This is a genomic window from Acinetobacter sp. ANC_7655 (assembly GCF_056784015.1).
Genome location: NZ_JBWYJB010000007.1, coordinates 115,343 through 159,785 on the forward strand (window position 1 = coordinate 115,343; position 44,443 = coordinate 159,785).

35 protein-coding genes and 1 tRNA gene (1 of these 36 only partly in view) are annotated in these 44,443 nt (G+C 37.3%); 19 read left to right on the forward strand and 17 right to left on the reverse strand.

Annotation, left to right across the window (positions count from 1 at the left end):
- From AC1M9N_RS09265 to AC1M9N_RS09285, 5 genes are all read right to left on the reverse strand, one after another.
- Positions 1–680 carry the 5' portion of an OmpP1/FadL family transporter gene (locus AC1M9N_RS09265; protein ID WP_481954632.1) on the reverse strand. It extends 508 nt beyond the left edge of the window, so 680 of the gene's 1,188 nt are visible here — the first part of the coding sequence; it begins with the start codon at positions 678–680; the stop codon falls past the left edge of the window.
- A 294-nt stretch (positions 681–974) separates the two neighbouring features.
- The gene (locus tag AC1M9N_RS09270; protein ID WP_092767002.1) at positions 975–2,339 is read right to left on the reverse strand and encodes an OmpP1/FadL family transporter; all 1,365 of its coding nucleotides are present in this window, start codon (positions 2,337–2,339) and stop codon (positions 975–977) included.
- 335 nt (positions 2,340–2,674) lie between these two features.
- On the reverse strand, positions 2,675–3,925 hold the full coding sequence (locus AC1M9N_RS09275) for an OmpP1/FadL family transporter (RefSeq protein ID WP_481954633.1): 1,251 nt from the start codon (positions 3,923–3,925) through the stop codon (positions 2,675–2,677).
- Positions 3,926–4,144: 219 nt separating this feature from the next.
- Positions 4,145–4,220: transfer RNA gene (locus tag AC1M9N_RS09280), tRNA-Arg, on the reverse strand.
- 70 nt (positions 4,221–4,290) lie between these two features.
- The gene (locus AC1M9N_RS09285; protein ID WP_481954634.1) at positions 4,291–5,640 is read right to left on the reverse strand and encodes an amino acid permease; all 1,350 of its coding nucleotides are present in this window, start codon (positions 5,638–5,640) and stop codon (positions 4,291–4,293) included.
- A gap of 322 nt (positions 5,641–5,962) precedes the next feature.
- Between AC1M9N_RS09285 and prpF the strand changes: the two genes are divergently transcribed.
- The 3 genes from prpF to AC1M9N_RS09300 all read left to right on the forward strand — a co-directional run bounded on the left by prpF (position 5,963) and on the right by AC1M9N_RS09300 (position 9,395).
- Entirely contained in the window at positions 5,963–7,150 is a 1,188-nt protein-coding gene (gene prpF, locus AC1M9N_RS09290; protein ID WP_481954635.1) for a 2-methylaconitate cis-trans isomerase PrpF, read from the forward strand.
- Positions 7,151–7,384: 234 nt separating this feature from the next.
- Positions 7,385–8,347, forward strand: a complete 963-nt coding sequence (locus tag AC1M9N_RS09295; protein ID WP_481593594.1) for a GGDEF domain-containing protein — start codon at positions 7,385–7,387, stop codon at positions 8,345–8,347.
- A 136-nt stretch (positions 8,348–8,483) separates the two neighbouring features.
- Entirely contained in the window at positions 8,484–9,395 is a 912-nt protein-coding gene (locus AC1M9N_RS09300) for a polyprenyl synthetase family protein (RefSeq protein WP_092767007.1), read from the forward strand.
- 34 nt (positions 9,396–9,429) lie between these two features.
- Here AC1M9N_RS09300 and putP read toward each other — a convergent pair whose 3' ends face one another.
- The 5 genes from putP to AC1M9N_RS09325 form a co-directional block, all read right to left on the reverse strand.
- A complete protein-coding gene (putP, locus tag AC1M9N_RS09305; protein WP_481954636.1) occupies positions 9,430–10,920 on the reverse strand; it encodes a sodium/proline symporter PutP in 1,491 nt (496 codons plus the stop codon).
- Positions 10,921–11,088: 168 nt separating this feature from the next.
- Entirely contained in the window at positions 11,089–11,943 is an 855-nt protein-coding gene (locus tag AC1M9N_RS09310) for an SPFH domain-containing protein (protein ID WP_035268029.1), read from the reverse strand.
- Positions 11,944–11,967: 24 nt separating this feature from the next.
- Complete coding sequence (locus tag AC1M9N_RS09315) at positions 11,968–12,441, reverse strand: NfeD family protein (protein WP_092767009.1); 474 nt, start codon at positions 12,439–12,441, stop codon at positions 11,968–11,970.
- Positions 12,442–12,527: 86 nt separating this feature from the next.
- Positions 12,528–13,457, reverse strand: coding sequence for a patatin-like phospholipase family protein (locus AC1M9N_RS09320; RefSeq protein ID WP_051586590.1), 930 nt, complete (start codon positions 13,455–13,457; stop codon positions 12,528–12,530).
- 74 nt (positions 13,458–13,531) lie between these two features.
- On the reverse strand, positions 13,532–14,149 hold the full coding sequence (locus AC1M9N_RS09325; protein WP_481954637.1) for a lysophospholipid acyltransferase family protein: 618 nt from the start codon (positions 14,147–14,149) through the stop codon (positions 13,532–13,534).
- Between the two features lie 137 nt (positions 14,150–14,286).
- On the opposite strand from AC1M9N_RS09325, the gene AC1M9N_RS09330 reads away from it, so the two are divergent.
- The 10 genes from AC1M9N_RS09330 (at position 14,287) to AC1M9N_RS09375 (ending at position 26,125) form a co-directional block, all read left to right on the forward strand.
- Positions 14,287–15,573 (forward strand): MFS transporter, encoded by a 1,287-nt coding sequence (locus AC1M9N_RS09330; RefSeq protein WP_481954638.1) that lies wholly within the window; start codon positions 14,287–14,289, stop codon positions 15,571–15,573.
- Between the two features lie 110 nt (positions 15,574–15,683).
- The gene (locus AC1M9N_RS09335; protein WP_481954648.1) at positions 15,684–16,403 is read left to right on the forward strand and encodes an HAD family hydrolase; all 720 of its coding nucleotides are present in this window, start codon (positions 15,684–15,686) and stop codon (positions 16,401–16,403) included.
- A gap of 140 nt (positions 16,404–16,543) precedes the next feature.
- On the forward strand, positions 16,544–17,452 hold the full coding sequence (locus AC1M9N_RS09340) for an AEC family transporter (protein WP_481954639.1): 909 nt from the start codon (positions 16,544–16,546) through the stop codon (positions 17,450–17,452).
- A gap of 125 nt (positions 17,453–17,577) precedes the next feature.
- The gene (locus AC1M9N_RS09345; RefSeq protein WP_481596293.1) at positions 17,578–18,090 is read left to right on the forward strand and encodes a hypothetical protein; all 513 of its coding nucleotides are present in this window, start codon (positions 17,578–17,580) and stop codon (positions 18,088–18,090) included.
- A 112-nt stretch (positions 18,091–18,202) separates the two neighbouring features.
- Positions 18,203–18,421, forward strand: a complete 219-nt coding sequence (locus tag AC1M9N_RS09350; protein WP_481954640.1) for a hypothetical protein — start codon at positions 18,203–18,205, stop codon at positions 18,419–18,421.
- 297 nt (positions 18,422–18,718) lie between these two features.
- The gene (locus AC1M9N_RS09355) at positions 18,719–19,057 is read left to right on the forward strand and encodes a hypothetical protein (protein ID WP_481591651.1); all 339 of its coding nucleotides are present in this window, start codon (positions 18,719–18,721) and stop codon (positions 19,055–19,057) included.
- Between the two features lie 94 nt (positions 19,058–19,151).
- The gene (locus tag AC1M9N_RS09360; RefSeq protein ID WP_481954641.1) at positions 19,152–20,939 is read left to right on the forward strand and encodes a cholesterol oxidase substrate-binding domain-containing protein; all 1,788 of its coding nucleotides are present in this window, start codon (positions 19,152–19,154) and stop codon (positions 20,937–20,939) included.
- Positions 20,940–21,174: 235 nt separating this feature from the next.
- Positions 21,175–22,443: an HlyD family secretion protein gene (locus AC1M9N_RS09365; RefSeq protein WP_481954642.1), complete on the forward strand. Its 1,269-nt coding sequence runs from the start codon at positions 21,175–21,177 to the stop codon at positions 22,441–22,443.
- 11 nt (positions 22,444–22,454) lie between these two features.
- Entirely contained in the window at positions 22,455–24,587 is a 2,133-nt protein-coding gene (locus tag AC1M9N_RS09370) for a peptidase domain-containing ABC transporter (RefSeq protein ID WP_481954643.1), read from the forward strand.
- The gene (locus AC1M9N_RS09375) at positions 24,584–26,125 is read left to right on the forward strand and encodes a TolC family protein (protein WP_481954644.1); all 1,542 of its coding nucleotides are present in this window, start codon (positions 24,584–24,586) and stop codon (positions 26,123–26,125) included. Before AC1M9N_RS09370 ends, AC1M9N_RS09375 begins: the two co-directional genes overlap by 4 nt.
- A 58-nt stretch (positions 26,126–26,183) precedes the next feature.
- On the opposite strand, the gene AC1M9N_RS09380 is transcribed toward AC1M9N_RS09375, so the two are convergent.
- From AC1M9N_RS09380 to AC1M9N_RS09390, 3 genes are all read right to left on the reverse strand, one after another.
- Positions 26,184–27,521 (reverse strand): CitMHS family transporter, encoded by a 1,338-nt coding sequence (locus AC1M9N_RS09380; protein ID WP_481954645.1) that lies wholly within the window; start codon positions 27,519–27,521, stop codon positions 26,184–26,186.
- A gap of 337 nt (positions 27,522–27,858) precedes the next feature.
- Positions 27,859–29,181, reverse strand: a complete 1,323-nt coding sequence (paeA, locus tag AC1M9N_RS09385) for a polyamine export protein PaeA (RefSeq protein WP_035267989.1) — start codon at positions 29,179–29,181, stop codon at positions 27,859–27,861.
- 141 nt (positions 29,182–29,322) lie between these two features.
- Positions 29,323–30,315, reverse strand: coding sequence for a LysR family transcriptional regulator (locus AC1M9N_RS09390; protein ID WP_035268043.1), 993 nt, complete (start codon positions 30,313–30,315; stop codon positions 29,323–29,325).
- Positions 30,316–30,996: 681 nt separating this feature from the next.
- Here AC1M9N_RS09390 and AC1M9N_RS09395 point away from each other — a divergent pair.
- Together AC1M9N_RS09395 and AC1M9N_RS09400 are read left to right on the forward strand one after the other, a co-directional pair.
- Positions 30,997–32,598 (forward strand): isocitrate lyase, encoded by a 1,602-nt coding sequence (locus AC1M9N_RS09395; RefSeq protein ID WP_035267987.1) that lies wholly within the window; start codon positions 30,997–30,999, stop codon positions 32,596–32,598.
- Positions 32,599–32,792: 194 nt separating this feature from the next.
- Positions 32,793–33,380, forward strand: coding sequence for a 1-acyl-sn-glycerol-3-phosphate acyltransferase (locus AC1M9N_RS09400; RefSeq protein WP_180028109.1), 588 nt, complete (start codon positions 32,793–32,795; stop codon positions 33,378–33,380).
- A gap of 31 nt (positions 33,381–33,411) precedes the next feature.
- On the opposite strand, the gene AC1M9N_RS09405 is transcribed toward AC1M9N_RS09400, so the two are convergent.
- The 4 genes from AC1M9N_RS09405 to trpS all read right to left on the reverse strand — a co-directional run bounded on the left by AC1M9N_RS09405 (position 33,412) and on the right by trpS (position 38,086).
- On the reverse strand, positions 33,412–34,149 hold the full coding sequence (locus AC1M9N_RS09405) for a sulfite exporter TauE/SafE family protein (protein ID WP_481588071.1): 738 nt from the start codon (positions 34,147–34,149) through the stop codon (positions 33,412–33,414).
- Between the two features lie 169 nt (positions 34,150–34,318).
- The gene (locus tag AC1M9N_RS09410) at positions 34,319–36,028 is read right to left on the reverse strand and encodes a flotillin family protein (protein WP_481588072.1); all 1,710 of its coding nucleotides are present in this window, start codon (positions 36,026–36,028) and stop codon (positions 34,319–34,321) included.
- Positions 36,029–36,046: 18 nt separating this feature from the next.
- Positions 36,047–36,685 (reverse strand): YqiJ family protein, encoded by a 639-nt coding sequence (locus tag AC1M9N_RS09415; RefSeq protein ID WP_481588073.1) that lies wholly within the window; start codon positions 36,683–36,685, stop codon positions 36,047–36,049.
- Between the two features lie 387 nt (positions 36,686–37,072).
- Positions 37,073–38,086 (reverse strand): tryptophan--tRNA ligase, encoded by a 1,014-nt coding sequence (gene trpS / locus AC1M9N_RS09420; RefSeq protein ID WP_481588074.1) that lies wholly within the window; start codon positions 38,084–38,086, stop codon positions 37,073–37,075.
- Between the two features lie 202 nt (positions 38,087–38,288).
- Between trpS and AC1M9N_RS09425 the strand changes: the two genes are divergently transcribed.
- From AC1M9N_RS09425 to AC1M9N_RS09440, 4 genes are all read left to right on the forward strand, one after another.
- Complete coding sequence (locus AC1M9N_RS09425; protein ID WP_481954646.1) at positions 38,289–39,212, forward strand: DUF808 domain-containing protein; 924 nt, start codon at positions 38,289–38,291, stop codon at positions 39,210–39,212.
- 55 nt (positions 39,213–39,267) lie between these two features.
- Complete coding sequence (gene ypfJ / locus AC1M9N_RS09430) at positions 39,268–40,167, forward strand: KPN_02809 family neutral zinc metallopeptidase (RefSeq protein ID WP_092767025.1); 900 nt, start codon at positions 39,268–39,270, stop codon at positions 40,165–40,167.
- A 204-nt stretch (positions 40,168–40,371) separates the two neighbouring features.
- The gene (locus AC1M9N_RS09435; RefSeq protein WP_179998547.1) at positions 40,372–41,871 is read left to right on the forward strand and encodes a cation:proton antiporter; all 1,500 of its coding nucleotides are present in this window, start codon (positions 40,372–40,374) and stop codon (positions 41,869–41,871) included.
- 577 nt (positions 41,872–42,448) lie between these two features.
- On the forward strand, positions 42,449–44,443 hold a 1,995-nt coding region (locus AC1M9N_RS09440; protein WP_481954647.1), incomplete at its 3' end, for an Ig-like domain-containing protein.

Here is a 44,443-nt window from a genome sequence, read left to right on the forward strand (position 1 = left end):
GCATCGGCGTAAAGTGGAAGGAGCGAGGTTTCATTTGACTGAGCTTTGTGTTTAATCTCAGACCGATAAGTGATAGATGCTTTTAATGCAATTTTTGGAATTTGGTATGCAGTACCTGCAATCCAGCCGTAGGCTTCTTTTTGGTCTACATGGATGTTATAGCCATTTAAGACTTGGTATGCACTACCTTTTAAATTGATATCAGCTTCAACTGTTTGCCATACTGGACCAGCATAAAAATTCCAATTTTCAGTGGGTTGATAGCCAATGAGTGCTGTTAAATTTTGTGTCTTAACTTCAACTGATGTACCACTTAAACTATTGCCAAATGATTGATTTTTAGCATCGTATAATGCATCTGCACCAAAAGGCTGATCGTAAATTAATCCTAAAGAAACTTGGTCAGTAATCTGTAGTTTAAGAGCAGTGTTTACAAAATAATAATCACTGCCCATATTGGTAATTTTTTCGCCTGTTAAATCCTGACCAGTGATTTTATTAATCACTGTGGAAGAACCTTTAACGGTGGGATCTAAAACAGAAATGCCAGCTTCTGCATAATTACCTGATTGGAGAAATGCTGAAATCGACTGACCTGAACGATCTAATCCTGCGGCGTAAATTGAAGTTAATGGGAGCGTAGACAATAAGATTGAGTATGAAAGTACTTTAAATTTCATGATGTTCATCCATGAATGCCATATGGCGAAAAAATTGCATGAAAAATAACATAAATAAAAAAAGTGTAAATACTCAGAAGTGGTTGAAATATAATCAAATTTATATTACTTCATGATCAAATTATGAGGCTAAATAATTATGTCCATGTTTTTAAAAAGTATTATTGAGCAAAAAAGGAATTGTAGTTTGTGTCGTTTTTTTATTTTAAATGATGATATAACAAACAATTACTTTATACTTGTATAAAAATAAAAAAGACCACAATCATGTGGTCTTTTTTTATTGATGAATGATTAGAATTTATAGCCGATTTTAAGACCATAAGCTAAAGCGTCATTGTCTTCAAACTTTCCTGCTGCGCTATGTGCACCTGTCTGAGCATCAGCATCACCTAACCAGAAGTATTTAACACCACCTGCAATAAACGTAGCTGGAGTAGGGCTATATTGAAGACCTAAACCTACGTTCCAATAACCTTCTGTTGGTCCAAGTGTCGTTACAGGATTGCCTGCACCTGAGTCCCATCCAACTGAAACATTACCAGCCCATTGCTCGTTAAATTTACGACCTACACCTGTTGTTACAGACCATTGATCTTTAGAATAATCAACTAGGTTAAATCCATTAGGTTTGCCCAAAGATGGTAATAGTCCACCAGCAAGCTCTGATAATTGACCAAATTTATGAGGGCGTATAGAGAAACTTGACCAGTCTACCCAACGGATATTAGCGAAAGCAACCGTGTTAGCCATAATGCCAGATTGTAAATCTAAATTTACAGATTGTGGTGTAGTGATTTTAGTTTCACCAGATGAATTAAGACCTGCCAAAGCTGAACCTGGTAATGCTCCAGAAGCCACTAGTAAAGAACCTAGAGGCGCAATGAGAGGAATACTTTCATTAACATTGACTTTATGATCAATTTCGGAACGATAAGTAATCGATGCTTTAAGCGCAATCTCAGGAATTTGATATGCTGCGCCAGCTAACCATCCAAAGGCATTGTCTTCAGGAATATCAGCATCATAACCATTAAATAAGCTATATGCTGAACCACGAAGTTTTACGTTACCTTTAACTGTTTGATAGACTGCACCACCATAAAAGTTAAAATTTTCTGTAGGTTGGTAGCCTAAAATCAGTGATAAGTTTTGAGTATCAACTTCGACAGATGTGTTTCCAGTTATTTGAGTTCCTAAACCGATTGCAACTGGTAATCCAGTAGACGGATCTGTGATTACAGGTATACCGTTAAAGCTTCCTGTTGGATTAGCAGTCACTACTGGTAATCCATTTGTCAAAGCAGTTCCAGGTAATACACCATCGGCTGGGCTAGCGACAAAATTATTTGTTCCTGTGTATTCAGCATCTGCACCAAAAGGTTGATCATATAAAAGACCCACTGAAATATTATCAGTCGCTTGTATTTTTAAAGCTGCGGTAGGGAAGTAGTAATCACCAGCCATATCTCCAGTATGATTACCCGATAAATCTTTACCAGAGACAGATGGATCTAAAATTGAGATACCTGCTTCAAAGTAATTTCCTGGTTGAAGGAATGATGAAATAGATTGTCCAGAACGATCTAATGCAGCAGCAAAAGTGCCTGATGATGCTAAACCGAATAATACAGCAGCTGATAATTTTGTTAATTTCACTTGAATTTTCCCTGATCTTCTTCAATGAATTATTTTGTATTTTCCAATTGAATTGAGGATTAGTTATCTTAAACTGATCCTAAATCTTATGTTCACAAAATAACACATTAAGAATCAGAGTAAATACTCTAAGGAAATAAATTTATAATTGAATTTTAATTCTGATAAAAATAATAGGAATTTTATTTTTATATAAATTATTGAATTTATGAATTATTTAATTTTGAATGACAGTATCTTATCGTTAATTTATAAATGAACTATACAGTCAGTCAACGGCATTCATGATTAAATAAAAAAGAGCACTTAAGTGCTCTTCAAAAAATGAATAGAGTTTAGAAACGATAACCCATTTTTAGGCCATATGCCCAAGCATTGTTATCTTCAAACTTACCCACTTCACGACCAACAGATCGGCCATCAGCATCTCCTAACCAAAAATATTTTACACCGCCACCGATAAAGGTTGCAGGAGTAGGGCTAAACTGAGCACTCAAACCTAGATTCCAGTAGCCTTCTGTTGGTCCAAGTGCGGTTACTGGATTCCCAGCTCCAGAATCCCAACCTGCGGATAATGCACCGCCCCATTTTTCATTAATCTTACGACCAACGCCAACCGTTGCAGACCATTGATCTTTATCATATTCAATAATATTTTGTCCTTGACCAGTAACAGCTTGTGTTAACAATCTAAATTTATCAATATCAATTTTTAGACCTCCCCATTCAACCCATCGAACATTTGCAAAAGCAACGGTGTTTGCCATGATGCCTGTTTGAAAGTCTAAATTAACTGATTGTGGAGTGCTGATTTTAGTATTCTGAGAAGGTGTATTTAATGCCCCACTCGAATCTAAATTTTTAAGATTAGTTAGTACTTGAGCTACTTGAGGTCCAACTATGCTCTCAACAATAAAACTAGGATAACCAAAATAACTTGAATAAGCGTTTATCAAACCATTGGCATCTTCCGTAGTTTCCAAACTATGGTCAATTTCAGATCTATATGTTAAGGATGCTTTTAACGCTATTTCAGGGATTTGATATGCAACACCAGCTAACCAACCATAACCTTCATCTCTTTTAAAATGAGCCTGATAATTCGCTAAACTAGATAAAGTTAAATTACCTCTCACATCCTGATATACACCACCGCCATAAATATTCAAATTTTCATTAGGTTGAAACCCAACAATAGCTGATATGTTATTTGAATTTACTTTAACCTCTGTTGAAGAGAGAGGAAGTGTACTATCTGGCAGTAATCCTGGAAGTAATCCATCTGTGTAATAGGCTGATGCTCCAAAGGGTTGATCATAGAGTAAGCCGAAAGAGAATTTTTCATTTAATTGCAGTTTTAATGCAGCACTTGGGAAGTAATAATCCTCAGCCATATCACTGATATTTCCAAGTTGGTTTTTACCAGATACATCAGGGTCAATAATGGAGATACCAGCTTCAAAATAGTTATTCGGTTGTAAAAATGCTCCTATCGATTGACCTGAGCGATCCATAGCGGCTGCATAAGCCCCAGAAATCGGTAATAAAGCAAATAATACAGATGCACTGATGGTTTTTAATTTCATGTTATCTATCCTTAGATAATGTGAATTTTTAATTTAATAGAATTTTTTTAGTTATTTCCTTAAGAGCTGATAAATAAACGATTTATGCTAAAATGTTTATTTTTTACTCTACAAACAACATATCATAAAGGTAATGAGATGCAACAAAAATTTGACTGAAATGACATTATTTTTTTTATTTTGGGTCAATTTGTTGATAAGTGTATTAATCTTAGAAAATGGTGCGCCCTGCGGGACTCGAACCCACGCCGGTCACTTAGGAGGCAACTGCTCTATCCAGTTAAGCTAAGGACGCATACTAATCTGATCAAATAAATTTCTGAAAAAAAGTTATTGCTTAGCAATAACTTTTTTAATGCGTCTTACTATTTTCGGTAAAGTAATTTAAATAATACCAACATCAGGATAATCCAGATCGGAATCATGATCACAGCACCGCTTAAGCCCTGAGTCCACATGATGTAAAGCACGACAATAATAAACCCAAGAACCAAATAGTTACTGGCTGGTGACCATAGAGCAGGAAATTTTGAAGTGGTATTTGACAGTTTCATCGCTTGTTTAAATTTCAAGTGAGTCAACGCAATCATCGCCCAGTTAAGTACTAGAGCACCAACAACAATATAAATTAAATTACTTAAAGCATCTTCAGGTGCAAAATAGTTTAATAAAACACATCCGAAAATTAACACTGCTGACAACAATACCGCAGGAACAGGTACACCTTGTTTATTGGTTTTTTCAAAAATTTTAGGGGCATTCCCTTGTTTTGCTAAACCAAAAAGCATACGGCTATTCGCGTACATTCCACTGTTATATACCGATAGCGCAGCAGTCAAAATAATAAAGTTGAGCAGGTGAGCAGCCCAATCAATACCCAGTTGACTGAAGATCATTACGAATGGACTTTTATCTAGACCACCAAGTTGTAGTTGATTCCATGGAACTAAAGAAAGAAGAATTGTAAGCGACCCAACATAGAAAATCAGAATACGGAAAACAACTTGATTAATTGCTTTAGGAATCGTTTTCTCTGGATTTTCAGCCTCAGCTGCCGCCATACCAATCAGTTCAATGCCACCAAAGGCGAACATCAGGAATGCCAACATGAAGAATAAACCTTCGAATCCATGAGGGAAGAAACCACCGTGAGTCCAAAGATTACTGAATGATGCAGTAGAGTCAGATCCTGCTGTAAACAACAAGAATAGACCGAAGACAATCATCGACACGACAGCTGCTACTTTAATAATAGACAGCCAAAACTCTGATTCTCCATAAAATTTAACATTACAGAGGTTAACTAAGGTAATGATAATAAAGAAGAAAAGAACTGATGACCAAGCAGGAATGTGAGGCCACCAATAGTTAATATATTTTGCAACAGCTGTTAATTCGGTCATCGCGACCAAAATATAAAGAATCCAATAGTTCCAACCTGCTAGGAATCCAGGAAACTTACCCCAATATTTATTTGCAAAATGACTAAATGATCCAGCAACAGGTTCATGAACAATCATTTCGCCTAATTGGCGCATAATTAAAAAAGCGATTAAACCACCAATTGCATAACCCAAAATAATAGATGGGCCGGCAGATTGGATCACGTGTGCGGAACCTAAAAATAAGCCTGTACCAATTGCACCACCCATAGCGATTAATTGGATATGACGATTCTTTAAGCCACGCTGAAGTTGTGAAGACTTGTTATTCAAAGTATTCAGCCCGACGATTGAAATAAGTTACAAGATTGTAATAGATCAAATTGCATTAGCCTAGTACGTCAGCGTTCATGAATGTGTTTTATGATTTTAATAAAATAAAATTATTATAGAAAATTGATTTAATTATTTTTTAATCAATCATTTAATTTTATTAGAATTTATTTTTGTGAGAGTGAATTAAATTTAATCTATCGTAATTGATGGAAATTCATACCATAGTGTTAAGTGCTCATGTTCACATAAAAAATCATTTATACTGTGTTGAACTAAAAATCACGATTGATAACAAATATTAAAAGAGAAGGAATGAGCTATGAGTTCAACACCACAAATTAAAATTCCAGCCACTTATATGCGTGGAGGAACGAGTAAAGGTGTTTTCTTTAACTTAAATGATTTACCTAAAGAAGCTCAAGTTCCAGGTAAAGCAAGAGATCAGATCTTATTACGTGTGATAGGAAGCCCTGATCCTTATGGCAAACAAATCGATGGAATGGGTGGTGCTTCATCTAGTACCAGTAAGACAGTCATTCTCTCTAAAAGCGCTCAATCTGATCATGATGTAGATTATCTTTTTGGACAGGTTGCGATTGATCGACCATTTGTCGATTGGAGTGGCAACTGTGGCAATCTTACGGCAGCAGTAGGCTCATTTGCGATTTCAAATGGTCTCGTGAGTGCAGAAAAGATTCCAGAGAATGGGATTTGTACGGTAAAGATTTGGCAGGTCAATATCCAGAAATCGATTATCGCGCATGTCCCAATTACAAATGGTCATGTTCAGGAAACAGGTGATTTCGAGCTTGATGGGGTAACATTTCCAGCTGCAGAGGTGCAAATAGAATTTTTAGATCCCGCAGATGATGGAGAGGATGGGGCTGCAATGTTTCCCACAGGAAATGTGGTTGATGAGCTGGAAGTCCCAGATATTGGTCGCTTTCAGGTGACGCTGATTAATGCGGGTATTCCAACTATTTTTATGTGTGCTTCAGACTTAGGGTATGAAGGAACTGAACTTCAGGATCATATCAATAATGATGTCGAGGCCTTGGCCAAGTTTGAAAAAATTCGTGCTTATGGTGCTGTAAAGATGGGTATTATTCAGCATATTGATGAAGCAGTTCAACGTCAGCATACACCTAAAATTGCATTTGTATCTGCGCCTAAAAATTACATCTCATCTAGCGGAAAAGCAGTACAAGCTGATGAGATCGACTTGACGGTTCGTGCTTTATCAATGGGTAAACTACACCATGCCATGATGGGAACCGCAGCTGTAGCGATTGGAACCGCCGCTGCAATTCCTGGAACATTAGTCAATTTAGCCTCAGGTGGTGGTGAAAAAAAATCAGTCAGATTTGGGCATCCTTCTGGAACACTCAGAGTAGGCGCTGAAGCGGAGAAAATTAATGACCAATGGACGGTAAAAAAGGCCATTATGAGTCGCAGTGCTCGAGTACTCATGGAAGGATGGGTGCGAATTCCTGGCGATACGTTTTAAGATGAAAAAACCACTTTCGAGTGGTTTTTTTACGCGCTTAAAATATGTGATAAGTATACTAAATTAGTCTGGAAGCATTACTAACAGTACGATTCACTCATAAATAAATAAGACTATGACAATTTTGACATGTTATATTAAGGAAATAAGTCAACGTGATTATATTCACCGAATTCATAAAATTAAGTTGCTGAATAGCCTTCGCTCCACGAATAATTAAAATGAGAAAGACCAATGAAGAAGGATAATAATTTTGAGCAGGATACGCCCAAGATTGATCAAGAGTTTCTAAACCAAATTCATGCTACAAATAAATTAGATTTGGTATCTGTGATTGCCAAAATCCCTGTGCCTGTGGCGCTAGTTCAGCATGATGGTGTATTTATTAGTGCAAATCAATTATTTGCTGATATCTATGAGAGTGATGCACTCTATTTACTCGGAAAGAAATTAGGTTTCGTATCAACGACGGTTTACCAATTATTTCAAGATGCGCTGCAATTGTTTCGACATGATTCACGCTTATACAAAATTGAAAATGAATTCTATTCAAAAGGGCATTTTTTTCAAATTTATTTTAGTGCTTTAAGAGATAAATCAACCTCTTTGGATTGCGTGTTGATCGTATGTGCAGATATAACAAAATTGAAAAGACGTGAACGTGTCTTGATCCAAAATAATAAAAGGTTGTTTGAAGAGCTATATTTGGATCCTGTGACTGGGATGAACAATAAGCTGGCATTTGAACAGTTTTTAAAAGATCGCTTCCTTATTCAAGATCGGAAAAATTATTCTTTTATCAAGTTTGAAGTCGAAAATTTTAAAAAGTTTAATCAGCTCAATAGTTATACCATTGGCGATGAAATTTTGAGTCGTATTGGATCTCTGATTAAAGAGGAGTTGAATCAAGATTTAGCAGAAGTCTATCGTTTGAATTCTGCAAGTTTTATCTTGGTGATTCAAGAATCGACTCCTTGGAAAATTCTCACCATTGCTGAACGCCTAAAACAAACATTGGTCCGTGAAAAAATTTATTTCGATCCTCAAGAGGATGAGGTACTCACGTGTGCGATTGGGATTTTTCATCCTAATTGCCAGAAAATGTACTCAGAAAAGCAAATATTAGAAACCTTAGATCGGGCTGTTGACATTGCACATGTATTGGGTCGAAACTCGATTCATGTGTTAGATGAATAGTCACTCTTCATTTAAACCTATCACTAAATAAAACAAATCAGCATTGTGTATTGTAGCAATCACAATTGGTTGTAGAATAAAGACAATTTTATATATACCGACATGAAACGGTATAACTTGAGGTTCAAAGACGGCAGTGACAGTACATATCTCTGTGAATAGTGAAGTATTACAACGTGCTCAACAGCAAATCCAACAGGATCTGAAAATTGCCCTAGATGCTTTTTTCATTCCAGAGCCTTTGAAAAGTGCTGTAAATCATGCAGTCATGTTAGGTGGAAAACGGGTTCGTCCAGCTTTAGCGTATGCAACAGCAGAATTAAGTGAAGATCATAAAAATTTTGCTGCTGTGCGACGTGCAGCAGTTGCAGTCGAGTTAATTCATTGCTATTCACTTGCTCATGACGACTTACCATGTATGGATAATGATTTGTTGCGTCGTGGTCAACCAACTTGCCATGTTGCATATGGTGAAGATACAGCACTACTTGCGGGAGATATCTTGCAGTCGATGGCATTTGAGGTTTTAGGAAGTCGCCTTTTTGATACACAAGTCACTGTAGATCCTTCTATTGTGTTGAAGCAAATGCAGATATTGGCGACATCATCTTCTAAGATGGTTTGTGGTCAAGTCCTAGATTTGCAAGCGGAAGGCAAGAAAATTGATCAGGAAGCATTGGAAAATATTCATCGTAATAAAACTGGTGCACTGATTCAGGCGGCAATCATGATGTCAGCAGTGACAGTGATGGACGGTGTAGATGCAGGCATTCCAAAATTGCGTGAATTTGGTCAAGCATTAGGTTTAGCATTTCAAGTTCAAGATGATATTTTAGATATAGTTTCAGATACTGAAACGCTTGGAAAGACCGCTGGAAAAGATGAACTTGTCGAAAAATCGACATATCCAGCTTTATTGGGTTTAGATGCTGCAAAAGAATATGCAAATAAGCTTCATCAGCAAGCGATTAGTGCTTTAGATTATTTTGGTGATTCAGCATCTGAACTTAAACAGATTTCAGCTTTTTTACTTGCTCGAAAGAGTTAAAAAAAAGAGGACTGAATGTCCTCTTTTTTATTTGTTATTTTGTCGCTTTATATAATCGGTCTGCTTCGTCAAATCGGTCAGTAACATCTGAGGTCGGTCGCTTACCTAATAAACTCACAACAATGATTGCGATGAGGGAGCAAATAAAGCCAGGAATGATTTCATAGATTCCAGTATCAGCCCAAATATTTTTCCATACAATAACGGTCACTGCACCAATGATCATCCCCGCCAAAGCGCCATTTAATGTCATGCGTTTCCAGAATAAAGACAGAATAATGAGCGGGCCAAATGCTGCCCCAAAGCCTGCCCAAGCGTAGGCAACTAGACCAAGTACTTTAGATTCAGGGTTTGACGCTAAAACAATCGCAAGTAAAGCTATCAGTAGCACCATCAAGCGACCCACCCAAACCAGTTCTTTTTGAGAAGCAGTTTTACGGATGAAAGATTTATAAAAATCTTCGGTTAAAGTGCTTGAACATACAAGAAGTTGACAACTCAATGTACTCATTACCGCAGCCAAAATTGCAGCTAATACAATGCCTGCGATCCATGGGTTAAATAGAACTTTCGTTAACTCCATAAATACAGTTTCAGGGTTAGCATTCACAATATTAGCGAACTGTGGATTTTGCTGAAAATAAGCAATACCGACATATCCAGCAGCCACTGCACCACCAAGGCACAGAATCATCCAAGTCATACCAATACGACGAGCATTAGGAATCGATTTAACTGAATCAGCAGCCATAAAACGTACGAGAATATGAGGTTGTCCGAAATAGCCTAAACCCCAAGCCAGTAATGAAATAATTGCGACGGTACTTAAGTTACCCATTAAACTGCTTGCTTCTGGTCGCGCTGCTTCAAGTGCTAGATTCACTTGAGATAAATCGGAAAAAGTCAGTAAAGCCACGATGGGGGTAAGCAATAAGGCAAAAATCATTAATCCCGCTTGGATGGTGTCTGTCCAAGAAACAGCTAAGAACCCACCAATAAAAACGTAACTGATCGTTGCAATTGCACTAATCCAAAGGGCAGTGCTGTAAGAAAGATCAAACATACTTTCAAATAATCGAGCGCCTGCCACCATGCCTGAAGCACAATAAATGGCAAAGAAGATTAAAATGACAAATGCAGAAACGATTCGTAGAATTTTTTTCTGATCATTAAAACGATTGGAAAAGTAATCTGGGAGTGTAAGGGCATTGTGTTGAACTTCAGTATGAACTCTGAGACGTCCTGCTACTAACAGCCAGTTGAGCCATGCACCAATAATTAAACCAATTGCAATCCACATTTCTGATAGACCAGAAAGATAAATAGCACCTGGCAAACCCATAAGTAACCAGCCACTCATGTCAGAAGCACCAGCTGAAAGGGCTGTTACAAAACTTCCCAAACGTCGTCCACCCAAAATATAATCTGAAAAGTTCGTGGTCGCTCGATACGCGATTAAACCAATCACGACCATGGCGACAATATAGAACAAGAAAGTGATTAAGGTGGGATCAAAGGTGCTCATACAATTTCCATGATGCAGTTAGACGATAGATTGTTTTCATGCAATCTTTCAGGATGCGAAATTTAACCATAAATTTAAAATAAATGCTGAAGAATTGAATCTTGAGTCATATCAATAACAAAGGCAGCCGAAGCTGCCTTTTTAAATTTTGAAGAGTGTTTGAGCGATTTAAGGATTATTACGACCCATTACCCCACGAATCGTATTCATGATGTCAGCAGGCAATACCACAGTTTTAGCATTATTAGATTTAGCCATATCCTGCATTGCTTTTACATATTGTTCACCAAGTAGATAAGCGACAGGGATCTCTTTGTCGCCTACAGCATTGGTAACCATATTAATGGCTTTTTCTGAAGCTTCAGCGAGTACAACTTGAGCCTCAGCATCACGACGTGATGCTTCAAGACGACCTTCAGCTTCAAGAATCGCAGCTTGTTTTTCACCATCAGCACGTGTCACTGTCGCACGACGCTGACGTTCAGCTGCGGCTTGGGCTTCCATTGCGGATTGCATTGTACCTGATGGTTGAATATCTTGGATTTCAACCGTTTTAAGCGTAATTCCCCAATCTGAAATATCATCAGAAATTGCTGCTTTTAGCTTCGCTTTAATGTGATCACGTGAAGATAAAGCATCATCCAAGTCCATTTCACCTACGATTGAACGTAAAGAAGTTTGGACAAGGTTTTGGATTGCCCAAGTATAGTTTTCGATACCGTAGACTGCTTTTTCTGGTGTAGTAATGTTGATATAGGCAACAGCGTTCATTAAAAGAACTGCGTTATCTCTTGTAATCACTTCCTGAGATGGAATATCGAGAACGATATCTTTTGTCGTGACTTTATATGCGACTTCATCAACATAAGGAATCACAAAGTTTAGACCTGGACTTAAGGTTGTATGGTATTTACCCAGACGTTGTACGATCCATTTATAGCCTTGAGGAACAATACGAACCCCTTTAAAAATAGTGATCCCGACGAATGCCAAAAATGCGATGGCAATAATTGAACCAGACATTTCTACTCCTTTAAGAATTATTGTTTATAACGGTGAGTTGAGGTTATTGTGCGCTTGAACGACCAGCTCATTACCTAAAATATCTGTAACTCTGACACGATCACCGACCTGAACAGGGTTCAGTGTTCTGCAATTCCATTCGTCAGAGCCGAGAACTGGAAGCTGAAACCGAACTTTGACTAATTCAGGTTCATGACCAATTTGAATCACCATCCCAACTTGTCCGATTGTCGCTTCACGTGAGAGCCCCGCTTTAGTCTTATCAACGGAAAGTGGTTTAATAAATTTAAACCAAATCACCGTACATGAAATCGATAGGACAACCCATAAAATAATTTGAGCTGGAAGCCCCATAGAAGGAAATAGCCACACCAGTATGCTAATAATGACTGCAGCTATACCAAACCACAGTGCAGCAAAGGCCGGTAAAATGAGCTCAGACAGGATGAGCAAAATACCTAATACAAACCAATGCCAAGGTTCAATCAATAAGTCCATACATCTACTCTAATCGTTATCTTGTTATAGACGAAAACATCTATATCAAGATAACAGACTAGGGTAGAGAAGCCTATAAAAAATGCTTAAAAGCGAGCTGTTGGTGCAGGTTTGAAAGCAGCAGGAGATTTTTTGAAATTGGCAATTGCGGTATCTATTGATTTAATTTTCAGTTGCGCTGCTTTCTCACCTTCAAGTATTGCCTCATTGCTGGCTTTCAAATCCAAAGTTCCTAAATGGCCAACTTTTGGCTGAATCACGACTGTAGCTGCATTGAGTTCAGTATTGATACTTTGTTGACCCATAATATTAATCGTTTGATCCAACAGTCCCCACATGCTCATCGGCTTATTGCCTGCAGGGCGTGCAGAAATATCAACTGCTATCACAATATCTGCACCCATATTTTTGGCAGTTTGAACTGGAATTGGACTCACGAGTCCACCATCAACATATTTGGTTTTGCCAATCGTTGTTGGAACAAAGACGTTAGGGATACTACATGACGCTCTTACGGCTTGACCTGTATTACCTTTGACGAAATCAGCGCGTTTACCATTATCTAAACGTGTGGCAACTGCAGCAAATCGAATCGGGAATTGTTCAATCGGTTTGTTCCCAACCTGTCGATTGACATAATCTTGGAGCTTTTGACCGAGGACCACACCCTGTCGATTTAAAGTTAAATCACGAATATCGGACTCTTTCAGCTGAAGTGCAATTTGCTGTAGTTGATAGGGAGATTTGCCTGAAGCATAAATACTACCGACAAAACTTCCAGCACTTGTACCCGTAACAATTTTGGGTTTTATACCATGAGATTCTAAAACCTTTAATACACCAATATGCGCAAAACCTTTTGCACCACCACCGCCTAGAGCAATGGCGATCACTGGCTCGCGTGCTTGAATTTGAGTGGATTGTGTAGGATTTTTTACAGTAGAGTTACAGCCTGATAGCGCCAATAAACTCAGGCCAATGAAGCTGATTTTGGGAAGATTGAGGAGCAATGACATAGACATTAATCTGCTAAAAAGTGTCAAAATTTTAGGCATATCTCAACAGATTGCTGTCTATTTTTCTAGCATTTTTACAAAAGTTCTTTAAAGGGTAATGCTAAACGACTTATATTTTTAGGAGAAATTTTTCCACGATAATATTCTAATATTTTGTGCAGATCAGATTCATAGTCTCCCGTCATTTCGAGGCTTCCTAAACATCGAATGACTTTATGATCATAATCAAATGCAAACATTACCACTGGTATATTTGCACCTAAGGCAATGTGATAAAAACCGCTGCGAATGTTTTTAGCACTTTTTCGTGTACCTTCAGGTGCCATTGCCACCCAAATTTTATCTCGTTCATGAATAGCTTGAACAATTTGTTGAGTCAAGCCTTGGGGGCTATCACGTTTTACCGGAATCACCCCGATCCATTTGAGTAAATGTTTGAGTGGAGATTTGAACAGACTATCTTTTCCAAAGATTGTGACTTCAATGCCAATGCCAAGCATCGCGAGAAAGGCATACAGTCCATCATAATTTGATGTATGCGGGGACACAATTGCGACAGCTTTGGGAAAATTTGGAAATTCTCCTTCAAAAGACCAGCCTTGTCGAAGATAAAGCTGTTTGAACGCTGCTCGACTCAACTTTGAACCGCGTTGAGGAACTTGTGATGGTAATTTTGGAAATCTATTGTTCATTGTGCGTTGTATAATTGCTTTTTAAACTTATTATAAAGACCTTGTGTATGAGATACATTGGCAGAATAAGAATCAAGTGACAAGGACATCTCAATACGGATTGATTAAGAAAACATCAGTTGCAGGATACCTCTTTCATGTCACCAAATACCAAAATGTATGTGCTTTTATTTTCACTCTATTGGGCGCAAGGATTGCCAGTAGGATTTATGACACATGCTTTGCCCGTGATTCTGCGTGCTGAAGGTGTTTCCTTAACGCATATTGGTGGATTTGGATTGCTGATGGCTCCGTGGGCACTCAAAGTTTTATGGGCTCCATTGGTTGATCGCCATCATTTGTTCAATCAAGGGCATTACCGCAGTTGGATTATACCCACTCAGTTACTCACAATGATTACGCTGATAATCTTATCGTTTATCCCCATTCAATCACTGAACCAACCTCAATATCTCTTTGGATTTTTCGTGGCATTATTGATGATGAATAGTATCGGAGCGACTCAAGATATAGCAACTGATGGCTTAGCTGTGAATATTCTAAAAGGCGAACAACAGCATCTAGGCAATATGTTCCAAGTGATTGGTTCAAGATTGGGCTTTATTGTGGGAGGCGGTGCGATATTGTGGGTATTAGATGCATTGACTTGGCAAACCACTTTTTTATGCTTGGCTGTTTTGGTGGCATTTAATACGCTACCCGTATTATTGTATCGTGAGCCTCAACATGCTTCACAAAGTATCAATAATTATCAAGATGATGATTCATCATCTAAAACTCAAAGTTTCGTGAAAGCTTTAAGTCATTACTTAAAATATTTTTTTCAAAAGCGAGAACTCAGACTTTGGTTTTTTGTATTGTGTAGTATTAAAGTGACGGATGGATTGTCTGGACCTATTCTTAAACCATTGTTGGTCGATTTAGGACTATCTAAGACGCAAATTGGTGTCAATGTGACCATGCTTGGAGCATTTGCTGCTTTGAACGGAGCAGGTATTGCAGGTTGGCTACTTAGGTTTTATTCGCGTCAAAGTGCTTTAATTACTTTTTCACTGCTTAAATTATTGAGTCTCATTGGATTTGCATGGTTATCGCATTATGAGGCGCGACCTTCTGAATTGAACGTCGTGTGGATCTATATCATCAATGCTTTAGAAGATATGTTCGCTGCGATGTTATTGGTGATTATTCTAACCTTGGTGATGCAATACAGTCGGAAAGAATTTGCAGGAACAGATTTTACTTTCCAAGTCGCATTGATGGCTTCCATTGCGGGAGCACTGTATACCGTGAGTGGCATATTAGGCGATTGGCTCGGTTATACCTCATATCTCATTTTGATCTGTATATTAGGATTATTTTTGTTCATACCGATTTTAGTATGGAGTCGGTATACAGCTCAAAACAAACATCAATGGAATTAGTCTGTAATCTATCTTTTATTCATTTTCATGCTTAGGATGAAATAAAAATGAATAATCGAGATTGCGGAGAGTTGATAGCATGGGCAAATGAATACACTCCTCTAAGCACTATGAAAATTCAAGCTGTTATTTTTGATTTGGACAATACACTGACACACCGAGATTTAAGTGTTCAAACTTTTAGTCGGGCATTATTTAATACTTATAAACAGCAAATCGATCAATCTGCCTCGTCTGCGCAAGCTGAGATTCTCGAAACGATTCGATATATTGATCATGGTGGCTATCCCATCCGAGAAAGAATGACTGAACCTACCATTGGTGGTTCAGTTGCTCATGCATTACTCAAGCAGTTGAAATGGAAAAAAGCACCAGAATTAGATGAATTAAGTGACTATTGGTTTAATCAATTTGGACTAAACGCAGTCATGATGCCAAATGCTATTCAGACGCTTGATCAGCTTAGAAGCGAAGGATTTAAGTTGGCAATCATTTCGAATGGAGGACATTTCACTCGACACAAAATTATCGAAGGTCTAGGAATCGCGCATTATTTTGATGTGATCATGAGTTCTGAGAAGGCAGGTGTGTCAAAGCCTCAAGCAGAAATATTTCATATGACTTGTCAACAATTAGGAATTGCACCTGACCATTGTCTTTATGTTGGTGATCATCCAGTGAATGATTATTGGGGTGCTACTCAGGCTGGATTAGATGGACTATATTTGGCGGGGTTTCACCAATCCTTAGCTGAACATCAACCGCCGTTAAATAAAACAATTCAGAATTTGCCTGAAATTTTAGCGTATATAAAACAAGTCAATGCATGATGTAAATGATGAATTTTTGAGACGATCAGCTTGATGCAGTGTAATATAAAATGATCAGTTCAAAATGCATGCAATAAACCACTGTGGTTGATTGAGCGTATTAGGACTGAGCGATCTGCACTCGATTAGGCTCATCATTTATGTACAGCATTGTTTTATCCTTAGTGCCGCTGATAGGACTCATTTTAATTGGATATTTTCTTAAACAGAAATCATATTTAACTGACGAGTTTTGGGCGGGTGCAGAAAAACTTAACTATTTTGTTTTTTTCCCTGCCATGCTCTTTGGCAATCTGGCTCAAGCTGATATTCATATGGAGATGGTAAGTAAAATTTTAGTCATTTTACTCGTGGTCTTTCCAATTGTTTGTGCAGTTTTATATATTCTAAAAAGAATTTTTCAGACCCCAACACGAAGATTTGGAGTCTATGTTCAAAGCAATGTACGTTTTAATACCTATATTGGTTTAGCAGTAGTTGCTTCGCTTTTTCCAGCAGAAGGCATGACAATTTTTGCATTGCTGTTGGCGATCAGTATTCCTGTTGTGAATATCATCTCGGTATTGGCACTGACCGATCATGAAAATATGAATTTTCGAGCAGTGATTATATCGCTACTCAAAAATCCTTTAATTTTAGGTTGCCTGGTTGGGGTGCTCTACAATGTATCCGGGCTGCCATTATGGAAAGGTGCAGAGTCATTAATTTACCAACTTGCGATATGTAGCTTACCTATGGGACTAATGTGTGTCGGTGCTGCATTGCAATTTGTGGCTCTTAAAAAAGAATCATTACCTCTAATGATCAACACGCTATCGCGTTTATGTTTAATGCCGATTTTGGCTTGGCTGGTCTGTAAAATGCTGGGCTTCAATGCTTTAGAGACGCAAATCTTTATTTTATATTTTGCATTACCAACGGCTTCAGCTGCTTATATTCTGACAAAAGTATTGGGTGGTGACAGTCAATTAATGGCTGGCATAATTAGTCTGCAAATTATCGGTGCTGCAATCACACTACCCATCGTTTTGACTTTAATATTGCATTAAAACTCAGAAGTATAATTCCAAATATTTAGAATCATTTGAAAGTTTATCGATTCAATTTGAATTAGATTATGTATTTGTGTTGAATTATGAGAAAATGCAAGATTAAGTTGAATTGAAGTACTCCCATGACACACCACAATGCTGAATCTTTAAGTGATATCGAAATTTTAGATATTTTGCAGTCAATGAAATCTGACGAACTTAATGTTGAGGCGAATAAACTGATTCGAAGTGGTGGTAAAGAGGGGCGTCAGGAAGCACATAAAAAAGCCTTGGTTGCATTACATCAATCTTTCGAAGAAAAGTTTGTTGAAGCAGTGACACTTGCGCTAGGCTTAAATGAAGCACAAGCAAAAAAAATTAAATATAAAAAAGACAGAATTCGTATTCTTAAAGCGCGTGGTATTGATTATCTTGAGATTGATGGTGCTGAAACAGCACAAGTTTTATCGCAGGTTGCACAGGCGATTACACGTGAAGAAGCAATCGTAACACATGATCTACACAATATTTTTCCATTTTGGAAAGAAGGCTGGCCAATGGTTCAGTTAGATAATGCGTATGCTATTTTAGCTGAAGACATCAACATTCATTATCAAGCAACTTTAGATAAACTTTTAGAAATCTATGGTCGTTAATACCTTATTATTCAAATTAAACAAAAAATTGAAAACTTAGTTCAGTGAATCAACTGACTGAAAACCGATTTAAGTAACAGACTTAAATCGGTTTTTTCTTTTACCATCAACCATGGTGTTGTTCTACTCGGACATTGCACTGGAATGCTTTTTTAATCTGCCCGCTGTATTAGGATTCTTTATCGGAATTGCTGCAGATACTATGACCCCCTATGACAGTTATACAACCATACTTATTGCTTTGTATTCAGTTTTGCTTTGTCTTGGTGCTGACTTTTCAAGTGCTATTGCTCATGTTGATCATGGTGTATTTTGGATTAGTAAATATTAAGACCTTCTAAAATAGACCTTAAAATTTAGTTTTTTATTGCCATGTCTGTAATGCTCCTAAATATTCTATCAATGGTGATGAACGGGCCAATGATGTATCTATCATTTGAAATTGAACAGTTATTTTCGATAAAAATAGTCGACTAGATTATCATAAATAATGTTAAATAAATCACGAAATAATTTAATAACGTTAGTTGTTTGTCATTAATACTACATATTTCATCCTGTATATTAAAAAATGCTTAACAAAAGTTAGGTGTATTTAACATAAATTCTTTATAACGAGGTTTTAATCATGAGCTTAGTTGAATTAAAGCAAGAAGAAATCAATGAAGTATCTGGTGCTGGAACGTTGATTGGTGACTCAATCATCCACGGTGTGAACTTATTCAATCAAACACTTAATTCAAAACTGATTTCATCAGTTGGTGTTGTATTTAGTGCAGTAGGTTTAGGGCTAGTACACCAAGCTGCTGATACTACTGGTTTAGTGGCATCAAAAACATTAATTGGTCTAGGTCGTGCACTTGGTGGCGATGTAGATGAAACTCCAAACCATTACGAAAAAGAAAAGGCAGAAGGTCAATATAAACTTCTTCCGACTTTGAATGGCGTTCGTGCTTGGCTCTCATAAGTTTTAAATAAAGTGTTAAAGGCAGACTGGTCATGAGTACTGGTCTGCTTTCAGTAACATAAATAATAAAGCTAAACTTTTGGTGGCTATAACAATGCAGAATTCTTCAGAACAAATAGATCACGATAAAAGAAACTTTCTAAAAACAATGGGTAGCTTAGCTGCTGTTGGTGCTGTTTCAGCATGGTTCCCAACACAAAAGGCAGAGGCTTGGTTTTTTCCTTTACAAGAAAGATTAGTAAATTTCCCAACTGAAATCTCAATTTTTAAACAGGAATATGAAAATTGGTCTGGGGAATCTCGTTATGAAAATGCATGGACAGCATCACCCAGAAATCAAGAACAAGTTTTAAAAGCGATTAATTGGGCTCACCAAAATGGTTATAAAGTCAGAGCCAAAGGGATGTCTCATAATTGGTCACCTTTATTGTTGGATGATCAAGACACGATTACTAAAATTTTATTGATTGATATGCCAACGCATATCAACAAAGTAAGTATTGATGCAAACGGTATTGTGACTGCCGAAGCAGGCATTCAAATGGAAGCATTGTTAACCGCAATGGAATACCGTAATCGTGGATTTGTGGCAGTACCAGCACCTGGAGATTTAACTTTGGGTGGTGTGTTGGCCATCGATGGTCATGGCACAGGTGTACCTGCCGTAGGGGAAATAAAACAAGAAGGTCAAACTTATGGTTCGATCAGTAATTTAGTGGTATCGATCACTGCTGCTGTTTTCGACCAACGAGAAGGTCGATATGTTGCGAAAACCTTCCTGCGAAATGATCCAGAAATTCGTGCATTTTTAGTTCATATAGGTCGTGCATTTATTTTATCTGCACAATTACAAACGTCAAAAAATCAATATATTCGTTGTGAAAGCTATACCGACATTCATATCAATGAGCTATTTGCTCAAGATAAGCATGCTGGACGTACCTTCTCTCATTTTCTGGATAAGTCTGGTCGTGCAGAAGCAATTTGGTTTCCATTCACCGATTATCCTTGGTTAAAAGTTTGGACTGTTACTCCGTATCGTCCTTTGACTGCTCGACAGACAGTCAAACCATTCAATTATTGGTTCTCAGATAATTTGATCAAACCTATTACTGATTTGATTCATAAAATCATCGTCAATAAAAGTACTTATCTCACGCCAACCTTCGGTTTTACTCAGTATGAAATCTCTAAACTAGGTTTAAATGGTACGCCATTATCTGGAATCACGACGATTTTGACTGGTGGTTTGGCTTCTACTCAAACTTATGATTTATGGGGAACGTCAAAAAACGTTTTACTGTATGTCAAACCAACAACTTTGCGTGTTACTGCAAATGGCTATGCTGTCATTACCAGTCGTGCAAACGTTCAACGGGTTATTGCTGATTTTTGTGATTATTACGGCATTAAGATGAAGCAATATCAAAAATTGGGTCGTTTCCCAATGAATGGACCTGTTGAAATTCGAGTTACGGGCTTGGATCATCCAGAAGATTCAATTGTTCACGGCGCTCAAACAGCAGCATTATCAGCCATTAAACCTTGTCCTGATCATCCTGAATGGGACTGTGCCGTTTGGTTTGATATTTTAACCTTGCCAGGTACGCCATTCTCAGCGCAATTTTACACAGAAGTTGAAGAGTGGATGTCACAACGTTATCAAGGTGATTCATTGATGCGACCAGAATGGTCTAAAGGGTGGGGCTATACCAATCAAAAAGCTTGGGACAGTTCAACTTATATCGATTATGAAATCCCACGCGTCCATGCTCAGGGTCAATCTAATCATTTAACCATTCAGTCGAGTAGTCATATTTTAAAGCAATATGATCCTCATGCTTTGTTCACAGCACCTTTAGTCAATCGAGTTTTGAAATAAAACAAGATGAACGCTTCGTTTTTAATCTATTGAAATCAGTATCCAACTGAGTTTATTCAAAGCAGATTTAGCTGAGCGAAGTGTGGGATAGAACAGGAGACAACACAGATCATGACTATTTTATTGAAAACTTTTGGTTTGTGTTTGTCTCTTTTAAGCACGCTGTTGAAATGCAGTCAACTTGATGAAAATTCAATATAAAAACCCGTACTTGAAAAATTAATTACAAATATATATGACAAATAAGCTGTTTAGAGACAAAGCGATTGATGCACAAAAGTCAAAGTGGATTGGTGAAGTCATTTTGATTCGACCATTTTCATTTACGGTACTCACGATTGTTGTCGCCATTTTTACTGTTTTATTAGTGAGTTTTATTTTTTTTGGAAGCTATACGAAGAGGACGAGTGTTAAAGGATTATTGATTCCTAATACGGGTTTAATCCGAGTTTATAGTGCCGAAGGCGGCACAGTTAGTGAAAAATTCGTCAAAGAAGGTCAGTTAGTGGAGAAAGGGACACCATTAATTGCATTAAAAATGACGCGTTATAATAGTACAGGTAACTATAATGAGTCTGTACAACAACAAATTGAGTTAAAAAAACAAAGTTTAGATACTGAAAAAAATAAACTAAAAGACTTACATTTAAATAGTGTTCAACAATTAAATGCAGAAATTCAATCTATACGTTTAGATTTAATAAAATTAGATGGCTTAATTGCCGAGCAACGCCAACGTCTAGCACTTGCACAAGAAAATGCACATCGTTATCGAGATTTAAAAGATAAAGAATATATTTCGATTGAAGAATATCAACTGAAGCAAGATAACTATATCAGCCTAAAAGTTGCTTTACAGAGCTATGAGCGAGAAAAAAATACTAAACAAGCTGAATTAGAAAATAAATTATTGGCTCAGCAAGGACTAGCATCGAAGTTGGAAAGTGAGCTGACTTTGGTCGATCGTCAATTAGCTTCGAATCAGCAAGAATTTTTAGAAAATAAAGCGCGGGATAGTTTGCTATTACAAGCCAATGCGACAGGAAAAATAGCATCGATTAATGCAGAGGTTGGTCAGTTTATTTCTCCTAATATTCCTGTTATGAATATTGTTCCGACGCCTTCTTATTTAGAAGCACATCTTTTTGTACCCAGTTCAGCAATTGGATTTATAAGGACTGGTCAAACCGTAAAACTTCGTTTTCAAGCCTATCCTTACCAAAAATTTGGTCAAGGTGAAGGTGTGATTCATTCAATCTCAGCGACGACGATGAACCCACAAGAACTGACCAATTTAGGCGAGTTAAGTCAGGGTGTAACATTTAACCAAAGTGAACCTGTGTATTTAGTCAAAGTCAAATTAGAACAACAGTTTGTAAAAGCCTATGGTGAAAGTAAGCCTCTTAAAGTGGGCATGGCCTTTGATGCAGATATCATGCAAGAAAAAAGAAAACTATATGAATGGGTACTCGAACCGTTATATAGCATCACGGGCAAGATATAAGAAGAAATAACATGCAAATATTAGACAAAATTTCTCTTGGATTTGGACGGAAAATTCCAACCATTTTACAGACGGAAGCGACAGAATGTGGATTAGCCTGTATTGCGATGATTGCGCATTATTATGGCTATGAGTCTGATTTATTAACGTTAAGACGTCGTTTTTCAGTTTCTCAAAAGGGTTCAAATCTCAATCAGCTGATCAAAATTAGTAATCAGTTGAAAATGGTAACACGCCCATTAAAGCTGGATTTAGAAGATTTAGATCAGCTTAAAACCCCATGTATTTTACATTGGGATTTCAACCACTTTGTGGTGTTGCAAGAAGTCAGTGCCAATAAAGTCACGATTTTAGATCCAGCATTTGGTAAATGTGTACTGACACTCAATGAGGTATCTGAACATTTTACGGGTGTTGCATTAGAGCTTTGGCCAGATACTGAATTTGAAAAAAAAGAAGATAAAAATCAGATTCAGCTTAAAGGTCTAATTGGTCATGTTCGTGGTTTATGGAAATCTCTCGGGCAAATTTTAATCTTGGCCTTAGCCTTAGAAGTTTTTTCATTAATTAGCCCATTTTTTATGCAATGGGTGATCGACCATGTGATCGTATCTGCAGATCGGGATCTCTTAACGATACTGGCTATTGGGTTTGGCATGTTGATGTTGCTTCAGCAGTTTATCGGGCTACTTCGTTCTTGGATCATGATGTATATGAGCACACATTTAAGTGTGCAGTGGCAAGCCAACGTCTTTAATCACATGATTAATGTTCCTGTCTCTTATTTTGAAAGACGATCACTCGGTGACATTGTTTCGCGATTTGGATCAATTGGGAACATTCAAACCACGCTCACCACAACGTTCTTAGCTGCGATTCTTGATGGATTAATGACAGTATTTACGTTGATTTTAATGTTTGTATACAGTCCGAAGTTAGCTTGGATTGCAATTTTTACCATGGTCTTATATGCCTTAATCCGATGGATTTGGTATGCACCTTTGAAGCGAGCGACTGAAGCGCAAATTATTCATGCAGCGAAGCAAAGCAGCCATTTTATGGAAACCGTGCGTGGGGCAAAAACCATAAAACTGTTCCAGCGACAAGATGTTCGCCGTTCGACTTGGTTAAATCTTATGGTCAATCAAGTGAATGCCGGATTAACCACCCAAAAGCTGGGGTTGGGATTCTCATTGGCGAATGGAGTCTTATTTGGGATTCAGAACATTCTAATTATTTGGTTAGGTGCCACATTGGTATTGGAGGGTAATTTTACAGTTGGTGTGCTGATGGCATTTATGGCGTATAAAGGCCAATTTGATAGTCGGGTTGCAGGACTAATCGATAAGTTTATCGAAGTTAAAATGCTTCAAATTGATGTAGAGCGTTTATCCGATATTGTGTTAACAGAACAAGAAAAATTATACGGTGATGCTGAAATCACAAATCTAGATCAGGTTGAGAATGCAATTGAAGTCGAAAATCTGCACTTTAAATATTCAGAAAATGACCCTTATGTACTCAAGGGCATTAGTTTTAAGATTCCCCAAAATCAATCTGTCGCCATTGTCGGGGCAACAGGTTGCGGTAAGACCACACTGCTACATGTTCTGTTAGGCGTATTTAAACAGAATGAAGGTGAAGTCAAAATTATGGGGCGTGACTTTGAACAATTAGGATTAAACGCTGTGCGAGATCAAGTCGCGACAGTGTTACAAGATGACATTCTATTTGCTGGTTCAATCGCAGAAAACATTTGCTTTTTTGATTCAAATCCAGACATGCAATGGGTACAAGAATGTGCAGCCTATGCCGCAATTCATGATGACATTAGCCGTATGCCAATGGGATATCAAACCTTAGTAGGTGATATTGGTAATATGTTGTCAGGAGGACAAAAACAAAGAATTTTATTGGCTCGTGCTATCTATAAAAAACCAAAGATTTTATTTATGGATGAGGCGACCAGTAGTTTAGACGTATTAAAAGAACAAGAGGTCAATGCAAATCTCAAGCATTTAAATATTACCAAATTGATTATTGCACACCGTCCAGAAACGATTTCATCTGCTGAGCGGATTATCGCTTTACAAGATGGCGTGATTGTCCGTGATATGTTGACCAAGGATTTGCAATCTAAATGAAAATTACATACATCGCTTTCATTGTTGTTGTCGGGTCACTATTCGGACATAGTTCGTTGGCTTATGCAGAGAGTTGGTTGTCAAAACTGACTCCAAATCTAAAAAAACAGCGCGAGACATTATGGTTTGATGAGCTCACGGTTCAGCGTAAAGCCCGTGAGAATGAGACAAAACGTAAGGAAATAGAACAACAACTCAATCAAAATGTGTCACTTGATCTTCAAAATCAGAAAATGTTAAGTCAACTTCAATATTGTTTATCTCAAAATAATCTCAAGAATGAACAGCCAATAGAACTGATTGATGCCATTGAACGTGCAGTTTGTCGTAATCCTGAGACAAAAAGTGCTTGGGTACAAACGCGTATTCAAGCTGCTCAGCTTAAAATCTCTAAAGCAAATTATTATCCTCAAGTGAATAGCACCTTGAATTACGATTGGTCACGTGATGATAATCAAGTAAAAGATCGTCCTGTTTTGAGTTATGACACTGACTTACGCCGTTACGGACTTGGAATAAGAGCCAATTGGCTAATTTATGATTTTGGTAGTCGATTTTATCAAGCAGAAGAAGCCGAAAAATTATTAGCGATGTCTTTGACACAGCATGATGTTGCTTTGCAAAATATGATCATCAAAACGATTTCGACTTATTATCAAATTATTCAGGCTGAGTTAAAGTTAAATAATATTAATGAGTTGGTTGTACTTGCAGAAAAAAACTATGAAATTGCAAATGCTCGATATCGTGCGGGTGTTGGTATCAAATCAGATGCATTACAAATGTCCGCAAATTTGGCGAAAGCAAAGTCAGATCAAACTAAATTTTTAGGTGATTTAAAAATAGCAAAAGGACTTTTAGCATCATTAATGGGTGAGCCTGCATACCAAAATTTCCAAATTAATAATCAGTTAAAAATTCCAAAAGAGCTAAATCTTAAACCGATTGAAATGCTCATTCAGGATGCTGAAAAAATGCATCCAAAGTTTAAAGCTGCACAGTATGATTCACTCGCAGCTGAAAATAAAATTAAGGCAATACAGCGGTCTAGATATCCATCTGTAAGTTTTAACGGCATTTATGATCAGCAAAAACAAACGAGTGACAGTTATGGAAGTGATCGCCAATCTCTACAAGCAGGTGTGCAAGTCAATTTCCCATTGTTTGATGGTTATAATCGAAAAAATCAAATTGTCGTTGCTCAAGAAAACTTAAAATTAAAGCAATTAGAGCAAGAAAGATTGAAGCTTGAAATTAATGCTGAAATCTGGAAAAGCTATAATGAGCTAAATGCAATCCATGACAATATTAAGGCGCTAACGATATTGAATCAAAGTGCTTCAGAAGCCTATGAAGTCGCCCAAGGACGTTATAAAGCGGGTGTAGGAAATTTACTCGAAGTGCTTAATGCTCAGAATGTGTTGAGTGAAGCAAAAATGAATTATTCCACCTTGTTGACAGAGTTTTTAGTGGTGAGGTATCAACTTCTATCTAACATGGGGAACTTGAATATTTGGAATGAGACTCAAGCTCAATAAGTCTTTATAAATAAGAGATTGGAGTGATTAAAAAATCACTCCGAAACTCGAGATACGATTAAATAGCAGAATAGAATGGGAACATCCCAAATATTAATCCACTTGCAAGCATCACTACGCACGTAATAATCGCCCATTTAATGGTAAATTTTTGGTGTTGACCAAACTCAATCCCAGCAAGCCCGCAGAGTAAAAAGGTAGATGGAACTAAGGGTGAGAGCAGATGAACGGGTTGACCAACAATCGATGCACGAGCCATTTCCACAGGAGAGATGCCATAATGTGCTGCAGCTTCAGATAAGATGGGCAGAACACCATAGTAAAAAGCATCATTTGACATAAAGAACGTTAAAGGCATGCTTAAAACGGCTGTGATTGGTGCCAAATATGGACCCATGCTATCTGGAATAATCGCAACTAACTCTTTGGACATGGCATCGACCATACCCGTGCCAGTGAGTAAACCTGTAAAAATACCAGCGGCAAAAATAATACCAACGACATTTAAAGCACTACCAGCATGATGAGCGACTAGGCTTTTTTGCATATCAATATCACGATAGTTCACGACTAGTGCAATACACAATGCAATCATAAATAAAATAGGCATAGGCAAAATACCCATGACTAGGCTGACCATCAGTGCGAGAGTCAATAATCCATTAAACCATCTCAAATGCGCTCGATTTGCCTCTGGGTTTGATGAAATTTGAATATTGTCGCCATGGCTAATATCCAATTCCATGATGCCTAATCTTTTACGCTCCATTCGGCCATACATGGTTCCTAAAAAGTACAACCAAGCAATGGCGAACAGCATCGGTAAAATCATCGGAACAAACACATCGCTAGGATCTACATGGAGTGCACTTGCCGCACGTGCAGTAGGTCCACCCCATGGCGTTAAATTCATGATTCCACTGGCTAACATCATGAGACAGGCCATAATTAAAGGGCTCATGCCTAATCGCTTGTAAAGCGGTAACATGGCAGCAACACAGATCATATAAGTGGTAGAGCCATCACCGTCTAAAGACACGATCAATGTTAAGGTAATCGTACCTAATACTACTTTGAGGGGATCACCTTTTACCAATCTGAGAATAAATTTCACTGATGGATCGAATAAACCTGTATCAATCATGATGGCAAAATACAAGATAGCAAATAGCAGCATGACGCCGGTAGGTGCTAACTTTTTAACACCATCTAACATCATTTCACCAAGTTCATTAAGTTGAATATGGTTCAAACTATCCACAAAAAAACCTAATCCATATGCAATTAGCGCAAAAAGAACGGGAATAAGCGTGAGTGCGACGAGGGGAGTCATACGTCTAGACATAATGAGGTACATAAAGCACAAAATCATGCCCAAACCAAGCAAGGTCAACATGGATCTATCCTTAGATTAGCGTTTTAATCAATATTGTTTCTATTACAGTATTTGTTATCTTCGAAAACGCCGACCATCTTAGAGAAATTTACGATTAAACTAAATATTGTTTAGAAAATATTAAAATAACCATAATTTTTATAAAAAATAGTAGTTAAAATTCATAAGTTTAAAATTTATATTTTGTGATTGGAGACATTAAACATGATTTTTAAGTGTGATATTTGTAATAAAAATTGAGTATAAATTCTAATTTTAATAATTTTTGAAGGCGAAAAATCTCAAGTTTAATTAGATAAACTGAATAAAAAAATCCACCTGAGTGGTGGATAGTGTCTTATTCAACAGTTGATTCTAATTCTGCTTTTTCATCAAGTAATCTGGTCACGAGTAGTTGGTCAATTTTAAAATGGTCAACATCGACCACCTCGAATTTATAACCATTAAATACTACACTATCAGCAGGACGTGGAATCTTACGAAGTTTAAACATCATAAACCCAGCTAAAGTTTCATAGTTTTCATCATCAGGCATTTCATCAATTTCTAATGCATGCTTGACATCTTCAATAGGTGTACTGCCTTCAATCAGCCAAGAATGATCATCCCGCTTGATAATTTGAAGATCTTCATCCGTTGGCGTAACCCAGTCACCCATCACGGTAATCATAATATCAGATAGGGTAATAACACCAACCACCAAGGCATATTCATTGATCACAACGGCAAACTTTTCTTTACTAGATCTGAAGCGATCAAGTAATTCTGACAGTGTAAGTGTATCTGGAATCGTTAATACATTACGGATAGTGGATTCATTCAACTGATTAAATTTTTGATTATTTAAAATACGAATCAAGATATCTTTAGCATCAACATAGCCAATCACTTGATCAATATTTTCATTGCAGACTAGATATTTTGAATAGGGAAATTCAGCCAGTTTTTGACGAATACTTTCTTCTGATTCATTGATGGTAAAGAAAACTACGTTTTCACGTGTAGTCATGCTCGAAGGAACATTTCGTTCTTCAAGTTCAAATACATTTTCAATAAAGTGATGTTCTTGTTTTTGTAAGACACCTGCTTGTGCTCCTGCATCCATTACCGCGGAAATATCATCAAAAGTAATATTATCATCACGAGTAGTATTTACTTTGAATAAACGGAATAAGAGGTTGGCAATTGCATTGATAAACCAAGCTAATGGACGACAAACAGTAATGAATACCTGAATAGGATTAATTAAAGAGACAGCGATTTTTTCAGGTGCAATCATTGCCAATCGTTTAGGCATAAGATCAGCAAATAAAATAAACAGTGATGTCACTAAAGTAAATGACAATGCAAAACCAATTGATTGTGACCAAGGACCATCATAGAAACGATCGACCAAAATCACAAAATAAGGTCTAAATGCAGCTTCACCTAAAATCCCCCCCAAAATTGCAATAGCATTTAAGCCGATTTGCGAGGCAGCAAAGAAATCAGCTGAATTCTCTTGAAGCGTAAGCACTTTTTGTGCACGATCATCACCAGACTCAGCCAAAATTTTCAGTTTCACTTTACGTGATCCTGCAAGTGCGATTTCACTTAATGATAAGAATCCAGCTCCAGCAATCAAAATCATAATGATCACGAAATTCTGAAAGAGGCTCACACGAACACCTTTGTTTTTAAATTATTTAAGAGGAAAGTTTTATCACAAAAAACATAGAGGTAGTGAATTTTTACACTACCTCAATATCATAGTTATTGAGTAAAAAATTTTAAAGTATTGATTTAAATCAGCTCTACTCAATCAAAATTGTGAGAAGTGGGTATTGTTATTTGAAAGAAATTCACGATTTTCTTCCTCAGTCATTTGACGAGCAACATATAAAATCAACTGACGTAACCAACGATGAGCAGGATGATGATGTAATAGAGGGCACCACGCCATTTTGAGTTCAAATTCAGGAATGTAAAATGGAGGGTCTTTGAGCATCAAGTTTTGACTTTTAGCTTGTAGGCGAGCGATTTTCGTCGGTAATGTCGCAATGAGATCGACATTAGACGCTAATAAACCTGGCATTTGATAATGACGTGTAAATACCGAAATTTTGCGTTTTTGACCAATACGCTCTAAAGCTTGATCAATCCAACCTAAACCGGCTTGTTTCTCTGGGTTAACACCAAATCCTACACCCATCCCAGTTTTAGAAACCCAGATATGTTGCGCATCTAGATAACTTTTAAGATTCAAATTATTTACGGCAGGATGCTTATTATTCAGTAAGCATGAAAAGCTGTCACGCCACACCAGAACCTGATGAAAACTTTGTGGAATTTCGTTGAAACGGTTGATGGCAAGATCAACTTTACCTTGTTCCATATCACGATAAGATACATCACTCGGTGTTAGAAAATCTAAAACAACATTTGGTGCTTCTGAACGCAGAGCCTTAACTAAGCGAGGCACAAGTGTAGCTTCAGCATAATCTGAAGTCATGATGCGGAAAACACGATTTGACGTATAAGGTCTAAATTCTGTTCGTGGTTCTAAGATCATGGATAGATCAGAAAGAGCATCACGAATACGAGGCTGTAGTTCTAAAGCCCTTTCTGTAGGAGTCATTCCTTCAGAAGAGCGAATTAAAAGCGGATCATTAAATAAGTTACGAAGACGACGTAAAATATTACTCATTGCAGGTTGAGTAACACCCAATTGTTCTGCTGCACGTGTAACATTCTTCTCTCGCAAAAGAACATCTAAGTAAATTAAGAGATTGAGATCAACCCGCTCAAGATTCATAAAAAAAATACCGAAAATAAATTTTTGAAATCGTGGGGAATTATGCCATAAGCGCTTAGGTTTGTGTGTTTTTATGCTGATTTTTTCAGCAGAATTTAACATATATTCATCAAATTTACGTTTTTTTTGTCATAAGACAGACCCTATACATTTATTTAAGAAATAGGGCTTTAGTTGTTTTTGAAATTACCATGCTATGTTCTAAATTGTTTTTAGGTTTATCTCAATTTAAATGCTTTATTGGTAATTCCATCAATATGGTTCACAGTTTAAAAAATATTCATTTAAAACTAACAGTTTAATAACGATGTTCTGTCAGAAAAGTCAATTGAAGGTTAAAATCTAAAGATGTTTGAAGAAAAATTAAACGTAATGGTGAGCTTGATACTTAAGTCTAATGAATAAGAATCACTCAAATTGTGTTAAAAGTGTACAAATGCTTATTTTATAAATTTTATTAAAATCAATAATTTATATAATGGTATTTCATTTATATTACGACTTTAATCTACATATTTTTTAAATAAATACTGAGAATTAAACGAAAATATTGGATTAATTTCTAGAGTCAATCTAAGCTAAGTCCATAGCAACGAAGCGCTCTAAATCTGAACAATTAATACCGAGTAGATTTAGTCCTTCGATTGATAAATCCTAAAATTATATACAGGGTAAAATATCATGACTACATACCAAACAGCGATTGATGCAATCCGCGAATTAAAAGCAAAATTCGGCAACACTTGGGCAGACATCAGTCCTGAAGATGCTGCACGTATGCAACTTCAAAACCGTTTTAAAACCGGTTTAGATATTGCGAAATACACAGCTGCGATTATGCGTCGTGATATGGCTGCTTATGATGCTGATTCTAGCAAATATACTCAATCTTTGGGTTGCTGGCATGGTTTCATCGCACAACAAAAAATGATTGCGAACAAAAAATACTTCGGTACTACTGAACGCCGTTACATCTACCTTTCTGGTTGGATGGTTGCTGCACTTCGTTCTGAGTTTGGTCCACTTCCTGACCAATCTATGCACGAAAAAACTTCAGTTCCTGCATTGATCGAAGAAATCTACACATTCTTACGCCAAGCAGACGCAAAAGAATTAAACGACTTATTCCGTGCACTTAAAAAAGCGCAAGAAGCGGGTGACACTGCTAAAGCTGCTGAAATCACTTCACAAATCGACAACTTCCAAACTCATGTTGTGCCAATTATTGCCGACATCGACGCTGGTTTCGGTAACGAGGAAGCAACTTACTTACTGGCTAAGAAAATGATCGAAGCGGGTGCATGTGCACTACAAATCGAAAACCAAGTTTCTGACGCGAAACAATGTGGTCACCAAGCAGGTAAAGTAACTGTTCCACACGAAGACTTCATTGCGAAAATCCATGCACTTCGCTATGCATTCTTAGAAATGGGTCTTGACGACGGTATCATCGTTGCACGTACTGACTCTGAAGGCGCTGACTTGACTCAAAAAATCCCAGTGGTTAAAGAGCCAGGCGATATCGCTTCTCAATACATCAGCTACTTAGACACTACTGAAATTGATATTTCAGAAGCGCAAGAAGACGAAATCCTAATCAAACGTGATGGTAAATTACACCGTCCTAAGCGTTTAGCTTCTGGTCTATATCAATTCCGTGAAGGTACTCAAATTGACCGTGTTGTACTTGACTGTGTAACAAGTTTACAGAACGGGGCTGACCTTCTTTGGATCGAAACTGCAACGCCAAACGTTGAAGAAATCGCTCACATGGTGAACCGTGTACGTGAAGTTGTGCCAAATGCAAAACTTGTTTATAACAACTCACCATCATTCAACTGGACGTTAAACTTCCGTCAACAAGCTTACGACCGTTGGGTTGCTGAAGGTAAAGACGTATCTGCTTACGACCGTGCTAAGTTAATGAGCGCTGAGTATGACAATACTGAATTAGCTGCTGATGCTGATGCGAAGATCCGTACGTTCCAAGCTGATGCTTCTCGTGAAGCAGGTGTATTCCATCACTTGATTACACTTCCGACTTACCACACTGCTGCGCTTTCTACACATGAGCTTGCAGAAGGTTACTTCGGTTCTGAAGGTATGTTGGCTTATGTTGCTGGTGTACAACGTAAAGAAATCCGTGGTGGTATCGCTTGTGTTAAACATCAAGCAATGGCTGGTTCAGACATCGGTGATGACCATAAAGAAATCTTCGCTGGCGACAACGCGCTTAAAGCGGGTGACGATGCGAAAAATACAATGAACCAATTCTCAGCATAAGCATTGAACTAATTCAAAAAAACCCTGCGTAAGCAGGGTTTTTTTATTGTTAATGAAATTATTTAACTAAATACATGAGCCAATTTAATTGATGTATAGATAGAAAAACAGCGGTAGTAAAATCTAATACATATTTTGAATAAAAGTAATGCCAAAGCTGTTACAATCCCGAAAATTTACATTTGTATATTTATATGTTTGAAAAATTTGCTGAACAGAGTTTAAATGCATTAGGTTGGGAAATTGATAACCATTGGCCCTTAGATTTAGACCAATGTGTCATGATTGCTGCACCACACACCAGTAACTGGGATGCTTTATACGCGCGATTAGCGCTCAAAGCTTTAGGTGTAAATGTCAGAATTACAATTAAAGACAGCTATATGAAGTTTCCATTTGGTCCTTTTGTCCGGGCTATGGGAGGGATCGGAATTAATCGCCGACCGAAGAAAGAGGGAGAGGAAAGACCAAGCATGGTGCAATTAATGGCAGATCTTTTTAAAGATCATCCAAAATTGGTCATGTTGGTGACGCCAGAGGGAACAAGGTCAAAACAAGAAAAATGGAAAACGGGTTTTTACCATGTAGCAATTACAGCGAATGTCCCAATCGCTTTAGCATATATGGATTACAGTCAAAAAAAATGCGGTGTAGGTAAAATTATTTATCCTACTGGAGATATAGAAGTGGATATGGCAGAAATTATGGAATTTTATTCAAAGATTTCAGCTAAATTCCCCGAAAAATTTAGTGTTGACCAACGATATTCACACAACAGTTAATATATGGAGAAGGCAGAACAATCTGCCTTTTTTAATACAAGAAAATTGCGTTTAGGGTTAAAATAAAGCCTGAAAAAAACAATAAAGTTAAGACAATCGATTTAAATTTTTGCTCAGATATTTGATAAAAAATTTTTGCACCAATGATCGTAGGTAGGCTAACTGCAAAGATCAAAATCCACAAATAAGACAAGTGATTCACGTTAATGGTCTGGTTAAATAAATAGATGATCAAAGTAAAAAGTTGGATGGCAAAATTAAAATGTCGAAGAATGTTGCGTTGCTCATGTTTAGGAAGTTGTTTAAGCATCACCCAAGCCGAGGGAATTGCACCACAGAATCCACCGAGCCCACCTAAAATTCCACCCAAAAAACCAATCAAGCCGTCCATCCTGAGTCTGGTATCTTTTAAACAATGTAGTTGCGGATTAAAGAACATGAGTGGGCACCAAATTAATAAAAATATCCCAAGTAGTAATTTGAACGTGTCTGCATTGATATAATGAAGCAAAAAAGTACCCAAAGGTACTCCAATTAAGCCAGCGATAATATAGACCCAAACGATAGAAGGCTTTATAAAGGTTCTTGGTTCTTTATACATTGAAATGATATGACACCATAGTGATGCACAAACGACCAAGGGGGCGGTGATCTGAGGCGGTAGAATCCATACCCAAAAAGACATCGCAATAAGAGCGAAGGCAAAACCTGTGAGTCCTTGAATAAATCCAGCAAAAATTGCGCCTAGAATAAAGATACATAATGTCATAAGGTGACTGCATCAATTGCTAAAGCAGGAGTAAAAGAAAAATGCATGAGATCGTCGGATAAGGAAAACTGATCAATCCTAAAATAATATTTGTTATCTTAAAAATAATAAGAACAGCAATAGCTAGCAGTAAAGCGAATAAAAGCCCTGAAAATCAGGGCTTTTATTATTAATTGGAGTTAGGTTTTAGGTTTTGTGTTAGACCGTTGATGTCCCCACCCTGAATACCAAGTTCACTCATTAAGCTGTCAATAAGAGGTGCTTGCGAACGATATCTAAGTGCGCTATTCACCACTTGATCTGAAAGTGCAACGGATTGTGATTGATCTGCTTGATCAGCTGAAGTTGTGGCGCCAGTAATGCCACCAAGACCATTCACTTGTAATATCTTGATATCATCAATATTTTCCATTGGTTTAACACTTTCACGGATGATTTCAGGCAAATACTTCAAAAGTGCCAAACGAATTTGCATCTCAACTTGTTCACTTGACAAAATATTATTTGCTTCATTGACTGCGCGTGTCCCTTCAGCATCGACTTGGTATTGTTTTTCTAAAGCTTGAGCCAAAAGAATTTTAGCATCAGCTTCACCTTTAGCTTTCAAGCGGACTTTTTCAGCTTCTGCTTCAGCCGCAGTACGAACAGCTTCAGCCTCATCTACAGCAGCTTGTTTTGATGCCTCGGCAGCCACAGTAATTGAAATAGCATCAGTTTCTGCAGCCTGTTTTGCAGCAACAAGTTCAACCGCTTTAATACGCTCAGCTCGCTGTGTTTCACGAACAGTCACAACTTCTTCCTCAGCTTTCACTGCTTGCGCACGAGCTTGGTCAGCAAGTGCTTTGGCTTCAGATTCAGCACGAGATTTCTCGGCAATCGCGATTGCGCGATCCTGTTCCGCAAGTTCAATGGTTTTCTTTTGTTCTACTTGCGCTTGTTCAATAATTTGTGCTTTTTGAATATTTTGATTTTCGACATCACGTGCAGCTGAAATACGTTTTAATTCAATTTCACGTTCTGCAGCGATTTGGGCTTCTTCTGCCTCACGCTTTTTGGCAGCTTCTTGTGTTGCAATTTCAGCAAGTTGTTCAGCTTTTCGAATCGAAATTTCACGCTCTTGTTGCATCTTTGCGTATTCTTCTTCACGCAGGATTTGAAGGCGTGCTTGTTCAGCCTCTAAATTTTTCGCTTTAATGGCTAAGTCAGCATCTTGTTCAATATCGTTACGTTTTTTTCGACGATCTTCAATAGTTTCTGTTAATTTTGTTAAACCTTCTGCATCAAATGCATTTTGTGGATTAAAAAATTTAAAGCTGGTCTGATCAAGACCTGTTAAAGATACAGTTTCGAGTTCTAAACCATTTTTGAACAGATCTTCTGAAACAACTTGTTGAACTTTCTGAACGAAGTCGACACGTTTTTCATGTAACTCTTCCATAGCCATTTCTGCTGCTACTGCACGCAGGGAATCTACAAATTTACCTTCAACCAAATCTTTTAATTCATTTGGTGACATGGTTTTTTGACCCAAAGTTTGTGCCGCGGTAGCAATCGATTCAGCTGTTGGCTTAACACGAACATAGAACTCAGCCATCACATCTACACGCATTCGATCACGCGTAATCAAGGCTTGATCAGCTGCACGTTTAACTTCTAAGCGAAGGGTATTCATATTGACAGGAATGACTTCATGTAAAACAGGGAGTACAATTGCACCGCCCCCTAATATAACTTTTTCCCCACCAAAACCAGTTCTGACAAATGAAACTTCCTTGCTAGAGCGTTTATATAGTCTTGCAATAATGGTTCCGATTACAACCAGCGCAATGAGAATAAGTCCTGCAATTATAATAATTTGATAAAAATTTGAACTAAACATTTTTTTCTCTAAGTTGATTTATTGTGAAATTGCTTGAAAGCCTTTGAGACTACGTTGTGTAAGTAAGACTTGCTGACCTTGTACGAATATTTCGTCAGCTTCAGGTTCGACTAAAATGTAATGTGTTTGACCAAAGCGATCTTTGAGTTTTGCTTGCGCAGGATAGTGCAGTCGAGCAGTGCCTAAAATGATTTCTGCTCGAAGTCCAATTAGATCGTCGCTATGAATTGCTGTGGTTTCATCTTTAGGGATGATCTGTGCTATCCATCTTGAGAATAGACGTACGAATGGCATACAGACCACAAGAACCAGTGAAGTAATGAGCCAGACTGTTAAAAATGATCCAAATACATGATGGATGATAGATTGGGCTAAGAAGCCAACAATTGAAAAGGTCGTGAGAAAGATGATCAGCCAAATTAATACAGGAATACGTCCAAGATAAAGCCAATCTAAAAATTGAATCCAAATACTAGATTGATGGTCAACGATCATTTCAGGAGAAGAATCTAATGAACTAGGTAGAAATTGCTCTAAAAATCCTTGACTACTGAGACCTGTTATTAATAGAAAGACTTCAAGAATGCCTATAAAAAACATCAAGCAGATACTAATACTGAAGAATAGGTTCGACGGATGTATAAACATGTCCCACATGGGTAGTCTCTTATAGATATTAGAATTTTTATCAAATTTTAATCAAAATAATAAAATAAAGTGACGTAATTATCAATTATATAATATTGATTTCATTTTGAATGGATTCAACATAAAAAAATACGCAGTGATTGGGGTGATCACTGCGCAGAACAACGAATCTGCTTACACAGTTTCGGTTAAGGAGAAATGTTATGAATTTTGGGGGTATTCATAACAGTAATTAAATGATATTCAATTTCATTTAGCAACTCATTGGTAGTCGGGTTAAAACGTGTAAGATTACGTTAATAAGTTTGATTGAAGGTTAATTTTAAATAGGCTAATAAATAGCCATAAAAAAAGCCGCAATGTGATGCGGCTTTAAGTGTGCTTATTTTTTAGGGATTAAAATTTAAAAACACCTAATCCAGCTTTAACTTCATCTAATGTTGCTTGCGTAATATCACGACATTTGTCAGTACCAGTTTTTAAGATATCCATAATATAATCAGGATCCTTAGCAAGCTCCATACGACGTTCACGAATAGGCGTGATCAACTCTTTTAGAACACCTTCAAGGCGTTTTTTGACTGTACCATCACCTAAACCACCACGACGATAGTGATCTTTAAGCTCTGCTACTTCTTCTGGTTTTGGATCGAAAGCATCTAAATAAGTAAATACAACATTACCTTCCACCTGACCTGGATCTTCAATACGAAGATGATTAGGATCTGTATACATAGCATTTACCGCTTTTTTAATGTCTTTATCAGAAGCATCTAAAACAATTGTATTGCCCAATGATTTAGACATTTTAGCTTTACCATCAAATCCTGGTAATCGACCAACATTCGATAGCAGTGCCTTACATTCTGGCAAAAGCTCTTGACCAATCTGACGATTTAAACGACGAACAATTTCATTTGTTTGTTCAATCATTGGAATTTGGTCTTCACCCACGGGCACAATCGATGCTTTAAAAGCAGTGATATCAGCTGCTTGAGCAACTGGATAGCATAAGAATCCAGCTGGGATGTCACGCTCGAACCCACGCATTTGTATTTCAGACTTAATCGTAGGATTTCGTTCTAGTCTTGAAACTGTGACAAAGTTTAAATAAAGCATGGTCAGCTCATTCAAAGCTGGCAAGCTTGATTGAACGCAAATTGTTGTTTTTGTCGGGTCGATCCCAACAGCGAGATAGTCAGTTGCAACTTCAATAATATTACGTCTAACTTTTTCGAAGTTATCAGCATTGTCTGTAAAAGCTTGTGCATCAGCCAATAATAGATGTTGGTGATGGGAATCTTGCAAACCTACTCGTGAACGTAAAGAACCGACAAAGTGGCCTAAATGAAGTTGTCCAGTTGGACGGTCACCTGTCAAAATAACAGGGCGATTATCTTGATTACTCATTTTCTATACCAAAGTCATCAACACTAGGGCTGAATTTTTAAAATTTCGTAATATTGTACGGCATTATTTTTTTTTATGTCAGCATAAAGCATCGAAAGAATCGAATTAAAAACGCCTTATTTGAGATAGTATTAATAATGTTGATACAGAATAAATTGAAATAGAAGAATAAAATTCCAAAAAACAAAGAAGGATAACAATAATGGCAAATAGTTTATTGGTGCTATTAGATGATATAGCCGCCATTCTTGATGATGTTGCGCTGATGAGTAAAATGGCTGCAAAAAAAACGGCCGGTGTATTGGGTGATGACTTAGCACTCAATGCTCAACAAGTTAGTGGTGTGAAAGCCGACCGTGAATTGCCTGTCGTTTGGTCTGTTGCAAAAGGCTCATTTGTTAATAAATTAATTTTGGTTCCATTAGCATTATTAATTAGTGTGATTGCACCTTGGCTTATAAATCCATTATTGATGTTAGGTGGATTATTTTTATGTTATGAAGGTGTAGAAAAAGTAATTCACTCATTACACCATAAAAAAGCTAAAACATCTGAACAGGCCGAAAAAGAACTCGAAAACTTAAATGTAGATCTAGCAACTTTTGAGAAAGATAAAATCAAAGGCGCGATACGAACAGACTTTATTTTATCTGCTGAAATTATCGTGATTTCATTGGGTACAGTTGCAGCAGCTACTTTTGGAATAAAGGTTGCAGTCTTGTCAGTCATCGCAATTTTAATGACGATTGGTGTTTATGGTTTAGTTGCTATGATTGTTAAAATTGATGATTTGGGATTTTATCTCGTCAAACAAACGTCTACATTGAAACAGAGAATTGGTCAGGGCTTACTTGCTTTTGCGCCTAAACTTATGAAGACACTAACCATTGTCGGAACAATCGCGATGTTCTTGGTTGGGGGTGGTATTATTAATCATACCATCCCATTATTTCATCATTTTACTGAAGATTCAGTCGATTATATTGAACATATTCCAAATGTAGGCAGTATCATCGGTGCTTTAACCCCGACGCTCTTAAACTTTGTCATAGGTTTTATTGCAGGACTTATTGTTTTGGTCGTTGTTTCAGGAATACAAAAACTATGGAACGCTAGAAAAGTTTAGAGTTTGATGAAATAACGTATTATATGAAGTTATATGATTAAAAAGGGCTGAGATTATGCGTTGGAAAGGCCGGAGAGTAAGTAGTAATTTAGAAGATCGCCGTGGAGGCGGTGGGGCTAAAGCTGGTGGAATTAGTATTCTCGGTTTAGTTGTTGCATTTGTTGCTTGGAAATTTTTTGGGGTTGATCCACAACAAGCCTATCAGGCAACTAAACAAGTGACTTCTAACAATCAGCAACAAGCGATAGGGATTGAAAACCCAACACCCGAGCAACAAGAAACAGCGGCATTTGTTGGTACGGTACTCGCTGATACTGAAGATACATGGACCACCGTTTTTCAAAAACAGGGAATGCAATACCAAGCACCGAAACTAGTGATGTTTAGTGGTGTAGTCAATTCAGGCTGTGGTACAGCCCAGTCAGCGATGGGGCCATTTTATTGTCCTGCAGACCAAAAAATCTATATTGATACTGATTTTTTTAAAGATATGCGTCAGCAAATGGGTATATCGGGTGAACGAAATCAATCAGAATTATCTACACAAAATGCTGCTGGTGACTTTGCACAAGCTTATGTGATTGCGCATGAAGTCGGACATCATATTCAAAATCTTTTAGGTATTTCAACTCAAGTCCAACAAGCTAGACAACGAGCTACTGAAGCTCAAGGGAACCAATTATCAGTCCGTTTGGAATTGCAAGCTGATTGTCTAGCTGGTGTGTGGGCAAAAGATACACATCAACGAACTCAATTCTTGGAGCAAGGTGATGTTGAAGAGGCAATGGATGCGGCGCATAAGATTGGTGATGATTATCTTCAGAAAAAGGCTAGAGGACATGTGGTTCCTGATAGCTTTACCCACGGCACAAGCCAACAAAGAATGTATTGGTTCGATCGTGGCATGAAAACAGGTGATGTGAACCAATGTGATACATTCAATACCTCAATCTAAATCTACCAAGCAGAATCGATTGATTTTTTTGCAAAGTTAATACATGTAGCCTGCTAATGGAATAATTTATTAGGAAGGCTACACATCTTTAAAAAAAAGGGATTGCGAGTAAACATTCTTTATATAAAATAAATAAATGGCTATAGTTTTTTCATTTAAAATTTAAATGATCTCATTTAAATAAAACATATCATAGAGTGCAAAATGGGCAACTTTTTTTTTCTCCAAGTATTTACAGTGGTTTTTGCCCTCTCAATTGCCACAACCATATTCAATAAACGAATTCTAGGTTTTCCCCAAGCGATAGGGGTGCCAATTGTTTCAGCAATTTTTGTCTTTATTCTGCAATGGGCTGCCAATTTATTAGGGGATAATCGTTTTATCACCATTAATTTGGCAAATATTGAAGAAGCAGTCCGTCATATTGATTTTTATGATTTTCTCGTAAATGGTGTTATTTGCTTCATTCTTACATCGTCGGCATTGAAATTTAAAGTGTCTGATCTAAAAGTGTATTGGAAGCCAATTAGTATTCTTGCCACTATTGCTTTGGTTTTGTGTGCAGCATTGTTTGGTGGATTATTATTTGGATTTCAATATTTGATTGGTAACCCTGTACCAATACTCGTACTTTTATTACTCGGTTCTGCTTTAGGGGCTACAGATCCAATCGGAATCAAAGGGGTACTCAGTTCTGTACGTGCACCACATCATTTAATGGTGAAATTGGAGGGTGAATCACTGTTCAATGATGCAATGTGTATCGCTGTATTTATGACATTGTTGAATGTGCTTGAAGGCGAGCATTTTAGTCTGTTGCTGACACTACAAACACTCCTTTATGAAATTGTGGTAGCTGTAATTATTGGTTTGGTATTTGGTTGGGGGATTTTACGATTGCTTCGCGGGAAGCATGAAATGGAATCATTAATCCTAACGACAGCTTTACTGGCTTGTGGTTCATATTTGGTTGCTTTATTTGCTCATGCATCAGCACCAATCGCATGTGTGATTGGTGGACTTATTGTTGGTAATAAATGGAAAGAAATTTTACAAAATCGTGAAATCCAAGAAGTAAATCACTTTTGGCATACAGTTGAAGGTATCATTAATTCTTTTTTATTTACTTTAATTGGTTTAGAGCTGTTTATTCTTGATCTTAATGCCAGCATGATACTTGGCGGTATTATCGCATTTGTAATTTTACATATTTCACGTTTTGCTGCGAACTTTCTGGCTTTTGCATTCTTCCCATCGTTTCGTAAGAAAAGCTATAACGGTAGCCTAGCAATTTTATCATGGGGGGGAGTAAGAGGAGGGATTTCATTGGCTCTAATTCTTGCGGTTGCTAATGTCCCAGAGTTAAGGCAATACAGTAGTATCTTGATTGGTTATACTTTTATTGTTGTTTTATTATCGGGCGTAGTATGTGGTTTAGGTTTGCCAGCAGTCATGAATGCTTTCTATTACAACCCTAATGAGGAAAAAGAGGGCTTAAAGGGAATATATCAGCGATTATGTAATAAGCTTAATCGTAAAGGATTTAAATATATTGTTGGTGAAGATAGTAAAGGTAATGAGATTATTACGATTTATAATCCTGAAGTGATATTAGATCGGACTTCTGATGATGGTGTGGCAATCGTCCATCATCCCGCTAAAGCTGAAGAGGTGAAGAAGTTAGAAAATCCAGAAAATTTCTAAAAAAATTATATTTAATTGAGGCAAGCATGATAGTGCTTGCTCTTTTTTTTATGAATTAAGCATGATCAATGCAGAAGATAACAGTGATATTGTTTAAATATTTTATTCAGTTACGCAGAATTTTATCGATGAAATATAAAATTAAAATGTGAAAATTACATCATATTTAAAGCAAATTTTATTTCTTAACTTACTAAAAAGTAAGTATTAATTTTCAATATAAAATGAAAAGTATACTAGTTTACTAACATTAAAATGTTAGGTGAGCAAGTTACCGTATGTAGTTAAGCTAAATATAGCAGAAATTATGATAAGTAAGCCTTTGAAATTTGGTGACCTGAAATATCCTAAAAGTAAGTAAAAATATTAATTCTTATGTCATAAGTGTTTGTAAATAAAAGATATATTTTGATTGTGGATGAGCGGTTACAAAAAGCTGATAAAAGACGCAAAATCTATTCGCATTAAATCTTAAAAATGTGATATAAATCTCACTTATAGATAATAGTGTCTATCTTTTTTGTATCTTAGATGTAGAAAGATCGATAAAAATAAAATTTATAAGTGAGAATTTACCATGGCTAATATCTCCATAATATCTAAAGAGAGTCATCAGGTATTAGAGAATGTCAACTCTAGTCAAGTGGGGCTTAACGAAAACTCTGTAGTTGTCGTTCAAGTATCTAAAGATGATGTAGCTTCAATCACTCGTGATAATAATAATGCTCTAATCAATTTGCGTAATGGTGAAGTGATTGTGATTGAAAACTATTTCAATCCTTCATTTGCTGATAACAGCCTCGTATTCCAAGATGAAAGTGGTCAACTTTATTGGGTTAAATTTACCAATGAAGATGGCTCAATTGCAGAAACAATTCTGTATTACCCAATCGAAGAAATCGAACCTCTTCTTTATTCCGATGATTTTATCGGTGGTATTCTCCCTTGGTTAATTGGTGCTGGTGCAGCTGGTGCAATTGCGGCAGTCGCAGATAATGGTTCTGACTCTAATCCTACGCCTAACCCTCAGCCAAAGCCAAATGCATTATTAAATGCACCAATCGTCATTGATGATGTACCAGAGCATATCGGTGAAGTTGCTGATGGTGGTGTAACAAATGATGCTCGTCCAGAAATCAAAGGTTCTGGAGCTCAACCTGGTGCAATCATCAAAATCTATAATGGCGATGAACTAATTGGTGAGACGGTTGCATTGTCTAATGGTGATTGGAGTTTTACACCTGATCAAGATTTAAAAGATGGTATCTATGAGCTTTCTGTCACACAAACTGTAAGTGGTCAAGAAAGTGATAAATCACCGATTAAGACAATCACGCTTGATACTGTCCCACCATCAGACATCACTATTGATGAAATTGGAAATAAGGGTGAAACAAACTCAGAAACACCTAAATTATCAGGTGAAGGTGAGCCAGAATCTAATGTTGAAATAGAAATTAAAGATAAAGATGGGAACGTGGTTGATAAAGAAACTGTTCCTGTTGATAAAGATGGTAAATGGGAATATACACCTGAGAAAAACCTGGATGAAGGTAAATACGAAGTTATCGTAACGCCTATTGATAAATCAGGAAATAAAGGTGAAGAAGAAAAACAAGAATTCAATGTTGACTTAACTCCTCCAGACATAGACATCGATCCAATCCCTACTGATCCTGAACCTGAGGGTTGGGATACAGCAACGAATCAATCAACTTTTGCAATCGCTGCAATCGCAAATACTCTTTCGGAATCGGAGAATAATCCAGTGACTACAACTAAAAATCAAACTCCTACATTTACGGGAACCACTAAAGATAGTGAGAGCGTAAAAGTAGTGATTCGCGATAGTTCAGGTAAGATTATCGCAGAAGGTCCTGCTACAGTGACCAACGGTAAATGGCAGTTTAAATCACCTGTAACATTAGCTGAAGGTGACTATAAACTAGAAGCAACAGCATATGACGCGGCTGGTAATAGTAAAGTCGCTACTTCAAGCTTTACTGTGGATATTACTCCACCTAAAGTAACGATTGAAGAGTTACCACTTACGAACATTGATGCGCCTACCTTTAAAGGTAAAACTGAAGATGGTGCAACACAAGTACGTGTTGAAATCAAGGATGCGGCTGGCAAGGTTGTTCAATCTGCAGTTGTGAATGTTGCAGCCGATGGTAGCTGGACATATAAGCCATCTAAAGCGTTACCAGATGGTACATATAGTGTCGAGGCTTCAGCTCGTGATGCGGTAGGAAATGTAAGTCAACCTGCTAAAACTACGGTTGAAGTTGATACAATCGATCCGGAAATTACAATCGATCCTCTAGAAGATACTAGTGATACAACTCCTGAAATTAATGGTAAGACTGAACCAGGCGCAACAGTAAAAGTTGAAATCTTAGACAAAGATGGCAACCCTGTAGCAACAGGTGATGCGACTGTAGATCCAGAAGGTAACTGGTCGTATACACCGACTGAAGCACTACCAGAAGGTGAATATACAGTTAAAGCTGAAGCGAAAGATAAAGCTGGTAACGTTGGTGAAGCGACATCTAATGGCTCATTTAAAGTT

Excerpts from the sequence above, each read along its gene's own strand:
- putP (WP_481954636.1), bottom strand. The coding sequence starts at position 10,920 with ATGAGCACCTTTGATCCCACCTTAATCACTTTCTTGTTCTATATTGTC.
- AC1M9N_RS09365 (WP_481954642.1), top strand. The coding sequence starts at position 21,175 with ATGACAAATAAGCTGTTTAGAGACAAAGCGATTGATGCACAAAAGTCA.
- AC1M9N_RS09350 (WP_481954640.1), top strand. The coding sequence starts at position 18,203 with ATGGTGTTGTTCTACTCGGACATTGCACTGGAATGCTTTTTTAATCTG.
- prpF (WP_481954635.1), top strand. The coding sequence starts at position 5,963 with ATGAGTTCAACACCACAAATTAAAATTCCAGCCACTTATATGCGTGGA.
- AC1M9N_RS09360 (WP_481954641.1), top strand. The coding sequence starts at position 19,152 with ATGCAGAATTCTTCAGAACAAATAGATCACGATAAAAGAAACTTTCTA.
- AC1M9N_RS09320 (WP_051586590.1), bottom strand. The coding sequence starts at position 13,457 with ATGTCATTGCTCCTCAATCTTCCCAAAATCAGCTTCATTGGCCTGAGT.
- AC1M9N_RS09345 (WP_481596293.1), top strand. The coding sequence starts at position 17,578 with ATGACACACCACAATGCTGAATCTTTAAGTGATATCGAAATTTTAGAT.
- AC1M9N_RS09355 (WP_481591651.1), top strand. The coding sequence starts at position 18,719 with ATGAGCTTAGTTGAATTAAAGCAAGAAGAAATCAATGAAGTATCTGGT.
- AC1M9N_RS09330 (WP_481954638.1), top strand. The coding sequence starts at position 14,287 with ATGTCACCAAATACCAAAATGTATGTGCTTTTATTTTCACTCTATTGG.
- AC1M9N_RS09380 (WP_481954645.1), bottom strand. The coding sequence starts at position 27,521 with ATGTTGACCTTGCTTGGTTTGGGCATGATTTTGTGCTTTATGTACCTC.
- trpS (WP_481588074.1), bottom strand. The coding sequence starts at position 38,086 with ATGAGTAATCAAGATAATCGCCCTGTTATTTTGACAGGTGACCGTCCA.
- AC1M9N_RS09390 (WP_035268043.1), bottom strand. The coding sequence starts at position 30,315 with ATGAATCTTGAGCGGGTTGATCTCAATCTCTTAATTTACTTAGATGTT.
- AC1M9N_RS09295 (WP_481593594.1), top strand. The coding sequence starts at position 7,385 with ATGAAGAAGGATAATAATTTTGAGCAGGATACGCCCAAGATTGATCAA.
- AC1M9N_RS09400 (WP_180028109.1), top strand. The coding sequence starts at position 32,793 with ATGTTTGAAAAATTTGCTGAACAGAGTTTAAATGCATTAGGTTGGGAA.
- AC1M9N_RS09310 (WP_035268029.1), bottom strand. The coding sequence starts at position 11,943 with ATGTCTGGTTCAATTATTGCCATCGCATTTTTGGCATTCGTCGGGATC.
- AC1M9N_RS09375 (WP_481954644.1), top strand. The coding sequence starts at position 24,584 with ATGAAAATTACATACATCGCTTTCATTGTTGTTGTCGGGTCACTATTC.
- AC1M9N_RS09315 (WP_092767009.1), bottom strand. The coding sequence starts at position 12,441 with ATGGACTTATTGATTGAACCTTGGCATTGGTTTGTATTAGGTATTTTG.
- AC1M9N_RS09275 (WP_481954633.1), bottom strand. The coding sequence starts at position 3,925 with ATGAAATTAAAAACCATCAGTGCATCTGTATTATTTGCTTTATTACCG.
- AC1M9N_RS09340 (WP_481954639.1), top strand. The coding sequence starts at position 16,544 with ATGTACAGCATTGTTTTATCCTTAGTGCCGCTGATAGGACTCATTTTA.
- AC1M9N_RS09325 (WP_481954637.1), bottom strand. The coding sequence starts at position 14,149 with ATGAACAATAGATTTCCAAAATTACCATCACAAGTTCCTCAACGCGGT.
- AC1M9N_RS09370 (WP_481954643.1), top strand. The coding sequence starts at position 22,455 with ATGCAAATATTAGACAAAATTTCTCTTGGATTTGGACGGAAAATTCCA.
- AC1M9N_RS09395 (WP_035267987.1), top strand. The coding sequence starts at position 30,997 with ATGACTACATACCAAACAGCGATTGATGCAATCCGCGAATTAAAAGCA.
- AC1M9N_RS09415 (WP_481588073.1), bottom strand. The coding sequence starts at position 36,685 with ATGTGGGACATGTTTATACATCCGTCGAACCTATTCTTCAGTATTAGT.
- AC1M9N_RS09435 (WP_179998547.1), top strand. The coding sequence starts at position 40,372 with ATGGGCAACTTTTTTTTTCTCCAAGTATTTACAGTGGTTTTTGCCCTC.
- AC1M9N_RS09425 (WP_481954646.1), top strand. The coding sequence starts at position 38,289 with ATGGCAAATAGTTTATTGGTGCTATTAGATGATATAGCCGCCATTCTT.
- AC1M9N_RS09410 (WP_481588072.1), bottom strand. The coding sequence starts at position 36,028 with ATGTTTAGTTCAAATTTTTATCAAATTATTATAATTGCAGGACTTATT.
- AC1M9N_RS09405 (WP_481588071.1), bottom strand. The coding sequence starts at position 34,149 with ATGACATTATGTATCTTTATTCTAGGCGCAATTTTTGCTGGATTTATT.
- AC1M9N_RS09335 (WP_481954648.1), top strand. The coding sequence starts at position 15,684 with ATGAAAATTCAAGCTGTTATTTTTGATTTGGACAATACACTGACACAC.
- ypfJ (WP_092767025.1), top strand. The coding sequence starts at position 39,268 with ATGCGTTGGAAAGGCCGGAGAGTAAGTAGTAATTTAGAAGATCGCCGT.